This window comes from Paenibacillus sp. 01T431, from assembly GCF_056398625.1.
On sequence record NZ_JBFTPT010000024.1, the window covers coordinates 1 to 57,671 of the forward strand.

The following is a 57,671-nucleotide window of genomic DNA, read 5'->3' on the forward strand; positions in this document are numbered from 1 at the left end:
TTAGTTAGTCTAGACTTAGTCTAGACTTCATAATAACGCCTCCTAAGGTGAGTTCTGAGGGCTCCAACCCAGTACATACTCATCCTAGCGGGGCGTTCGTTTTACTGCAAATTGAATCTACTAACACCTACAGGAATGTTAACGGGCAGTTTAGCGCAACAAAATGCCTCCTTTTACGTTAATGTAACAAGGGGTGAAATAATGAGGAGTATTTCTCTTGTTTTTCTAATATTGATGATTTTAATAAGTGGATGCAGTGGTCACAATCCAAACAAAGAAAGAAGTATCCCAATGATGCGTTATGATTTCAATGAACCGTTTAGATTTCCATTTGAAGTTAATGAAGTTCGTACGGAGATATCAATTGATGATCCATATGAACTTCACCAATATGTTTTTCATTATAAAAACAAGCAGACCACGCAAGAAATAAGCTATATCTTGAGTAAGGTTATTGATGAACCAGAGAAAGTATCTGAGCAAGGCAAGCAACCCATTGAACTTGAAAATGGGAAACAAGCATATTACAAAGAGGACGAGACCAGCCAATCAATTTGGTGGAAAAGTGAAAATGGGTTTTTGGCTCGATTTATTTATTATATAAACGGATACCATATTCAGTTAGGTAATTATAAATTAGATGAGTCCGACCTAATAGACTTAGCTAATCAGGTTCAATAGTATCTTTGGATGCCTGTAAATATTCAGTTCATTATTAAGCAAACGGGCAGGATTGTAGAGCAAATTATAGAATATTTTTACTAGATTGATTGCCAAATAAGGTGTGATAAAAGGTGAAAATAAGTACCAAGCTTTTAACTGAAGTGATTAACAATTGGGATCCTATCGGTCTATTAGCTGGAGGTGCTCCACAGAACGAGTATGATATTGAGATCAATCAGATTGCACAAAAGTCTATAACATGTACAAATGAAATAGATTTAGCAAAACTTATATACAGAGTGTTCAATGATATGATGGGTGTGAAGCTAGACCATCTAAGTTGCTTAAATCAGGCATTTAAAATAACTGATCGTAATAACAATACTTTCTTCAACTAACGAGGAACGTTAGTTCAATGAAACAGCGATAGTCTAGGACTTTATTTTTTGTCCTTGGCTGTCGCTGTTTCAATTTCTGAGGTCAGTCTAAAACTTATTGTATGAAGTCTGACGATATTACAATTGAGAATCAGCGTGGAATAAAGACACCCAGTCTAATGCTTTATTTTCTACCGCCAGCTGAGTTTTGGGAACGAAATGTGTTGCTGGCAGTAAAGAGGGGCAAATTGCTTTTGACCATTAAGGTTAGCAGCCGTTCGAGAGAGGATAGAAATTAAATCAACCTCGGTGATTTTCTCTTGCCCTATCGTAAACTCAATAACGTAGAGCAGTTCTCTTTGCATAGCTGCAATGGCTCCAACTGATCCATTCACGCGAACTGACTGCGCAGCCCGCGCACTTCCCCTTTAAACGGTCGCTCAAGAAAGTGAACTTGGAGGGGATATTTTTATGGGCTTTTTATCTCCATTCCGTTTTCGATCACGATACTGCTTAGGTGTGAAATCGGCATGTTTTTTAAACGATTTAATAAAGTGAGTCTGGTCATAATAGTTCAAACGAGTAGCGATGGTTGAGACCGATTCACTTGTGAAATCGAGCAGCTTCTTAGCTTCTTCTATTTTCTCCTGATGGATGAAATGACTGATCGTGAGTCCTGTTTCTTTTTTGAAAAGGGTGGATAAATAGGTACCGTTAAGTCCAGTCAGCTCAGCCAGTTCAGAGATAGAAATCGCATCATATAAATGATTAAAAATGTATTCGCGGCATTTCGCGATTGGCTTAGAAACGGTGCCTTTCCGATTCTCGCTAACGCGATCCGTAATATCTAAGAAGGCGTCTATCATCGCGGTTTCAACCGAGCGAACATCCGTTAAATCCTCGATATGCTGAATGTAAGTATCGCTTAAGCGATATGCCAGCTCAGTATACAGTCCACCCTCCATACCCGCTCGAACGGCTACAGCAATTGCGCAGATGGCAATATTTTTGCGGCTTCTCAAATGACTTCGTTTGGATAGTGTGCCTGCCTCCCCAATTACACCCATTACGAATAGATTCTTAAGTGCAGCTTTATCGCCGTTCTTAATATGCCGTAATAATATCTGTTCGAATTCCTGGCTCGTGTGAAKATTAGAAAATTCCTTCATATTAGACATCGACAGCTCGATAGCTTCCTCTGACAAAAAACGTTGGTCCAACCGGAAATTATACTCAAGAACATCCGTTAATGCTAACTCCTCTTGATTGACAATCCAATGTGCCATGATGCCAATGTGAAATAATCTCTGCTTGGAAACAAGAGGGAGACTGCGCAAATATTCAACCCAAGCTGGATGGAGTTTTCTGGGAATATTATTATCATTCATGAGATTTCGAACAGTTTCCTCGGAAGGAACATAATCAATTGAGGGACCTATAATAATGGTTCCTACTCGCTTCAAATTCGAATAAACGGGCTGCACGATAAAAAATTCCTCAAACTCCGTTGTCTGTATAACGGGAAAAGTCTTATCCCAGGTTCGTTTTATTAATTGCCGGAAGTATTCTGGATTTTGTAAGGCGGAAAATGGGATAGGAGCGTTGGATTCGAAATATTCCTGCCCGCTTGGATCATCCGCACTCAACCAATAAACAGGCAGCTGCAAGCTCTCATGAAGTAATTTAGCTAAAAAGGAAGGATTAAATTCCATCTAATGCCTCCAAATAAATTTACTTTTATTCAAATAATCATACCATATTTCCGTTTTTTTGATCATCTATAATGAGTGAGTAGTAAAAAATGAAAACGCTTCACAGTTTGTGAGTTTATTTAAGGATGATTCAAAAAGAATTTTGACATAAAGAAAATGGTTTCACAAATGATATTGGAAGAAAAAGCAGATATGTACTCTGGCTTGGATGTTTGGCATTTAAAGGTGCTTTTTCAGATGAAATGGTCGAACAGCTTCTCCTCCAACTAAACGGACAAAAATAATTATACAATCGAGGTTGCTACTATGGAACAGACTAAACTTTCATTTTCGGAGAAGCTTGGGTATGGCGTTGGAGATATTTACGCTTACGTGACCTATCTCATTCTCAACATTATTTATTCAGGAGCGAACGTTCCTTATGGTGTGTTGAATTCATTGATTACATAAGATCCTTATGAGCGATCTTTGCTTAACATATTCCGTATGTTGATGGCTATCTTTGGCGCGGTGCTCGTCTCGACCATGACGGTTCCCATCGTAAATGCATTCGGTGGCGGCAAACAGGGATGGATGATGACGTTTACTATTTATGGTGCGATTGCAGCGGTGTTGTTCTTGATTACTTTCCGTACGACGAAAGAGAGAGTTAAGCCAGCAGTAGTCCAAAATCAGGTCCCTCTTAGCGGCTCTTTGAAAGCGCTTTTCTGCAATAAATATTGGGCGCTGCTCGTGGTCTTCATGATTCTAAGCTTTATTATGACGTCGGTTAATACAGCGGTTAACATTTATTACGCGCAGTATATTTTAGGAAATGCTGAATTGATGTTCATTCTTGGCGTTATTTCCTTTATCCCGTTGTTAATTGGCTTGCTGTTTGTTGCTCCGATTATTAAAAGGTTCGGTAAACGTAATTCCTCACTCCTAGGGTTAGCCATCACGATTTTGGGAGCAGCGATTACGGTTATTGATCCAACTAGCATTAAAATCGTAATCGTCGCGTCGGTGATCAAATCACTTGGCGGCGTTCCATTAGCTGCAACGATGTTCGCGATGCTTGCAGACACCGTAGATTATGGAGAATGGAAAACAGGCATGCGAACAGAAGGTTTAGTTTACAGCGCTGGAAGCTTCGGCTCAAAGGCAGGCAGCGGGCTTGGCGCCGCGATAGTCGGTTGGATGCTCGCATTTGGAGGTTATGTTGGTGGTCAGGAGCATATTAGCGAATCCGCTCGTTCCTCAATCCTGTTCATGTACATTTATTTGCCGATCATCATTAGTGCGCTCATGGCCGTTATTCTCTACTTCTATAAATTAGATAAGCAATTCCCGCAAATTGTAAAAGAGTTAGAAGCAGCTAAAAACATATAAATAGGCAGGGAGGGGACAAGGCCACAGCTAAAATATAATTCAAAAACGCAATGTACTGAAAGCTGGCTCCGGTATTTTTACGGCGTCAGCTTGTTTGGCTTTATTCGGAGGTTGACTCTTTAATCATGTGAAGCTAGGAATGCATTAGCATTATTGTGTTTATTTACATTTTCATTCCGTAGTATAATAGGAAGTATGCTGCTCCATAGGCTAGTAAATGAAAATTGAAATTGTATTTTTTTGCATAATTCTTTAGGATTAAGGAATGAAATGATAATTAAAAAGCTGAGTAGAGGTATTAAAGTGACCCCATAAAGTGTGACAGGTTATTTTATTAGGCGATTTTCTGGGAATGAGTCCGGTACAGTACCGGACTCATTCCTTTTAATTTTGTCTTAATACGCTTGTTATTGTAGTAATCGATATATTTTGATAGTTCATGATTAAAATGTTCAATACTTTCAAATTCATTTATATAAAGAAATTCAGGTTTCATTGTGCCGAAGATGCTCTGGATGACGGTGTTATCACAGCAGTTACCTTTGTCGGGTATCTGGTTGGTAAAGATCTGTTTGTTAATGAACTGGAAAGTATAGTACTGTATTGGTATATAAATAGCTTGAGTTACTGGTAAACTCCCATTGAAAATATTTCTGGCGAAATGTGGTGATGTACTTGTTAAAAATGCTTGTTGTTGATGATGACAAGTTCGAACGGGACGGCGTTAGGTTTCTCGTTGATAAATACGGACTGCATTTGGAGATCTTTGAAGCTGACAGTGGTGAAAGCGCTCTCTTGTATATCGAAAGTCATGATATTGACATCTTGCTCACCGATATCCGGATGAACGGGATGGACGGATTACAGCTTGCAGAGAAGGTTCGTGAGCTTGGTAAGCCTATCAAAACGATGTTTATGAGCGCCTATGGTGAGTTTGAGTATGCACAGAAGGCAATCGATCTGAAGGCGATCCATTATATATTAAAACCTGTGCAGGTTAGCGAATTTATTAAAAATATGACCGAGGTCATCGAACTGTGCGAGGAAGCGTTGAAATTGAAGGTTCAGCAGGAAAAACTAAAAGCTGCCTATTTGAAGGAAGTCAGATACGAAAAGCAGAAGCAGCTTACCGATATTATACTCAGCAAGTCAGAGGAGACGGATGACAAACGAGATCTGAAGGTGCCTACCGGCAGGTTCGATAAGTATCCTTACATGCGGATGTGTATGCTGGATTCTCGTAAACGTTTTTTCGATCGGCTTGATCTTGATATCGAAGAGCAGTTGGGCGAACTCATTCATCGCAACGTCGATTTTATTCACTTGAATGAGTTTCAAGCGTTGCTGTTCTTGGAAACAGCCCCCGACGAGTCGCTGGAAGCTATAACGGAGCTTGGCCAGCAATTGATCCGGATATTCCAGTATATGTACGATAATGATATTTGTGTTGTGATCAGCGGATTGATGGATGATGTAAAGCAGCTCCACAAACAATTTCACGAAATGGAAACGATGCTGGAAAACAAGTTCTTTTTCGATGAGGGTACGGTGATGCTGGCAAACCGCACATCATTTGCTCAGGGCGATATGACAGCAGTAGTAAATGATGTGTTAACGCAATTGACGCAAAATATTCAGCATAACCGGTATGATATCGCGCAACTGTATGTCGAGCAACTGTTTGATGCTCTGCAAAACAGTGAGCATTTAACGGTTATCTATGTAAAATATGTGTGCACCGAAATTGTCAAAGCTGCATTCAATGCCTCTATAAAAAAGAATAACGATAGATTCAAGCATAGTTTGGAGGACATCTATAAAACGGTAAAGTTGAGCGATTTGCGTAAAGTAGTACTGCGTATTCTAAAGGAAAACGAGTCTTTCTGCGAAACAAATTTGGAAGCGACCTCCAAAGCGATCGATGAAGTCGTCCGAATAATCGAGAACGAATATCAGGCTGACTTGTCATTGGAATTATTGTCGGAGCGGGTTTATTTATCTCCTAGTTATTTGAGCCATCTATTCAAGAAACAGAAAGGGATAAGCCTTAATAAGTTCATGACCGTGCACCGAATGGAAAAGGCAAAGGAACTGCTTATAACAACCAATCGTAAAATTATCGATATCGGCCAGGATGTTGGTTATAACAACTTCTCCTACTTCAGCTCGTTATTCAAAAATCATTTTGGTCGAACGCCTTCCAAATACAGAGAAGAGGCATAAACGATGAAACGGCTGATCTATGGTTTGTTCAATCGTTTACGGTTTAATCAAAAACTATTTCTTTCTTATTTAATCGTTATTATCATTCCTATTATGGTGCTTGGCATATACGCCTACAACCAATCAAAGGACATGCTCAAATTGCAGGCACTGCAAGGGATTGATAAGAATGTGAATACCGTTACTCAGAATATTGACAATTCGGTTGAACGTTACAATCATGCGATTCGATCGATTGTATTTACTAAGATGTTTCAGAAGATTGTAGCCAACGATTATATTGACTTAGTCAATCTTTCACGGGATTTGAAAGATTTCTTGGATCCGTATTTTATCATGATGATGAACCTTGACAAGGACATTGAGAAAATAACCTTTTACACGCAAAGCACTGTTCCAGAATTCGGCGATTCAGTAGTCTCATATAAACGGGTTAATGAGAAGCCATGGTACAACGAAGCTATGAAGGGGATAGAACCGCTATGGAAATATGAGGATAACGAACTGTTTGTCATTCATAAATTCCCAAAAACTCTCAAAGAGCCCAATACGAATATGGTCTATATGCGAATTAATGAGAACAGTTTCTTCAAAAACATTACCGATCTAGATCAGGAGTATGCTGTCATTATCTCTGATGGCAATAACCGAATCGTATATGCGAATCAAAGTGCAAAGTTGATTGCCTTTGACTTCAAAGAAATGATGAAAATGAATGAGGGGACGGTACGCACCGGTCAAACGGAAATGTTTCTTGTCAAGAAGAAGATCGTGCAGGCTAATTGGACGGTCTATTGTTTCGTACCCGCAGCGCTTGTGTCCCATAACGCAGGTTCAATCATTAATGCGACGCTAATCGTGATCCTTGCTTGTATTGTCAGCTTGCTGATCATTATTTCGATCTTTTCCAAAACATTTATCAAACGAATATTCTCACTTAATGCGATAATGAAGCGGGTCGAATGGGGAGAATTGGATTTGCAGGTTCAAAGTGAGGCCAGGGATGAAATCGGCGAACTGACTAATCGGTTCGGCAAGATGCTTAATCGGCTTAATGAACAGATCGATGAAACCTATCGAAGTAAAATCATTCAGAAAGAGGCAGAGCTGAAAGCGCTGCAATCGCAAATCAATCCTCACTTCCTATACAATACGCTCTCATTCATCAATTGGAAGGCGCTCAAAAACGATGCGCCGGAAATTAGTCATGTCGTTACATCGATGTCGAAATTTTATCGGACGGCTCTTAATCAAGGCAACAATATTATTACTGTGCGTAACGAATTGGAAAATATCAAATCCTATATTGAGATTATTCAGGTTATGGGTGATTATAGCTTCGATGTGGTTTATAAGATCGATGAGGAGGTTAACGATTATTCAACAATAAATTTAATTCTTCAACCGCTCGCAGAAAATGCAATCAAGCATGGTATCAAACAGAAAAATAATGGAAAGGGTCTACTGTATGTTAGTGCCTGGCTTGGTAAAGGGACGGTCAATTTCGCGATTGAAGACAACGGTCCAGGTATGGAGAAGGAGATGATCGATACGATACTTACGATGCAATCGACAGGATATGGCCTCAAAAATGTCAACGAGCGTCTGCAACTGCGGTTCGGCACTAAATACGGCATCTCCATCCAAAGTCGACTTGGCTATGGTACAGTTATGACCATCGTTATTCCACAAAGCTTGTATAGTTCCACAGTATAAACAACTTATTCTCCCAAATTCAACTTCGCCCGCCGGCTAGCCGGACGGGTTTTTTTAACTCCGTAATAAACTGCATCATTTCTAAAATATTTGATAATTATTAAATAACTTTCCTATGATATATTCTCTTTAGCACAATGGAACCGCTTACAAAAAGGAGGAGATAAGCAATGAGCGATACGATTAGGGCAATTAGCACGAAACAGGTGCTGAGGAGGGAGAAGATAAAAAAATATAAACAATACCGTGTGCTGCTGATTATGATGATTCCGGCAGTTGTCTATTACATTCTATTTCATTATCTCCCCATGTACGGCGTATTGTTGGCATTCAAAGATTTTAAAATTACACAGGGCATCATCGGAAGTCCATGGGCTGGACTTCATCATTTCGAAAAGATCATGAACGACACGTATTTCTACACTGTGTTGAAAAATACATTAATTATCAGTTTAAGCAAGCTGGTGTTTGGTTTCCCGGTACCCATCATTTTTGCATTGTTATTGAGTGAGATTTCTAATATGAAATTCAAGAGGTTAGCTCAGACTGTGTCCTATTTACCTCATTTTATATCATGGGTTGTCATGGCTGGGATATTCTTTACGTTGTTTTCCTTGGACGGTCCTATCAATGGCATTGTAAAACTATTAGGCGGCGATCCGATGTTATTCTTGGCGGATGATCGCTACTTCCGCACCATACTTGTGGCGACGAGTATTTTCCAAGGTTTCGGATGGGGTTCAATTATCTATTTCGCAGCCATTTCGAGTATCGATCCGCAGTTGTACGAAGCTGCTGTACTCGACGGAGCTGGCCGGTTTAAACGGATGGTTTATATATCTATACCAATGCTTGCGCCCGTTATAGCCATTATGCTTATTTTATCAATGTCCGGTATTTTGGATGCGGGTTTTGATCAAATATTCAATATGTATAATGTCAAAGTGTATAACGTTTCAGACATAATCGATACTTATGTGTATCGTAAAGGTTTAATTGAGATGAACTATAGCTACGCGACGGCCGTTGGATTGTTCAAATCCGTGGTTGCTTTGATCCTGATCGTTATCGTAAATAAGATAGTGAAATGGATCGGCGGCAAGGAGCATGCCATATGGTAATTTTCTTAATTAGACGAGGGAGCGAGAACGATGATTAACATAAAAAAATCAACGGCAGACAAAATAGTCGACGTCTTTTTGTATCTCATTCTGGCAGGTATTATCTTTATCACATTGTATCCCTTTTGGACGCAGGTCGTGATTTCTTTAGATGGCGCAGGAGCAGACAGTGCTGCCTATTCATCAGGCTTCATATGGTTGCCGACACAGCTCACGTTCGAGAGCTACAAGCTGGCCTTTAAGTTCGATGCGCTATGGACGGGATACTGGAATACGATTATTCGAACCGCGCTGGGTGTTATATTATCTATATTTTTCACGGCTATAACCGCCTATCCATTAGCAAAAAAAGACCTTCCCTTCAACCGATCGTTTACAAGCATGATTTTGTTCACGATGTTGTTTGCTGGGGGGACGATTCCTTCGTATCTGCTTATTAAGGAGCTGAATATGCTTGATACGATTTGGTCGCTTGTTATTCCAGGTATGATAGGTGCGTTTAACGTGTTGATTATGCGAAATTTTTTTCGTTCGATTCCGGAAGAACTGGAAGAATCGGCACGTGTGGATGGTGCAGGTTACTTGCGGATATTTACTCAGATCGTCATACCATTATCGAAGCCAGTTCTGGCTACGATTGCTTTATGGGTAGGTGTGGGTCACTGGAATGCATGGTTTGACAGCATGATCTACATTTCAGATCCTAATAAGCAAGTACTGCAGATTGTTTTACGCAAAATTATTATCCAGAACAACATGGCGGATATTAACAGCGTCATTCAAAATATCGGTAAAACAACAGAGTTTTCGGGAAGACAGCTGCAAGCCACGGTTGTCATGTTCTCGATCATTCCAATGCTGGTCGTTTATCCATTTATCCAAAAGTATTTTGTCAAAGGCGTTATGATTGGTGCTATTAAAGGGTAACCCCCCTAATAGATAATATTTCATAAACAGAGAGGGCTGGTTGAAATGATGAAAAAGCGTATATTGCTAGGAGGGCTATCCACAGTCATGCTGATGTCGATCATGGCGGGATGCGGCAAAAATGATTCCTCGGGTAATCAGACTGATAATGGTAATAAACAATCGGCAGTCAGTGGAGAAGCGACGAATAAAAAAATGAAATTGATGTTTTGGAATTTAGATGAGAATCAAACGACAGACTCTGTCGGATTAAATGCACTGAAAGAGAAGTACAACGTCGATTTGGAAAGTATTGCATCAACCAGGGAAGCGATGAAAGAAAAACTGAACCTTCTTATATCCTCTGGTGAAATTCCAGATTGGTGGAAAGAGCCATCGTTTACGGATTACGATAAATTTCTCCAACAGGATGTTGCCGCTGAAATTCCGCAACAATTAATTGAACAAAATATGCCGAAATATACGGAGTGGCTTAAACGTTACCTTGGGGAAGATCCATTTAAGTATATAAGAAGAGATGGAAAAATCTATGGATTACCGGTCATCTGGGATATTGGTATCGACGGTATACAGCTTGGTTTTCGTGAAGATTGGTTGAAAAAAGTAGGCATAACAAAAACACCGGAAACGCTTGATGAGATGGAAGCTGCATTGACGAAATTCCGGAACGAGGATCCTGACGGCAATGGCAAAAAAGATACGTATGGCATCACTGCAGCAGGTGAAAATATCGAATCTATTTTCAGCTCCGTGTTTGGCGCATATGATGCTTATCCTAATATATTCCGTGAGAAAGATGGAGTAATCGTCCGTGGAGAAATTGAACCAGGCGCGAAGCAAGCGCTTGAAGTTCTGAATCGTTGGTATAAAAATGAATTAATTGATCCCGAATTTGTCGTTAATAAAGGTAATAATGTTGAAGACAAAGTGCTTACGGACAAAATAGGAGCGATTGAATATTATTGGTGGGCGTTCTTGCCGGGCAACGCATTCCTTGGTGGAGAACAGTGGTATGACAAGCTGGCTAAGAAGTACCCGGGCTTTAATTTTGCAATTGAAGGCGGAATTAAGGGACCCGATGGGAAATACGGCATATCACAGTACAACCCAGCCTTTGCATCGGGTGTTATGTTCGGTAAGCATTTAGAAAAAGACCAGGAAAAACTGATTAAATACATGCAAATTTTCGAAGCTAGCCAATTTGATCCGGAAATTTATGAAAAAATGAACTTTGGAGAGAAAGGTGTCCATTGGAATAAGAGCGACAAAGGAACGGTTGAATTCATCGCTCCATATACAGACGAGAAAGAACGCAAAAAAATAGGGCTTGGCGGTTACTCGATGGCAGGCTCGTTCAATGACTACGATTTTCAAACGTCATATACATCTGAAGAAAGTCTGCGTCAGCTTGCGAAGGATACACGTGCCAAGGGAACGAGAAATATTGATATTCTAGCACCATTCAACAAGCCCATCTACAATGAAACGCAAGATAAGTTGAAACAGTATACACTGCAAAATTTTATAGATTTTATTACGGGTCGCAAACCGCTGAGCGAATTCGATAGTTTTGTAGCTGAATGGAAAAAGATGGGCGGCAATGATGTGTTAAACGAAGCGCAACAAGTATATGACGACAATTTAAAATGATAATCATTTTGAAAAGATAGTTATCGATCTAAGAATGCGCTTAAATGAAAAATTATGCAGCAGGGAGATAGGAGAACTATGTATACCATAAACGCTGGTGCCTTAAAATTGCAGTTGAACGAAAAAGGTCAAATCACAGCTATGAACGATAGCAGGGATCATGCGTATGCATCAACTTCGCAGACTACTGTGCTTATACGCATTGTGATCGATGGTCGAATGGAAGTGCCTTCGAAGGCATCTTTCAACGCGGTACTGGGGCTAATAACATTTGAATTTGCAGATAGCGGTGCTGTGGTCGATGTATTGATAGCAGAAGAATCGCAGTATGCGACATTTGAGATTCAGCGTATTGAAGGCGCCGATGTGGATGGGGTCATATGGGGGCCGTATATGACAACGGTTGCCGGTTCGATCGGTGAATCGGTAGGTGTCGTTCATAATGGACATTTCGCGATCGGCCTTCAGGCATTGAATATCAAGACTGTCGGAGGGTGGCCGATCGAGCTCGATCGATTGGAAAATGTGCAGCAAAGTTATTCGGACAACGGGAACGTAAAGCCGGATCCTGACAGTCCGCAAATATCCGATAGTAAATTCGAGTATGATGTTTGCGCAGCATGGCCGACAAGCGAAGGAAGCCTGCTGCAGGCATTTGCCAGAAATCGGTTGAAGAGCTTTCGTCGTCCGGCATGGAACTTACCGCTTGTTCAAGTAGCGCCCATAAGTGGGGACGACGCATCAATCGTTGGAACAAGTATTGCTTTGTTCGGTTGTGAGTTACAGCATGTGCTTGAGACGATTGAAGCGATTGAGATTGGAGAAGGACTGCCTCATCCTTTGATTGAAGGGGTCTGGGGTAAAATATCGCCTATGGCAAACCAATCCTACCTGATTACGGATTTTTCCGAATCTACAATGTCCGAAGCCGTACGTTTTACAAAGATGGCTGGTCTTAAATACGTGTATCATCCCGATCCATTCATCAATTGGGGACATTTCACTCTGAAGCCCAAAAGCTTCCCGAATGGGGATGAGGGTTTAAAGTCTTCTGTGGCAATGGCAGAAGGTGAGGGTGTTCATGTCGGCGTGCATACACTATCCAACTTTACGACATTAAATGATTCCTATGTAACGCCAGTGCCGGATGAAAGGCTGCAAATGGCAGGCATGTCGCGATTAGTTGCAACGGTTGACTTAGAAGCAGATTGTATCGAGGTTGATGATCCCGCGCCGTTTCAACTACATTTGTTCCGGCATACAGCACAAATCGGAAGTGAACAAATAGAATATGATGGAGTTACAGAAAGCGCGCCTTGGAAGCTGACAGGCGTTAAGCGTGGAGCAAATGGAACAACCATCGCGACGCATGAAAGTGGTACGATTATAGGTCGACTATGGGATCACCCTTACGATGTATTTTTCCCGAACATTGAGCTGCAGGACGAATATTGCGTCCGTATCAACGATCTATTTATGAAAACGGGCTTGAAGCAAATATCATTTGATGGTTTGGAAGGCTGCTATGCAACAGGTCATGACGGGTATGGAGTGAATCGTTTTGTGAAAATGTGTTATGACGGTTGGGGAGAAGAAGTTATTAACGATGCTAGCATTGTCGTTCCGAACTATTTGTGGCATGTATTCACAAGGTTCAACTGGGGCGAGCCTTGGGGTGCTGCAACACGTGAAGGGCAGCTTGAATGGCGGCTTACCAACCAGCGGTATTTTGCCCGTAACTTCATTCCGTCAATGCTTGGATGGTTTCTTGTTCGTTCTGCTTCCGATCAGTTCGAAGCGACGTCACCTGATGAAATAGAGTGGGTATTATCGAAAGCGGCAGGTTTCAACGCTGGTTTTGCTTTAGTTGCGGATATGCAGGTGCTTGGGCGAAACGGTAACATCGAGTCGGTATTCACATCCGTGCGCGAGTGGGAGACAGCAAGACAAGCCGGCGCCTTCACATCCGAACAACGGGAACGGTTGAAGGACCCGAAAAGCGACTGGCATTTGGAAGCTTCAGGTGAAGGGAAGTGGAATTTATACCCTGTCCATATCTCAAAACCGCTCGTTTGCAACCCGGCGGAGCTGCAGCCAGGTCAGCCAGGGGGAGCAGATTGGACGCATTTCAACCGATATGCGGATCAACCGCTTAAATTTACGCTGCGTGTCATTCCTTCATATGGTAACGATGATGCTTCGATTAAACGTCCAACTTTTTATACGAACGGTGTTTATATGACGTTTGATACAGAAATTTTCGTGAATCAATATCTCGTTTGTGAAGGTGACAGAATCGGTAAAGTTTACGATCAGAACTGGAATCTGCTAAGAACCATTCATGCTTCCGCCGATGCGCCAATCGTAAGAGCGGGTGGACAGCCGCTATCATTCAGTTGTAAATTCGAAGGCGATCCGAAGCCTCTAGTTAGCGTCAGAGTGACGACTTGGGGAGAACGGGAAGAAGTAGTAAATTAAGCGACGGCCGTTTTCCTATACATAATAGGGGAACGGTCTTCTTTGGAGGAAGCAAGTTTGCAGGAAACCTACTCCCCATTATGTAAGTTTTCCAGTTAAGCCCAATTCTGATTTCTGAGATGGTCCTCCCTTTTGTTACCTCGACTTTCCAGCCCTTTGTAATGATCATAAGTCCATTGCTACATACTTGTAGTAGCCAGCTTGTCACGCCGCTGATTTCGAGATGAGATATAATGGACAATCTGGTATGTCACTTCAGCGAAGAGAATTCCCCCAAATACATCAATGAGTGCATGCTGCTTAGTGAAGACAGTGGAAATGATAATAAGCCACAACAAAATGTACATAAAGACTCTAACAGACAGTTTGACAACTAATTCACGTTTCAAAGTTATGAATAGCAAATAACTCGTTAAGCAGTGGACACTTGGAAAACAGTTAAAGGGTGCGTCAGACTCGTAAATAAAATTAACAAGCCTGCTTGCCAAGTCAGCGCCATCAACATCGGGCCGAGGTACAAGGGTAGCAAAAAACCAGAAAACAACATTGCACGCCATGACGGAAATATTATAGATCAATAGAGTACGCCAATAAATACGGCGATGTTTAATAGCTAGATACAAAAAGCTTAGATATAAAACGGGCATCCAGCTTATATAAGGGAAGATAAACCATTTTACAAAAGGAATTAAAGTATCTATCCAAAAATAATCCAAAATAATGTCTGGTCCAATATTGCTGGCAATCCCCATATAAATAAACCCCTGAAGAGGAATGGAAAGAATGCCTAAAAGGTGTTTCCATTTTTCAATCCACATTTTCATTTTAGTCCTCACTCGCTTCTCTTGAAGTTTTATTCATTCTAAACTTCATCAGATGCCAGAACAATACACAAATGTAATACATTATTGAATTCGTTTTTGGAAAAACATATTTTAACATATGTTATTCTGTATTCTGTAATGGAGTAATGTTGCTCCTGAAGGTGCGGAGGGATCATATATGACAATTTCTCAAAGTAAAAAAGAGTATTTGCGTCGCATTCATAAAGTGCAGGATTATATAGAAGCAAATGTATGTGATTCTCTTTCACTAGATGAGCTTGCTTCCATTGCCGGGTTTTCAAAGTATCACTTTCATAAAATTTTTAAAGGGATCGTGAATGAATCATTGCTGCAATACGTAAACCGAGTGAAGCTGGAGAAAGCACTAAATTTTCTCATTCATCGGCCAGATATGACAGTTACGGCAATTGCTTATCAATTTGGTTTTACGGATACTGCGATTTTTTCACGGGCGTTTAAAAATTATTATGGTGTAAGCCCGAGCTATTATAGAAATCAATATCGCAAGAATTGCAAAGACTTGATAAAAATATCTCCTTATCATGAAAGTATGCTGAAAATGACAAAAAAGGATGATGAAAATAAGGTAAAAGGAAAGGTAACCATTGAGACGATTGGCGAGATGAATGTTGCCTATGTGAGACATCTTGGCAGCTATGAACAATTAAAGCTTGTTTTTGAATCACTCCTGCGACAGCTGTTCGCTTATTTAAGCAAATGGAACTTCATCGATTCGAGCAGCATAAAAGTGTTGACGATCTATCATGATCATCCGGAAATTACAGAGGATCATCATAGAAGAACCAGCCTTTGTGTGACAATCCCAAGCAGTGCTGCCAAGGTCATCGAAAAAGGGGATAGTGATGTCGGAATCATGATTATACCTTCCGGCAAATACGCTGTAGGTCATTTTGAAATATACCAAAATGAGTATAGTGAAGCTTGGGACTATTTATGCGGCGAATGGCTGCCCCAAAGCGGTTATCTTCCTCGTGACACCTCAAGTTTTGAAGTATATGTCAGCGAACCAGACCCAAACCCACAAATAAAACATGTCGTAGATATTTATTTGCCGATAGGACCTCTTGCATAGTCAAATCTAGAATAAGGGGCGATGAGATGGAGCAGAAAAACATAACGATAAAAGGGGCACGAGTGCATAACCTCAAGAACATAGACATTTCAATTCCAAAAAACAAGCTGGTGGCAGCAACTGGCGTCAGCGGATCAGGCAAATCCAGCCTTGTGTTCGATATTATTTTTGAGGAAGGACGCAAGCAATACTTGCAATCCTTAGGTATTGTTGCTGGGCTTGATAATGAAGACAAATTCGATAGTATACAAGGTTTAAGCCCAGCCATAGCAGTGCAGCAAAATACGATCCGTCAAAGCAACACGCGCTCAACCGTAGGCTCAAAGACCAATATTATGAATAGGCTGGCACTGCTCTATGCTGGAGAAGGGTTGATCCGTTGCTCCACCTGCGGAACAGCTGTGAATGACAACCTATTCTGCTTAGAATGCGGGAATAGGGAGGAGCGATTGTCGCCAAGTTATTTTTCCAACCTTTCTCCAAATGGAATGTGTATCAAGTGCTCTGGGCGAGGATCGTGTTTTGAAGTTGACATGGAAAAACTTGTTTCAGATAGCCGTATGACTTTGGAGCAGGTTCTTGATGGAGTCGGCTTAACTCCTGGTTATTTGCGATTATTTCAAAGGAAGTTCCATTCATATTTAGCTATTCCTTTCTTACAGCTGCCAGAAGAAGTAAGGGGAGAAATCATCTATGGGCATTATGCAAACGGCAATTCTGAAAAACGCAGCGCCTGTTTAACGAACATATTTCATACTCGCCTTCATAGAGGAGAACCGTTAAATGGTGTGTATGCTAATATTGTATGTTCCGAGTGCCATGGATTTAGAGTGGGTGAAGAGGCAAGGGCGGTGCTGTTAAATGGGAAGCACATTGGTCAACTTGGGCGGATGACAATCTCAGAAGTGAATGAATTACTTGAAGATTTGCGCCAGCAAAACACGTTCACGATGATGGGTAAAAACTTGCTGCAAGAAATATTGCTTAAAACGAATAACTTGATTAAAGCACGCCTCGGCCATCTGTCCCTTTACAGAGAAATGCCAACTTTGAGTGGTGGAGAAATACAGCGATTATTTCTGCATTCACATTTGGATGCAAAAATGGATTCAATGATCTATGTTCTCGACGAACCTACTGCAGGACTGCATGAGTTTGAAAAATTGGATGTTTTAAAATTTATACAAGAACTCAAAGGCCTGGGCAACACGGTGATTGTAGTAGAGCACCATAGTAATGCAATCAAAATAGCGGAGCACATTATTGACATAGGACCCATGGCGGGTATTGAAGGTGGAGAGGTTATTTATGAGGGTGATTTAGAAGGATTGCTCGAGTGCAAAGAGTCTATCACTGGCCAATATCTTTCAGGCAAAATGACCATGCCGTCCAGATCTAAACATCCGTGTATTGAAACAGTACCTTGTCTGACCATTCGACATGCCAAAACGAACAACCTCAAGGATGTGACAGCAGCTATTCCTTTAGGTGTAATGGTCGGGATTGCAGGTATGTCGGGAAGTGGCAAAAGCTCGCTGATTTCAAATACGCTGCTCCCTCTCCTGAAAAACCATTTTCGTAATAAGCAGGATAGCAACGAAGAAACCGAAATGGGCAATGAGGTAGAAGCAATGATGACTCAAATGGCTGCGGACAGGTTGGAGGGCTTGGAGCATATTTGTGGATACGCCGAAATATCACAGGCACCTATAGGCAGGAGCTCGAGCTCCAATCCTGCATCTTATATAGGCATTTGGGATAAAATTCGCAGCCTGTTTGCCAAACAGCCGGCAGCCGTTAAGCGGAAATTATTTTCAGGCCACTTCTCATTCAACTCGAAAGGGGCTTGTTCGGAATGCTGCGGCAGTGGACATACGGCAATCTGGCTGGGCGGCAATTTGAAAATAGAAAAACCATGCACAGCATGCTATGGGAAAAGGTTTAACCATGACACGTTATCGGTCGAATACAAAGGTAAAAATATTTTTGACATTCTTGAACTGAGCGTCTCGGAAGCGGTTGTTTTCTTTGAAGACAACAAGGTGATTGTGACAGCTTTGAAAGTAATGGATCGAATGGGGCTCGGATACTTAAAACTGGGTCAGCCCACTCCCACTTTAAGCGGCGGTGAAGCGCAAAGAATAAAACTCGCTAAAGAGATTGGCCGAAGGCGGAAAGGGAATACCCTGTATATACTGGATGAGCCTACCACTGGTCTTAGTCTGTATGATACGGCAAAGCTCATCGAATTGTTAGACGAGCTTATAGCAAATGGGAATTCTGTAATCGTCATTGAACATAACCCGGCTGTTCTAGCTTCCTGCGACTGGATGATAGAACTTGGACCTGGCGGCGGCCCAGAAGGAGGTTATATTATTGCAGAAGGTTCACCCGATGTGCTGAAAGGAAATCCAAAGTCCTTAACCGGGAGGTATCTATAATGCAAAGAGATTACTGGCCAACAACAGAGTGGCGGACGAGGGAGCCAGCAGCTCTTGGCATGGACACGGAGAAGTTTTCCGAACTTAACCATTTAATTAAAACCCAATATCGCAATCTAAATGGTATTGTTGTTGTGCATAAGGGGTATATCGCCTTTGAAAAGTATGAAAACAGCTTTATCGCTAGTGATACCCATCATGTAGCTTCGGTTACGAAAAGTGTGACATCTGCTCTCATCGGCATCGCTATAGACAAAGGATTTATCAAAAGTGTAGACGAAAAGGTACTGGATTTCTTTCCCGAATATGTTTCCGATGCCAGCGACATTCAGAAGCGGGCGGTAACGATCCGGCAGCTTCTCACGATGACGGCGCCATTTCCTTTTACATGGAAACCAGGAGGGGGAGTGAGGGAGCCGCTGGACAGACTGCGGAGGCAAAAGGATTGGACTGAATATACGCTTGACCTATTAGGACAAAAAGGGCGAATGGGCGAGTTTCAGTATTGTACTGCGGGTGCACATCTACTGTCGGTTATTTTGACACGCACGACAGGTAAAAGCGCTCGTGAGTTTGCAAATGAGCAGTTGTTTGGGCCAATTGGGATGAAAATCATTGCTGATCGCCAAATGAAATCGTTTGGTATCGAAGATCTATTTGGGAAAAACCTAAAAGGATGGATTCATGACCCTAACGGAAAATCGACAGGGGGTTGGGGGCTTTGTCTAACTCTTAGAGATATGGCGCGTTTTGGATTTCTATATTTAAATGACGGTATTTGGGAGGATAAACAGATCGTCTCCAAAACGTGGCATGATGAGTCGATCGCAATGAATCCGAATAAATACGGTTATTTGTGGTGGCTGCAGGAAGAGAATGGGAATTTTGCATATATGGCAATGGGTGATGGAGGCAATGCTATTGTTTGCATTCCAGCCAAAGATTTGATAGTTTCCATAGCTTCCGAAATCGTCAGCAAACCTCGTGATATATGGCCTCTGATTAAAAATTGCATCATTCCCTCTGTAATAATCCGTTGAATATCCTCTATTTGCTATCGTATAGTGTTTGCTAGTCTGATTGACACATGCCTATAATAATAGATGCAGCATTTGTGGCATTCCATAATCGTATTGAAGACGAGTTATCCTACGAGATAGCTAAATATAGCCTGCTTTAAGAGATGATAGTAGGATAGGAGACAGGTGAGACTATGACAACGAATAATGAGACAACTAACGAGGAAGTAAATAATAAGGAAGCTGCGATGTCCGAGGAGAAATGGGCTGAGCTTATAAAGGCTGTTCACCATAATGGCCTTGTAGCTTTAAAAATGCATTTTAACGAGGTTGAAGCACAGGTATCAAATTTCGTAGATTACGGCCCAGTTTTTGTATTTAACGTGAAGGATGAATCGGGCAGTGTTTATTCGTGTGGATTTTTTCTGCGTGAGTTAATTGCTAGATTCCAATCGGATAATGATCCAGCCGTATGGTTGGCTTCTTTTTTCGTCGATCTTATGGAGACAGAAGGTGGAAAGCCTCTTCCTAAACCGGCTACGAATGAAGATGAGGCTAAAGAGATCATAGACAAAGTACTCGTACCGCAATGTATAAAAGCTGTAACAGAAGAGTTTGCTCCGGAACAGGTACATGCGGGGCTGGCTTGGAAGGAAGACCACGGTCCGATTTTTGAAGTGGGTTTTCCAGCAATCATAGATGGAAATAACGTATGTGCTGTTTCTTTGCATCTATTGCTAACACATTTGCAGTTGAATCGGGATCCAGGGGAGCTGCTAATTCAAGGATTGTATGACATTCGGAATGAGCATGGCTTAGAATAAATAACGAAGATAGGATTTAACGCAGCCTGATTGGGCTGCGTTTTTTTTATATGATAACATCGATCTAAGATCATAAAAAGTGTACAATTTAAGAGAATAAGAATAATAAATGGATTGACTCTAATGATTCGATAAATCATAACAAATTGGAGAAGAAAACATGAATATAAATCTACATACTGAGGTTTGCCAACTGTTTAATATTCGTTATCCGCTTTTTTTAGCTGGAATGGCTGGCGGGCCATCGACTGCAAAATTGGTAGCTGCAGTATCGAATGCAGGTGGACTAGGAACGCTTGGCGCTGCATATATGGAGCCGGCTGCCATTCGAGAAACGATTAATGAAATCCGCAAGCTGACAGATAAGCCTTTTGCAGTTAATCTGTTTGCGACGCAAACTTCGGATGACAATACTCGAATTGGAGAAGTTCAGCGAGAGTTAAACCTTATGCGGAATGTGCTTGGAATTTCTCATGCGAGTGCGGAACATGTGACGACTCCCGATCGTTTTGACCAACAAATGGCTGTTTTGCTCGAAGAGAAGGTTCCTGTCATCAGCACAGCATTCGGTATTGTTCCGGAGCTTTTCTTGCGGCAAGCTAAAGAGGCTAATCTTCTTGTTGTTGCGATGGTAACTACGGTGAACGAAGCGCTTCTGGCGGAGCAAGCAGGCTGCGATGCGATAGTTGCCCAAGGCAGCGAAGCGGGCGGACATCGAGGAACATTTGATATAACCGAACATCAGCTAGGTGCAAATATTGGAACATTTGCTTTGATACCGCAAATTGTAGATCTTGTGAGCATTCCGGTCATTGCTGCGGGCGGCATTATGGATGGACGAGGATTAGTAGCGTCTCTTATTTTAGGAGCACAGGGTGTCCAAATGGGGACGCGATTTCTTACAGCGATAGAATCTGGTGCGCATGAGGTTTATAAGCAGGCTCTGCTGAAAAGTACAGAGGAGAGCACAGTTATTACGAAAGCTTTCTCGGGTCGACCAGCTAGAGGCATACGTAATTCATTTGTTAAGCAATGGGAAGAGAACGGGATCGAGCCCCTTCCGTTTCCTACTCAAAACACCGTGACTCGTGATATAAGAAACGCTGCAAGCAGCCAAAACAATTCAGAATATATGTCCCTATGGGCTGGTCAAGGAACGAGGATGCTTACTTCTGACCAATCTGCGGAGGATATTGTTGCGGAGACGATTCGGCAAGCACTTTCCATTTGTGAGACGGGCACGTCCCAATAACATAAATTTCCGAAAAAGGAGGGAAAACAAAATGTTAACGGAAAAACAAGAAGAATCTCTAAGTAAGTTCATGAGTAAAATTTTGAGACATTCACCTGATGCTTTTGGCATCACATTAGACCAAGAGGGATTTTGTAAATTGGATGATTTCGTTTCCTCCATTCGGAATGAAGCAAGATGKAGCAGCATTCAAAATAGTGATATTGAGCAAGTCGTCCGCCATTGTAAGAAGCAGCGATATGAAATTGTCGGTGCCTTTATTCGTGCAAACTATGGGCACAGCGTTGAAAGAATAACTTATAAAGAGGCAAAGCCCCCTGCCCTATTGTTTCATGGTACGAACACTAAGGTTTCGAATATTATTTTAGCCGAAGGTTTAAAGCCAATGGGAAGACAATATGTTCATCTTTCGGAATCGCTTGATTTTGCAACACTTGCAGGAAAAAGGCGAGGAGAACTAGTCATCCTGCATGTTAACACCGAGCTTGCATTAACTCTTGGCGTCAGCTTTTATTTAGCTAATAATGGCGTTTGGCTTTCTGATTTTATACCGCCTTCCTGTATCTTTATGAAGTAAGTGCTTTCATTTTTTTGTCCTTTTGTATCGTTTATGGTTAATTCTGTGAAAATGTTAATGCTTAAGTCCCAATAAACTGTGATATAATTTTGCCCAGAAGATGAACGTTGGATTTTACACCAACTTAATTAACTGGGAGGTACGCATGATCAGAGATGCCAAGCGGATTAGAGGTCTTATAATCACCATGATATTGGGTTTGTTTCTGCTTTGTATCGGACCTATGACGAGTGTCCATGCAGGGAATGCAGCTGCTGCGGAAGATTGGACGATTAAATTTAATGGGAAAATAGTGAAGATAACAGATCCGCTTTATGTGTCAGAAGGAAGATTGTTTGTTCCGGTAGCCCGCATAGCTGATATGTTCGGTGCGAAGTCGAGCTGGGATAATGTAAACGAAGAAGTAACAATACATACAGAATTAAAAGATAAAGTCGTGCTGGGAAATGGAGTACCAGTCGTATATTTCAACGAAGCCCGTTATAAATTGGACGCGGTGCCATTTTTAAAGGACAATAGGCTGTATGCTCCTCTGCGCCAATTGTCAGAAATGCTGCATGCTAATGTGGTATTGAATGCAGAATCAAACGTTATTGAACTTATAAAAGTACAGCCTGCTGTAATTACAGAAGAGTACGGCTTGGATGAGATCAGCAAGGAGTTTGGCAGCACCAAATCAGAACTGCTCAAATGGAATGGACTCGATAGCAAGGCGAAGATCAAGCCGGGAACAAAGCTCAAGGTCATCATTCCTTCAAATGTTGATCAAATAGCAAAACCATTCACTGATGCGGATTATATGCTGCTTGCTAAGATTACGATGGTTGAAGCAGGCAATGAATCCTATGAAGGACAGCTTGGATTAGCGAATGTCATATTAAACAGAGTGAAGGATGAGCGGTTTCCGGATACGATACGCGACGTCATTTATTCAGGCAAGCAGTTTCCTCCAGCACATAATGGACTCTTAGATAAAAGTAAGCCAAATGCAAGCTCACTTCGTGCAGCGAAAGATGCGCTCAACGGTAAAAATAACGTGGAGAATGCTGTTTATTTCTTCAATCCCGATATTTCCAAAGGATCGTTTTGGTCCAGCTTAGATGTTATTGTGACAATCGACAATCATAGCTTTGCAAAATAGTTATAAGATAGCCGCTGAACCATTGCAAGGTGCAGAAAACAAGGGGAACAAGTCCAAAGGATTTGTTCCCCTTGTTGTTAAGAGGACGAAGACAGAGCTGCCGTATCGTTGTTGGATGACTGAAACCATTTGTGGTAATCTATAATAGATTTGCAGTAGAGTTGCCGTATGATATGATCGCAATGAAGCCTACTTTACAGGATGATAGTATGATAGGAGACAGGTGGAACTATGAACGTAAACAATGAGACAACTGACTTGGAAGTAAATAACGAGGAAACAGAGATGTCCAAGGAGGAATGGGCGGAGCTTATAAAAGCTGTTTACGATAATGGCCTTGCAGCTTTAAGAATACAGTATAACGATGTTGAGGCACAGGTTTCGAATTTCCATGATTATGGCCCAGTTTTTATATTTCATGTGAAGGATGAATCGGGTAGTAGATATTCCTGCGGTTTTTTTCTGCATGAGTTGCTTAACAGGTTCCAATCGGACAATGACCCTGCAGTATGGATGTCTTCCTTTTTCGTTGAACTTATGGAGACGAAGGGTGGCAAGCCCCTCCCAAAACCAGCAACGACCGAAACTGAGGCTAAAGAGATAATTGACAATATACTCGTTCCGGAATGTATAAAAGCAGTAACGGAAGAGTTTGCTGCGGAGCAGGTGCATGCAGGTCTTGCTTGGAAGGAAGACCACGGTCCAGTCTTTGAAGCTGGATTTCCGGCACTCACAGGCGGAAATAACGTATGTGCGATTTCTTTGCATTTCTTGTTGATTCATTTGCAGTTGAACCGGGATCCAGGAGATCTGTTGATTCAAGAAATGTACAACATTCGAAAAGAGCATGGCATAGGCTAACATTTACAAATCAAAATGTATTTAGCGCAACCCGATATGGGTTGCGTTTTTTTATTCGTACACAGCGAGCAACTTCAAATTTTAATAGTCGATATTTGCTTTTTTGCGCATGCTAAGTATATCCAACTGTTATGCATCCGACTTGTTTCAATACTGTAAACTTTTGTGGGCTTAGTTGTTTGTGAAAACGAGGCTGTGATACGATCAAGGGTGAATGGAGATGAACGAATGGAGCTTACCAAAATATTGATCATAGAAGATGAAGAAGCGATAGCTGATTTGCTTGCATATGGCTTGCAGAAAGAGGGATTTCAAACCAAGCTTGCCCATAACGGCAAGGATGGCTTAAGAGAAATCGAAGCGTTCAAGCCTGATCTGCTGCTGCTTGATTGGATGCTTCCCGATCAAAGCGGACTTGATATTTGCAAGCAAATTATGGGGAAATACATGCTTCCGATCATCATGATTACGGCTAGGTCTGATATTTCCGACAAAGTTATCGGAATGGAGCTTGGCGCCGACGACTATATTACGAAACCATTTGATATGCGTGAAGTAATCGTCCGCATTCGTACATTACTGCGCAGAATCAATCCTATAACGGCTGTGAACGAAGAAGCAGCACCAGCAATCATCAAGTTCAAAACGATAGAAATTAATGTGCCCGAAAGAATGGTCAAAAAAGACAATGAGCTCATTGAGCTGACACCAAAAGAATTTGACCTATTGATGACTTTGACGAGCTCTAGAGGACGCGTATTTACTCGATCAAATTTGCTTGATTTAGTATGGGGCTATAATTATTTTGGTGATACTCGAACCGTGGATATTCATATTCAGCGTTTGCGCAAAAAGCTTGATGCCAATGACATCATTACTACGGTATTTCGTGTCGGGTACAAATTCGAGAAGAATGTGGAATGAATATGGTACAGTCTATCAAGGTTAAGTTTTTAATCGGATTGTTAGTTATTTTTGTCACCTCGCTATTGCTGCTGCATCATTTTGTCATGCAAATTATTGAATCCAGCAACGAAACCATCATTACGCAGGATTTGAATACGATGAAGAAAAACAGCAATGTTTATGTAAAACAGACGTTTATGATCAATCATTATAGTCATGATGAAATTTATTTCGAGCAGATGTCTAAAGAGTTGGTTGTTGATTTGAAAAATATTACGTCTAGCCAAGTGGCTGTTTATTCATTAAAGGGCAAGCAGCTTGCTGCATCGGACAGTGCTCCCTTCATGAGTCCACTTGGAGACGATTTCAAGCATGCTCTCAAGGGAGAAACCGCTTATACCATCTCCCATCAAGAAAAAATATCTACGATCTATTTTTCATATCCGGTTGTCATTGACGGTGAAAAAATAGGTATTTTACGATTTTCCAAAGATGTATCGATGCTTTATGAGAACAGCAGGCAAATATTAGATGTCATTTTGTATGTAACGATCGCTATCTTTGCAATGGGCTTGCTGCTTTGTTATGCATTGTTCTGGAACATTACACTGCCCATCGTCAAGATGACCAAAGTTTCAACGGAAGTGATAAACGGCAATCTTAATGTCCATATCTCTTTAAACCGAAAGGACGAGCTGGGCAAGCTTGCTCATAACTTCAATCAAATGATTGAGAAAATTAGACTTCAAATTGGCAAAATAGAAAAGGACCGTGACCGCCTTAAAGAGTTAAACCAGCATCGCAAGCAATTTTACGACAATGTTACCCATGAGCTGAAAACACCTCTAACTTCTATCATGGGCTACGCGCAGATGATCAAAGACAATGGGCAAAATGATGAGGTTTTTTTCGAGAAAGGTATTGCGCATATAGCGGATGAAAGTGCTCGTCTTCACGAAATGGTTTTGCAGCTATTGGAGTTGTCTAAGGAAACAGATTCTAAAGCATCCTATGAAATGGTTGATGCAGGGTTTATTTTGCTAAGCGTTTGTGAAGGTATGGCGTTCAAAGCCCAAAAGTATAACAAAAATATTGTTTGCGAATTAGAAGATCATCTCATCATTGAGGGCAGTCCAACTAAATTAAGACAGCTGTTTATCAACTTGATTGATAATGCGATTAAATACAGCGATGCTTCCTCTGAAATTATAGTGAAGGCAGGTCTGATCTCCGAGGTCATACAATTCACTTTTATAAATCAGGGAGATGTCATTGCACCAAAACATTTAGCCCGTATTTATGAACCCTTTTATAGAGAAAATGGTCGTCTTGTGAAAGAAGTCGGGAGCCGCGGATTGGGGCTTAGCATTTGCAAAGCCATTGTTGAAGAACATCAAGGAACCATTCAAATCCAAAGCGAGGATAGAGAAACAAGCGTAATTGTTCACATCCCGCAATTTGATAACAAGCAGGTGACCTCGTGATTAGAAAATCAGTATTTGCTCTGCTTATCCTCGTTATTTTGTCGGGCTGCGCATCTACGAAATTTAATTCAAGAACCGTCGTTATACCAGATACAGAAGCGGCACCAGAATTGGCCCATTCGAACGGTGATTTTGAAGTAAGCAAAATCTATCGCATGTTTGAGGAAGAGGAGAGTGAAATCCAAATTCTCGGATGGTCAGACAATGAGCAGATTCTAGGCATGCTCAAAAATATAGATTTTACTCAAACCTTGCAGCGCTTTGATTATAAGAATCAGACGATGAAAGAGGTTATGAATTTCAATCAATATTCAGAAGCAAGCATGGTGTCCCCAGATGGGCTTAAAATCGCAGTTTACGGTTGGGATAATAACAAAAACAGAACCCTGAAGATCTACAGCCAGATTGATGGCAAGGCGATTACTGTCGAGGATATGCAGGACTCTTTGTCGGCTACGATGATCTGGTCTAACAACAGCCGGTATCTCTCTTTTTTCATATGGGATGATCAGAAAGTAGAAAAGCTTGCCGTTTACGACGTTACGACTAAAAAGATGAAGAAATATGATGTTCCGTATGAAAGTGAGAAAAGCTGGTCGAGATATGCGAAAATTTCTGATAATGGAGAAACGGTATTGATCATCAGACAAATGTATGATGGACAATCGATCTTGTTCGGTAAAATAGACGGCACTGGAATTTCCAGTTTGTATAATCATCTGTTGAATCGTGATGGGACGGTAGACTTTCTCAATAATGATCAAATTTTGTTTGTCAGCGAGAACAATTTGCTGTTTGCATATGATCGCCGCAATAAAGCTACCACGATTTTAGGTGAGCAAGTGGGTAATTTCCGTTTAACAAGGGATCGCAAATATATTGCATACTCGAAAGATTCGCTGAATATCTATATTGCCAAATTGCAAGGAAACAATCTTTTGAATGAACAGGAGGTGTTCAAAGGAATAAATCCGGGTCAAATGGAGTGGAGTCCATCGGGCAACAAGCTCTATTTGAGCGGCTGGAAGTCATTTGACGCTCAAGTAAAAAGCCAATTGTCCGTACAGTTATCGATGAATTACATCATTGAGTTTAAATAAAACATGTTTCCAAACAGCTATCACTGCTTCCATCGGTGATGGCTGTTTTTTTGTGTTTCATAAGCCGACGCATTTCAACATTTTTAGATACAACTTGTTTACAAATTGGAGAAGTGCTCGAAATGAGGATTATGTATAAATAAAGAAGCTGCTAAACATCTATTACTTAGGAGGACAACATGTACTCGTATACGAAAAAACGAAAATCGCGAATAGTCAGGCTAATTGTGCTTTTATTCACTCTAGTTTTAATTAGTGTAACTTTAATAGGCTTTGCCGCAAACAAAGAAGAAAAGTCGCAAGCTCTGTCAGCCAATCCGCCAATTGTTCCAACGAAGCAGCAATCCTTGGATGGAAAACCAGATAGGATATACAAAGTTGTCATTGATGCAGGGCATGGCGGCAAAGATCCTGGGGCGGAAGGAGCTAGCGGAAAAAGGGAAAAACATTTTACACTATCGTTATCTCAGAAAGTGTACGAGCTGTTAAAGCAAGAGAACATGTTTGAGCCGCATCTAACCCGGAATGATGATACGTTTATTGATCTGGACGTACGTCCTGATATAGCAAATCAAATGGAAGCAGATGTTCTTCTATCCATTCATGCGAACACCTATAAGGACGAGAATGTTGGTGGAATTGAAACGTTTTATCGTTTTGATGAAAATATTGAATTAGCTCAGACTATGCATAATCAAGTTGTAAAGGCAATGGGCTTTCGGGATCGCGGAATACGGAATGAAGAGTTAAAGGTTCTTTCACTAAGCAAGGTGCCGGCGATTTTGCTCGAAGTAGGTTATTTGACAAACCCCGTTGAAGAAGCCGTTTTACTTGGAGAAGATGGACAAGATCGTGCTGCGAAAGCTATTGTTGAAGGTTTGAAGCAATATTTTAAAAACAATTCAGAAGATGCAATCATACAATCCTAATTCGAATGTAATCCGTTTAAAGGAAATGAAACAATAAGCCACGTCCTCTGGACGTGGCTTATTGTTTTTCTGTCATTTGTTTTCGGTATGCGCCAGGTGAGATGCCGTAATACCGCTGGAACACGCGATGGAAGTAAGTATAGCTGCCGAATCCGGTTTCTTCGGCAATACGTTCGAGCGTAAGCGGACTTTTGCCCATTAGTTCCAGCGCCATCGCCAGACGCACCTTCTGGGCATATTGCATAATGGACATGCCGAATTCAGCTTTGAACAGCTGAACCGAGCGGGATACGCTAAGTCCCGTATGTTTCGCAGCATCGGATAAAGTGAACGGAATCGCTGCATGCTCCTCGATATAAAGCTTTATTTTATAAGCGAGCAGCTTGGGACCGGAGTTGTATGAGGTTGCTTCATCTATGGCTCTATCGAGCAAATAGCAAAGTGATTGCATCAGCGTACACAATAGTTCAGGATTACCGCCGTCATGCCGTCTGCTTTCTAGTATTAATTGCTGCCATAAAGCTGCTATTCTCCCGTTCTCACCTATTTTTGTTTTTTGGGGTCTTCGCTGAAGCTTCCACCATGCATCAAGCCAAGAACCGCTGCAGATCACATAATAGTCTCCGCTTGGCCCAAGCTCGCCAATTCTCAGATCATAAACTTCACCGGGGGCAAACAGAAGAAGGTCGCCAGGCTCGATGATATCGACCTGCCCTGCAATCAATGCTTGGCATAAGCCTTCAGTCTGCAATCGAATGATATAGGTTTCGAGGCCGGATTTAAAGGTATGTCTAAAAGGCGTATTATGGTACATAAAGGCACAATAATCGAGCTTTATTCCAGTTTCCTTCATTACTGTTTCTCCTCTTCCATAAGCAGATCGTTGATGTTTATCATTAGTTTGTTTCTACACATGCCTGTCTATTTCCTTCATAATGGACAGTATATACATGAAGGAGTTGTTATCGATGGCAGGAAACAAGAAGTTGTTCTCGTCGGAAATAAAGGAGAAAGTATTGTCCTTGATTTCCCAAATGACATTAGAAGAAAAAATTGGCCAAATGTCGCAATTTGACTGGGGCTTTCATGCGATAAATCCGGATGCCGGCGGTGAGATCAATCTAATCATGAAGGATCTCATCGATAAAGGAATGTTAGGCTCGTTGTTTAATTTATCAGGCGTTGAACAAGCGAATACACTGCAAAAACAAACCATTGAAAAGTCACGCCTTGGCATACCGATGATCGTTGGGAGAGACGTTATTCACGGCTACCGTTCAGTATTCCCTATTCCACTCGCTCAATCGGCAAGCTGGAACCCAGATCTGATTAGAAGAACAGCAGCAGCAGCGTCTAAGGAAGCAGCTTCCGACGGTATTTCGTGGGTGTTTGCGCCGATGATCGATATTACGAGAGATCCTAGATGGGGAAGAATTGCCGAAACGATGGGAGAAGACCCTTATGTAGGCGAGATTATGGCAAAAGCGTGGGTTGAGGGCGCCGAGCTCGATGATGCTTCAAGCGAAAGCCTCTCTGTAGCGAGCTGTCCTAAACATTTTGCCGGATATGGATTTGCGGAAGCGGGCAGGGATTATAATACGGTAGACGTATCGGATCGCGTGCTGCGTGAAGTTATTTTGCCGCCGTTTCGTAAAGCGGTTGAAGCTGGAGCGCTTAGCATTATGGCATCCTTTAATGAATTGAATGGCATTCCTGCATGTGCCAACCGTTATTTGCTTACGACAATTTTGCGTGAGGAATGGGGCTTTGAAGGCGTCATCGTTAGTGATTACAATGCTCTAGGCGAATTAATCACTCATGGTGTTGCCCGAGATGCGGAGGAAGCGTGTGAAATTGCGATTAAAGCAGGTACGGATATGGATATGCATTCAGGCATATTCTACAAATACTTGCCGAAGCTCGTTCAAGAGGGACGGGTTGCCGAGAGTCTGATCGACGCCGCTCTAGGCAGAATTTTAGCTGTAAAGATGAAACTAGGATTGTTCGAGAATGCATACGTAAATCCAGAACGAAGCCAAAGTGTTATTTTGTCAGAGGAGCATGTGTCATTGGCGCGCGAGGCAGCAAGAGAGTCTATCGTTCTGCTTAAAAATAATAATCGTATTCTGCCTCTTTCTAAGCAGCTGAAAACACTGGCTGTTATTGGACCGATGGCAGCGAACACGAAAGATCCGCTTGGCTGCTGGGCGGCCGACGGCAATGCGGATGATGTCGTTTCACTGCTTGATGGCATTAAAGCGAAAATATCGGCAGACACACAGCTGCTATATGCGGAAGGCTGCGGCATTGAAAGTGAAGACGAGAGCAGCTTTGAACAGGCGCTGGCAGCAGTTGCTGGGGCGGATGCTGCTATTATTGCAGTAGGCGAAAGTCTGACGATGAGCGGTGAAGGAAACTCCAGATCAGAACTGGACTTGCCCGGTAAGCAGCGTGAGCTCGTTGAAGCAGCAATACAGCTGGGCAAGCCGGTTATCGTTGTATTGTTCAATGGCCGTCCGCTGACAACCGTTTGGCTGGATGACACGGCAACAGCAATTGTAGAAGCATGGCACTTAGGTATTCAAAGCGGCAATGCAATAGCTGATGTCTTGTTTGGTGACTACAACCCAAGCGGTAAGCTCACAGCAACATTCCCGCGGAGTGTAGGTCAAATCCCGCTTTATTATTACCGGAAGAACACAGGACGTCCTCCAGGAGGCGTGTATTCTTCAAGATATATCGATGCTCCAGTGCAAGCATTATATCCGTTCGGGTACGGTCTGAGCTATACCGACTTTGAATATGACAATCTTGTCGTGAGCTCAGCTCGCATAAGCAGCTCGGATTCCGTATCTGTTTCTGTAAATGTTACGAATACAGGCAGCGTTATAGGTGAAGAAGTAGTGCAGCTGTACATTCGTGATGCAGCGGCAAGCGTAACACAGCCTCTCAAAAAACTAAAAGGTTTTGCCAAGGTGAGCTTAAGTGCCGGTGAGATGAAGACGGTGACATTCTCGGTAACCCCTTCGGAGCTTGCCATCATAGGAGCAGACGACCGTTTGTCGGTTGAGCCTGGCATTTTCCAGCTGATGGTTGGTCCTCATTCCGAGAAGGGCTTGATCGGTGAAATCACAGTAGAATAAATGTGAACAGGGGAAGCTGTTCCAGCAGTAGTAGCGAATTCGCCAAAGTGAGCGCTCGCTTTGAGCAGAGATATTATAGAACATGAAAAAATAGCGGTGAAGGGCTGTCCCTTTACCGTTATTTTTTTATTTGGTGAATGATTGTTTGCTTAAACCGATTATGGGCAAGCGAGAGCAAGCTAAGCACTAGTTTTACCTTTGGCAAGCTGCGATGCAAAAATCGATTTGCTCTAGTCAGCCCCAAGTCGACTCTCTAAGGAACTGTATCATGCTTATTATGCAGAAAACGATTGTTCTCAGATTTTAACGAACCTTATTGGCGCTATTACAAGTTTTACAGGGTCTTATGAGCTGTTTTTCTCGAAATAACGTTTCTGGAGTTCGTTACAATTTTATTCCACTACGAATGCTTTAAATAAGCACTTCTGGGTTCGTTAGTTATAGGTTTTATAACGTTTTGCTTTCAACTATAATGCGATCTTGTGTTATAGGGTTGTACATTTCAGTAGTAACTGAAACAACCGTTGTCAACGTTTTTCAAAGCAGTTGGAGGTTTATAGATTTGATTGAAGTCATGCTTCACCAGCTGTCATTTATGGAGGTTTTGTATAGTCATCACGCGATAATACCACCAGCAATTCTAGTAAAATAAGCACACTCCAAGTCAACAAATGGCTAGGAGTTTTGTTTTTTGAGCAGATTTAAAAGCGTGGATAACTATAATAAATAATGGTTTTCCAATATTGTTCTCCTAAAAATGGTCGTGCTACACTAGGCAAGAAATGTGAATGAAGGGGGATTTATTCGGAACATATGGGAAGCATTAACTCATATCATCCGAAATGAATAAGCAAAGGAAGGTAACGATGAAGAAGCGATCAGTTATGTTATTTACATTTGTAATGGTTATCGCCATAGCTCTAATATTCGTAATAGACTTCCAAAAAAAGAGTAATGAACCCGAAACGGTTCAAACACCATCACCTTCGGAATCTACAGACAAAGAGATATCCAATGCGAGCAAAGCTAAACAGCTTGTAAGTCAAATGACGGACAAGGAAAAGATAGGCCAGCTTGTAATGTATACACCTACGGGTCAAGCAGATTCGTTCTCAAATAAAATGATCAAGGAATACGGTGTAGGCAGTGCCCTCTTGAATCGACGAATGAATTCTGCTGCCGATACTGCCCGGTTTACTAATGCGCTCCAGCAACTGGCATCTGAATCCAGATTAGGTATCCCTCTATTTATTTCTGGCGATTTGGAATATGGCGCAGCTCAAAGAGTACCTGATGAGGCAACGGTATTGCCAAGACAGATGGCAATTGGAGCTACACAAAATGTGGATTATGCGGAACAAGCTGCGCGCTTGACGGCTGTTGAATCCAAAGCAATGGGTTTTCACTGGAGTTTCTCGCCGGTCGTTGATGTCAATTCGAACCTGATGAACCCAGTGATTGGTGTTCGGTCTTTTGGAGAAGACACGAAGCTTGTAAGCGATATGGCTGTTGCAGAGGTGAGGGGTTATCAAAGCGAAGGAATGATATCCAGCGCCAAGCATTTTCCAGGGCATGGGGATACAGGTTTTGATACTCATATGTCGTTATCCAAAGTGTCTTACAGCGAAGAAGTGCTGCGAACCGTGCATCTCCCTCCATTTCAAGCAGTAATCGACCAAGGAATCGAGTCTATTATGACTTCACATATTATTATTGAAGCGATTGATGCTGAACTTCCTGCAACACTCTCAAAGAAAGTTCTTACAGGATTGTTGAGAAAGGAAATGGGTTTTAAAGGGATCATTGTCACAGATGCTATGGTGATGCAAGCGATATCCGACAATTGGGGAGCGGGTGAAGCGGCGGTTATGGCCATCAATGCGGGAGCAGATATCGTCATGGCAAATGGCTCTGAAGCTGATCAATTCGATACGTTGGAGTCCCTTTATGAAGCATTGCAGGACGGCAAGCTCGAGAGAAGCCGAGTGGATGAATCGGTGGAACGGATACTAACCTATAAATTCAAGTTAGAGATGTTTGAGCATCGTTTGGTAGACATTAATCATGTGAGCCAGGTAGTAGGGAAAAAAGAACACCGTGAGTTATCTGAGCGAATGGCACTGGATTCCATAACGCTCATCAAAAATGACAATGTCCTTCCATTTGATGCGGAAGCAAATCAGACAACGCTTGTCGTAAGTATGGCTTATGCGGATCAGATTGCAGAAGCAGTTAGGCAAATAAGCAAAGGCAAAGTCATTTCTTATCAGGCAGCAGAAGCTGCGGGAGAAGTGTTAGATGCTACAAGGTCAGCGGTTAAGAAAGCGGTCGAGAAGGCTGAAAATGCAGATCGAATTATTGTTTTTACGAAGTCGGATCAGCAAATACCGCAAGGGCAAGTGGATCTGGTGAACGGATTACTTGCAACTGGAAAGCCGGTAGCAGCTGTCTCCCTGGGAAACCCAAGCGATATTTTGGAATATCCGAACGTGAAGGCATATATTTCAACCTATGCGCTTGATAATTGGTACTGGATAACACCGATTCCGATATCGTGGGAAGCTGCTGTGAAGGTCATATTTGGTTCCAAGCCACAGGGGAAGCTGCCTGTGACCTTAAATAATGAATACTCAAGAAACTTTGGATTGAGCTATCGATAGCCTGACATAAGAAATGACCTTCTTAATTTCCGAAAGGTCATTTCTCCGTATAGCAATTCCATTCTAGCTTTTAAGCTTGTTTACTCGGAGGGAATAGGCCACGAACATCATAATTGACGGGACTAGTAAAATAGAGAAAAATACCAAACCTACTGCAGCGGCATTTTGAATAATGACATTCTGCCATACTTCAGCAGATAAATAAAGCAGTCCGATAATGCCAATCGTTAAAACCAACAAGATAAATGAAGCCATTTTGTACAAACTAAGTGTTCTTGAATATTTCTCAAACGTCGATGTTCGATCTGTGTATATGGGTTCTGTTCCTGGTTCCGCCGAAAAAACATGAAGATCGCCTGATGAGCATACATGGTTCCAACCGCCAGCTTCGAATATTTCTCTATAATTGTTTAGTTCGTTCTCTTGTAATTGACGTATATCGAGGCAATAAATAAGTTTATGGCTGGGTCCATTGCGCAGTGTATAACCTAAAAAGGAGAATTTTTCTAAAAACCATCCTTGCTCGGATAGTTTGCTTAGCTTGTTCATCTCTTTGTGTTCTGCAAAAGCAAGCCCTGCTGATGCCATATAACGAGTCTTTTTATCCATTTCCATCATTAAATTCCTCCTTCGCAGATTGCAGTGCAACATTACCGTGCTGCGCCATTCTTAGTCTTCTCTCGATTTCACTAGCGATAATAGATCTTCCTTTTTCGGTGACGTGGTAGGTTTTCCGGCGCTCGTCTTCGTCTTCATTAAGCACAATAAAGTCGGTTTCTTGCAATTTCTTGATCAAGGTATAGAGAGTAGCTGGCCCAATCTTAATCTCACCGCTCGTCAGTTCTTCGATATACTTCATGATTGCGTACCCATGTTTTGGCGATAGTAGAGCAAGCAAAATGTAGTAGGCAGAATCAGTTAACTGATCCATTTGCAGCGAGTTATTTCTAGACAATAGATCACCCCCACTTCAAAGATGTATCTTTAATGGATATATCCATTGTTGATATATCTGTTATGGTTATAATAAGTGCTTGATGATTAATTGTCAAATTTTATATTATTGGGTTAAGTCACTTAAACATGCAAAGTAAATCATATTCTATTTACATACATACAGTATGTATGTTAAAATCCAACTATATTCAATCCTATGAATACTAAAGGAGAGCTTCCATTTGAAAATGAACAGTTTTTATCCTGTTGTTATGTCACAGGATGTAGCGGAAAGTGCTAATTTTTATCAACGTTACTTTGGTTTTGAAGTTGTGTACGAGTCTGACTGGTATGTGAGCTTGCGGAAGACGGGTGAAGGGCAATGCTTTTATGAATTAGCGCTGCTATCAGCAAGTCATTCCACGGTTCCCGCGAGCTATCGTAAGAGAGCTGAAGGATTGATTCTTAACATGGAAGTTGATAATGTAGATAGTGAGTACAAGCGCTTGGTCCTTGACGCGAAGCTGTCTTTGGAGCAGGATATTCGCGATGAGGATTTTGGGCAACGACATTTTATTCTCTCTGATCCCGGCGGCGTATTAATAGATGTCATTGCAATTATTCCGCCCTCGGAGCAAGAAAGCATGAACTATGTGCAATCAGTGTGGCAGCAAGAGGGAGCAGCAGCTGATAATTAAATGAGCTTGCTTGAAGCTCCTTCTGAGCTTTTAAGAAAATAGGAGCAGCAGGATGAGGAAAACGAAAAAAGATACGGAAGAGACGATTCATAAGCTAGAGGAAGTGGCGAGGCATCATTTTACCACTTTCGGGTTTGCGGACAGTTCACTAGAGGAAATAGCCAAAGATGCTGAAGTCACTCGGGGGGCTGTTTATCACCATTTTGGCAGTAAAAAAGGTTTATTCCGAGCGGTGCTTTCACTTGTTCAATCTGAAGTAGCGCAGCGGCTGGAGGAAGAGGCATCCCTTAGCGACGATTTGTGGGAGCAATTATGTCTGGGATGCCGTGCATTTGTGACTGTCGCAATCGAGCCGCAAAACAGGCGGATCATGCTAATCGATGGTCCTGCCGTGCTTGGTTGGGAGGAGTGGCGGCTTCTGGATGAGAAGCAGTCGATGAAATTGCTGCTTGAACAGCTGGAAATGATGCAGCAGCAGGGCTACCTTAAGGGTGTTCGTCTGGATGCTGCCACTCATTTGTTGTCGGGAGCTATGAATGAAGCGGCGCTTTGGCTCGCACAAATATCGGATACTGCTGAGGCTGCTGAAGCGATGGAGGATTGTTTGCAGACGCTGCGTAAGCTTCTAGACGGCCTTCGTTAAATGAGAGGCAAACAAAACAAAGCCTGACCGACAGTTATCGGTCAGGCTTTGTGTGTGCTTAACTATTAAGAGCCGTATACCTCGAAATCAAAAAGTGAGTATCCGTAAGCTGTGCCTCGCGCCGTGCAAAGCACTCTTACATATCTTCCGCTTTTGGATGCAAACGTAATATCATCGATGGCTCCATTGCCTGTTGTCGTTGTAAAAGCGTCTGTCCAAGTTGTACTATTTGTGGAAACTTGGATTTTATAGCCTTTACCGTAAGCGGCTTCCCAGTTTAATTTCACACGGTTGACGTTTTGAATGGAACCAAGGTCTACGTAAATCCACTCGTTGTTGCTTCCTTCAACACTCGCCCATCTTGTCGTCGAATTGCCATCCGTCGCTTTGGAAGCTTCAAATCCTGTTCCCTCAATTGAGCTTGCTACAGCGGTCTTGCCTAAAGCAAGGTTCGTTGTTGTTGAATTCGGACTCGTTGTTGCGCTGGCTGTATTGCTGCTCGCAGAAAGATTGCCCGCAGCATCAATGGCCTTCACTGTATAACTATATGACGTGGAAGCGTTTAGGCCAGTGTCAGTATAGGTCGTGCCAGAAGGAGAGCCTACTAATGTGCCGCCGCGAAATACTTGATAACCTGATACGCCAACATTGTCGGTAGAAGCTGACCAGTTCAAATTAATTTGGCTGCTTGATGCAGCGGATGCAGTCAAATTCGCTGGTGCAGTAGGTGCTTGGGTGTCCGTAGTTCCACCAGCAGTTGGTATCCACCAGTTTCCTGAAATGAATAACATATTAAGCAAATTGAAGGAATCGCTGAAATAGGATTCTTTTTTGTTTTTCATCCAATCCCATCCTGCATTTACCCATGCTTGGTGCGTGCTGCTCGTGGTTGCTGCTGAAATAAACGGCGATACAAAAACAGCAGTTGCGTAGGAACCGCTAACTCCGCCATTTAGTTTATATCCATCTTTAATGTTATTCGGATTGCCGCTTGTGGCGCCTTTGATCCATACGGCCATTTTGTTAGCAATATCCCGGCCTCTCGTGTCGCCGTAGAAAGCATAGTCCATTACGATTCTTAATGGAACCCGGCTTGCATTGTAATTGTATTCGTTAGTTTCTGGGAATTCATCTAAGTAGTTTTGTGGAGCTGGCTTTGGAGGATTGTCGACAACAAAATCTGAAATCAGCCCTGTGCTAGCTGAATAGGCGCTTGAGAACTGACTATAAACCGTGTACAAGTTGTTAATGACATTCAACCAGGTTTGATCTCCTGTCACCTCATAAAAAGCTCTTAAATGCGAGAGCATCCAGTCGGAGGGACGGGTATTTAATGCACTCTTAGCATCCCAATCGCCAAGGTTCAGGCGGTTATTCGTCGTGACATTGCTCGCCTTGATACCGTTCGTAATCATTTTTTTGGCTTCTGCCAAATAATTAATCGTGCCAGCTGATCCCCATTGCCGGTCAGCAAGTATTAAGGAATAAGCGATGTCCAAATCACCGTCGGTAGCGGAGCCAAAATGTCCTTGTGCTCCAGCAGCGTCTGCAACAACCCAGCCCATAAGATTTGAGTTGCCCGAACTTTTAAAAGCTCTAGCGGTTTTGAATAGGCCGTCATAAATGGTTTTGGCATTTGAATCAAAACCTGCCATCAAAGCGGTGATGACCATGCCATAGCCTTGCCCCTCTGAAGTACCAAGCGGGTCGTAACCTTCAGCGCTTCCTGTAATATCCCCTTTGACATAATAGCCGCCTGGCAATGAGGAGAGGTTATTTTTTAAATAGGTTGATTTCCAGTAAGTATAATAACTCGAAACTGCTGTATTCATAGCTGCCTGAGTGACATGGTTAGGTTTTATAATGCCAGGATAGCTCAGCTGCTGCGGAAATGGTCTAAGCTCTCCTGCAGCATGCACCTTCGTTTGAAGTGGAGCGGGTGCACCCAATAAAGTTAGAAGCATCGCTGAGCAGAGAAAGACATGGCCCATCCATTTCATCATACTTTTGTTTGCTTTTAAAGTGCGCAATTAAAACTCCTCCTAAAATTATAGTTGTATAACCGTCGACAGATTCGCAGCCTCCTTTGCATGTAATCCAGCTTAAACAAAATTAAAGCGCTTTAATTTAAATGCAAAAAAATAAAAAATTTAAGCGCTTTAACTTTAGGCCTATAAAAAAAGTAATTCAGATGAGACTAAAGGTGCAGGACACACTATAGAATCAACCAAGTTACTTCTAGCCATCCATTCTTGATGGTTGTTTTTCGTTCATGCCTCTATGTTAATCAATGTAACACACAAAATTTGTATATGTCTACAGCCAATTTCAATTTTTATATTATGCCTAAAACGGAACAGAATAGGGCGAGGCAGCATGCTCAAAGCACAGAAAAACGGCACGTTACTACGCACCGTCATCTTTTTATTCACCTATGATTCTGAAGTCAATATTGGTTGGCGGCGGAAATTTATTTTTCGCCTCTTCAAGATGTATTTCGGAATAGGATTCATTCCTTGATTGTGCAAGCTTCTTGGCATTGTATTTATACCATAGCTCTATGATTAATATTTCACCTTCACGTATGACCGCAAATTCCTTAAGGAACAATTGCTTAACGAATGCATCCTGTTCAAGCTCAAGTGCGGCAACGCCTACTATAATTTGAATGCGGTCACTGCTCGAATAGGCTTCAGGCAATTCTTTGTACATTTGCCACGCCTCTTCGTACTGTTTGTCAGCAATAAGCAAATTTAAGTATTCCTCAGCCAAAGCACGATCAGGGAACGAGTTGGAAACGAGATAGGCTTTCTTCCAGTAGGCAAGCGCCAGATCGATTCGTCCTACATATTTCATCGCTTCAGCTAGATTTCGATATACCCATACGGAGGGTTGAATGTCTATCGATTTCTCCCATGCATCGATAGCTTCCTGCTCCATTCCTCGCTCATAAAGCATGATGCCCAAATGCATATAAGCGTTCCATGATTGGTTCTCTTGGTGCTCAAGGCTCTCTTCAAGCAGGGCAAGCCACTCATCCTGAACCATCCATGCTTTTGGCACTTCTTGCACGCCGTGGTCTGGAAGCGTTCCTGTTTCAAGAAGGGCGAGCCAATCACTATGCTCGGCTTCGGGCGCTGTGCTTAGCTTCGTAAAATAAAAGCCTTCAGGAATCGTTCGATTTTCCTTCAGTTCTCGGCGCAGCTGCTCTAGCGCACCCCATGGAGAACCCGTATAAAGGACTTGCTCAGGCGCTTGTTGTGCGAGAATTCGCATGGACTCATGCAGCTTCTCCATTTCTTCGGCATCGATATGATGATCGACACAATCTCGAATGTATTGATTCGCCTGATTCCAATCCTGTTGGTGGGCTTTGTCGATTTTAATATCGGTCATGCCGATTGCTTGCGTGAAATCCCACTCCGATTGAGCAGGCATATCAAGTCCATGCAGCTGCGTTGGCGCTAAGCCGCTTTGAATTTCAATGTAATTTCCTTCACCGGGGTTAGCAAGATAATCGCACCATCGTCTTCCTCCGGCATGGTTTCCCCAGCAAAACATTTTGCGATAACGGAGAAGAGAGGTGGAGCGTTCATAAAACAATCGTCCATCCTCATAAGCGACAGCTTCCCAAGGAGCATTACAGCTTGCCTTCGTTTGAAAGAAATATTCATTCGAGAAAGGAAAGCTCAGCGGATAGGTGATGTCTTTGCCCGGTACAGTCGGCAGATACGGCAGCTTGCCAAGGCCAAATCCTTTCACTTTATGGTCAATATAAATGACTTCATCTGTTGACGAAAAAAGACGGGCTTGCGGTGTTTCCTCTACAGCGATGTTCGTCCACCAGTACATCGGAACCGACTTGTCATTGTCATTAATGATCCGCACATAAAGAATGAGCTTGTTTGAACCAGTGGGCAGATGAAAGTCAATTTGCCAAAATACGTTTTTACAGCGCTCGTAATCATACAGCCTTAGAAAATCGTTTCCTTTCTCATCTTGCAGAATGGCTGCATGAACGGGGGAGCATGTGGTAAACGTATGTCCGAGCTGACCGATATTCCACTCGATTCCTCCAGAGAACCAAGCGTTCAATATGGCTAGGTTGGCAGGCTGCAGCACCGGATTCGTATAGAGAAGGCTGCGATTCGTTTTTTTCTCCGTAAGAGAATACAATCTTCCACCATAAGCAGGTAAAAAAACAGCCTGCAAATGTTCATTTTCCAGCACGATAGTTTCTAGCAATAGATTTTTCCGATCTCTAGTATAACGATCCTGCATTCGGTAGGGTAAATAACGTTCCCCTGCTTCATATCCTAGCTTTGATCGCAGCTCGCTTGGAAGAGTGCCGTTATCGCTGACTTCTCTATGTTTTTGACGATTTCGGAACATCGGCAGTGGATTTTGACCGCCAATGCTTGAGCCTTCGATCCGTAAGGTAGACTGATATACACGCATGGTGAATGAACTCCTTTCTATCCTTTTACTGATCCAACCGTAATGCCTGCAACAATGCGCTTGGAAATAAACAAATACAAAATGAATGTAGGCAAAAATACGATAATGGATGCTGCAAAAATACCGGAATAGTTTCCTGTGTTGGTAAAGCCGAGTACGATGGATTGCAATGCAAGCGCGAGCGTATGATATTTCGGATCACCAGCAAATATAAGCGCATACAAATACTCATTCCATATCGACATAAAGTTGAAAATAGAAACTGTGATCAGGCCAGGCTGGGCAACCGGCAATACAATTTTGATAAACGTTTGAATAGGGCCGCAGCCGTCAACAGCTGCTGATTCCTCCAATTCCTTAGGAATGGAAGCGAAAAATCCGGTGAGAAGGAATACGCTAAACGGAATATTAGTGAAAATATAGATTAATACGAGCGTAATAATGGAACCCGTAAGCTTCAACTCAACGAACAATGAAAAAAGCGGGATGGATATGAGCAGGCCAGGGATGGAAATTGCGGATAAAAACATTAGATTGACTATTTTTTTGCCGCGGAATTTTACTCTGCCCAAAACATAAGCGGCAGGAGCAGCGAATACGAGAACACCGACGCAAGCTGAAACGGTATAAATGACACTGTTCAGAAAGTACCGTCCCATCTTCTGGGTTTTGAATAAATCAATATAATTGGAGAAATGAATGCCGCTCTCAAATAATGAATTTGTAAAAATGCCTCTTGTTGTGCTCAGTGAAGCTAGAATGGCGAAACCAAACAATACAATCGTGAACAGCAGCCACAAATAGAGCGGGACGTACCGAATTTTATTAACCATGCTAACACCTCATCTTTAATATTCAAGACGTTCTTTACGGAAGAACTGATTGATGATGGCGGATAGGATTAGAATTGATATCGTAATACTAACGCCTACTGCCGCGCCTGCTCCTACATTAAAGGCATCCTGCGTATAAACTGAAGTGCCGTCGCCAAACACTTTGAGATACATAAAGTAGCCCGGCGTCATCGTAGCGACGCTTTCACTCGCACCGCCAAAGGTAGCGGACCAGACAAAGAAATTCACGGCTGTTACCGTCCATAAAACGAGCGTCATACGGAATATGTCCTGAAGCAGCGGCAGCGTGATTCGGAAAAACTTGTGCAATGGATTAGCCCCTTCGAGCAGGGCAGCTTCGTAATAATCGCGTGGAATGCGGTCCATCCCGGCATTAAGGATAAGCATAAAGTAGCCGATGGAACCAAAGCAGTACGCCAGCAGCATGGAGAGGAACAAATAACTGTCGCTCGTCCACTGAATATCGGCAAGCATATCGAGTCCAAGGAAACGGAACAGCTTCGTTAAGAAGCCATAGCTTGAATTGAATATATAATGAATCCAAATAACGGATAACACGACTGCAGATACGGTATTCGGCAAATAAACGAGCGAGCGCCAGAACGTTTTGCCGCGGACGCCGGATGATAAAATAGCAGCAAATAGGAAGGCGGAGCAAATCGTGATGATGCCGCCAAACAGCCATATTTTCAATACATTCCATGCAGATTCCATAAAATAGCTGTTGCGGAACAGGTCTGTGTAATTTTCGAATCCGATAAATGACCACTCTGACATTTTGCTTGAGATGGACGGCAAGGAATAGAAGCTCATCAGCAAAGCTCTAAGCGTTGGATATAGAAAGACTGCAAGATAGATGAGTACCGCCGGCAAAAGGAAAAGGGCAATCATCGGTTTTTTAATTTGCATGTAAATTTCCCTCCCGGATATGATTCATAATCCGTTATAACGTCATTGTGCAGCAATCCGAAGGATCGCTGCACAATGATCGAAGTATTTAATTAACGTTATTTTGTGCCATAAAACTTTTTGGCTTCTGCACTCATTTTGTTGACGTAAGCGTCTGCCGTTAATTTACCAGCGGCAAGCTCCATAAATACGGGTACGATTACACCTTTGGAGAAGTCAGCGGAGTTGTTGATTCCGTAGCCCCAAGGCGCATTGACCTTAGCGTTGTTAATTGCTGTTTCTGCTTCAGCGAGTGCTGCAGGCCATTCTGTATCGATAGAAACGGGAATAGCTTGAGCTTGCTTCACCATTTCAGCTTGTGTTTTTTGGCTTACCAGATATTTAACCAATTCGATAGCAGCTTCTTTATTGCTGCTGTTTTTGTTGAGCATAAGAGCTTGTGCGCCAAATGTCAGCTCATTCTGGCCTTTTCCGTTGCCGTTAGGCACAGTTGGGAATTGGAAGGAGCCCCATTTGAAATCAGGACCTGCTGTGGCAGAAACTTCATTCGGAAGCCAAGTGCCGTTCAGATAAGCAGCGGATTGACCGAATACGAGATCCTGCTGTGCAGCTGGGTATTTACTGCCTGCAAGCTTAGAAGAGAAGTAACCTTTCTCTTTCATCATGACCATATCTTTGGCGAATTGAAGGATGATCGGATCTTTCCACATCTCGCCTGTTTTGTCATTGACGAGTGCGTCGACCCATTCATTGCCCATTGCGCTGCTGAGGTATCCGCCGATGAACAAATCACGGTATGCATCATCGAATGTGATCGGAGCAACGCCAGATTTCTTAATCAGCTCACAATATTCCATAAACTGCTCCCATGAGCTAGGCGGAGTCGTAATTCCTGCTTTCTCAAACACTTCTTTGTTGTAGAAAAATAGTACAGCGAACGGCTGCTGCGGAATCGCATAGTGGCCTTCTTCAAGTCCTGCTGTTACTGACAATGATTTTGTCCAATCCATTAAGCTTGGCATAAGTGAATCTTGCAATGATTTTCCTTCCATACCTACAGATGGTGTAGCCAAATATTCATCCAGCTTCAGCAAATGGTCCTTAACGATCGCCATCGTAACGGAAGGATCATCCTCGAATATATCGATTTGTTCACCGCCGTCCAGTGCTGGTTTAATCAGCTTTCTAATATCCCGTCCTGTAAACTTCAGATCGACAGTAACTTTTGGGTTAGCAGCTTTAAATTCATCGACTGCCACTTTAATCACTTTCGCTTGCGGTTCGGTGTCGCTCCACATGGACCAGAAGACAACTTTGCCTTCAAGGCCGGCAGCATCGGGACTTGGCTCGGCAGCAGAAGTGGGCTCGTTTGTTGCAGCAGGAGCGGGAGACTCAGTAACCTCCGGGTTGTTGCTCTTCGAGTTTGAGCACCCGACGGCTAAAAAGATCATCATTACTGTTAATAAAATCGAAAATATTTTGTTTCTTTGCATTGTTGACTCCTCCTTTTTTTGGTAAGTATACCGCTGGGAATGCAACCGGGTACATGACCATTTTTGAACTGAATCCGTCATATTTTGTACTCAATTTATATTTGGTTATTGCTGATAAGGAAGCGGTTGCAGCTAACAGTGAGCGGGTGCATTACTTTATTAATAGAAAGAAAACTGGTTTTGCCAAAATGAATATTGACAGCGATGAGCTTGAGGTGGTTATATACGAGGAGTAAGCCTAACATCTAATCAAGGAGCCAATATGCAAAAAAACTTGCGCATGTCTACCATACTAAAACTATTTTTTATTTCGGTTGTTATCGTACCTGTCTTTTTAATATGCTCCGTCATATTGAACATTTACGAACGGGATATTCTCGAACAAAACACAGGGCGCTCGCTGCAAATATCGAAAGCGCTTTCATATTCGGTAAGTCAGGAAATCAACCGCATGTCTGGTCTGTTTGCTTCGATTGGCGTAGATCAGGATGTCATTTTCACCATATTTGATATTAATCGTTTGAGCGGCATCGAGAAGCAGAAGGCTGCCAATAAGCTGAAAATAATGATCGAGAAGTACACCGCATCGGTCTCTGGCCGCGTGCTCTCTGTTAACTTTTTTTTTGATAATGGAAAATCATATTCTTATTTGAAAAACATGATGATGGATGACTCTGCTGTACGCGAGCAAGATTGGTACCGAGACACGATTAGCAAGCCTGACGTCATCCGGTTTCAAGGCATGCTTCCGAACGCTCTTTATGGGAATTACAATCCGTACATGATGGCCGCTGCGCTCTCTCCAAGCACGACGAATCGGATGTCCAAAATGGAATTAATCCTATTTACATTTGAAAGCGGAACTTTCGATCATATTTTGCAGTCACGCGATAATTCGGAATCAGTTCTGCATATTGTAAGCGGCAAAGGTCAAATCATCGCTTCGAATACAGTTATCGATAGGGGAAGCCAGGTTGTAAACAATTGGTCAAAAGAGATAAGCCGCGGGGTAGAAGGGTCCTTCGTAGATGACTCAGAGGACAATAAGAAATTAATAACGTATGCAAAAGTAGACAATACGGATTGGTACATTGTTCAAATTATTCCATTCGCGGATTTGCTAGCCAATTACCGTAATGTAAATTCATTTGTGTGGTTTCTCGCTATCTTGATAATTTTAGCGTTTGTGCTCGTTTCCTTCTATTTTGTTTCCAATGTGACCAAGCCGATCCGTGTGCTGCTCCACCAAATGGTTCGTGTAACGGGTGGAGATTTGAACGCGAAATTTACAGGCTCAGGCAGCTTGGAGATGGTGAGGCTGGGCCATTCCTTTAATCTAATGACCGAACAGGTTCGCCAGTTAATAAGTCAGCGCGAGAAGCAGGAGGTCGAAAAGCGTAAAGCAGAATTTGCCGCGCTGCAGTCGCAAATTAATCCGCATTTTCTAATCAACACGTTAAACGCAATTAAGTTTATGGCCTTAATAAGCAAAGCGGACAATATCCGCAACATGACTCACTCGTTGACACAGCTATTAGCTTCCTCTTTTAACCGCGGCGGGCTTCTAACTACGATAGCGGATGAAGTCGACCATTTGAAGCATTATTTGTACATTATGGAGATTCGTTTCGGCAGACCGATCCAAATGGAATGGAACATCGATTCTGAGGTTTCAGGACATTATTTGTTAAAGCTATTGCTGCAGCCTATATTGGAAAATAGCATCATTCATGGTCTGAAGGATATTGATTACCCTGGAATCATCACAATCACAATCGCAAAGGAGGATAAAAATTTACTCATTACGATCGCAGACAATGGGATGGGAATGACGTCAGACGTAATTGACCAGCTTGAAGACAGAACAGCCTCCTATACGTTTAGCGGAATGGGAAATCGAAATGTACATCGACGGATACAACTGCACTACGGCTTGCAGTATGGATTGCAATACGAATCTAATTTGCCGCAAGGAACAAAGGTGAGCATTCGATTGCCTTTGATTAATGAACCGGATGAGGAAATGGCTGATTTTTCAGCATAAATGATCATGTTTGAACTAAAAATGTCAACTTTTCTAACCATAAACGCTGTATAATAAATGCCATATACTTGAAAGCGCAATCATTCGTTTGCGGCTTCAAGTTTTGCTGGGAGAAGTGGAAATGAAATTTAACAAAAATATTGTCTCTGTCTTAGTCGTTACTTTGATATCGGTAGGCTTGCTTGCAGGATGGATCGGTATGTTTAAGGCTGATACCAATGATACGATTTATTCTTTAGTTGTTAATACACCACAGAAACAAACCTCCAATCAAAATCAGCCGGTAAAAATGAAATTTGGAATATGGGAATCGAAGACGGATATCGAATTTTGGACGGAGAAGGTGAAGGAATATTCGGCTCTCAAACCAAATGTAACCGTGGAAGTAGAGACGATTCCAGATAATAGCGGCCAATATTTAAAGGTGCGTCTGACGGCAAATGATTTGCCTGACCTATTTTATTTGAAACCGGGTCACTTGCCCATTTATAAAAATTCATTGCTGTCTCTTAATCAATTGCAAGCAACGAGCAGAAATAAGTATCCAGCTGAAATAGAGGGGGAAACACTTGGCTTGCCGCTCATATCCTTCTCTGAGTATGTGTATTATCGACCAAGTATTTTTGAAGAGGTAGGCGTTAGCGTTCCGCAAACTTTAGGACAATTTATGGATGTGCTGAATCAAATTAAATTGCACGGCAAATATATTCCGATTGCTATCGGGGGCAAAGATGATTGGACCTTCTATCCATTTATTGAATTTGGACCGCCAATCTTTGCGAAGGAAGAGAACTATTTGGCCAATATATCAAACGAATTGAAGCCATTCGGAGAAGGCTCAGCCTTTGGCAAAGCAGCCGCTATGCTCAAGACGATCGCGGAAAATAAATTAGCTGGCCCAAACGCGCTTGAAATTGGCTTTGATCAGGCGAAACAATTGTTTCAGTCCAGAGAAGCGGCAATGATCGCACTCGGTCAATGGTATTACTCGGATCATGTGGCAATAGTGAGCAATGATGAGGATATAGGTGCATTTGCGCTGCCGTGGAGGGAAACGACCAAAGAACCGCTGCTTTCTGTAACGATGCCGGACCAGTATATGGCGATTAACAAAAACTCCAAAAACAAAGAAGAAGCGATACAATTTCTTGAATGGGTATTCAGCCCCGAGGTTTATCAGGCTTTTATAAATAACTCACAAAGCTCATCGACGTTAACGGATGTTCAGTCCATACTTCCCTTTTTTAATGAGGAAAATAAAGAGCATCCATTTGTGCCTTTTATGTATTCCGCGTTAGATGAGAAATTTGTACGAGTGAAAAACGCAGCGCAGTATGACGAGAAAAAGCTGGCGCAAGAAATTTTTGCAGGCGAGTCAGTGGCAGGCATTCAGAATAAGATGAATGAAAACTGGAGCAAAGCGGTGCAATATGTTCAGCATAATTAAAGCCTATCGATGTATGAGGGGGAGTAAGATGCCGAAATACCAAGCCTTTATCGTGGATGACGAGCCTTTAGCCAGATTAGCGCTTCGGGAATATATCGCTTTAACTTCAACAGATATTGAAATTGCAGGAGAGGCGGGCGACGGAGAAGAAGCATTGCATCTTCTAAAGGATCGTCAGGATATCGACATCATCTTCGCAGATATAAAGATGCCGCGCATGAATGGTGTGGAGCTTCTTGCAGCACTTAGGGATGTGTCGTTCGAGAGCCCGCCGCTTATTATTATGCTTAGTGCATACGGCGACTATGGCTATGTAAGAGACTCATTTGTGCTTGGGGCGTTTGATTATATGCTAAAGGCGAAATTGGATGAACAATATATTGCTCCAGTGCTGAATAAGACAGTGGAGGAATTGAATAGGCGACAGAGGAGCAAGGCTGCGGAACCTGAATTGTCTGCCTTAGATGAAGACGAAATGGTTTGTTCCATGCTCCACCAGCTGTCGGTGTCAGATGGATTGAGCTCATCTGATTGTGAACTCGATGAACAGTTGAAATTAGGATTGAATATCGTTCGGAAACAGTTGGGCGAGAAAAATCAGAAGGTAGCCTTTATTAGACTATCTCAAGTGGTTCACTTCGAACATACGAAGCAAATTATTATGCAAACCATTAGAACCGTAACGAACACGGATAGGAATGAAGGAATATGCCGCGTTTGTCGTCATGATGAACGGAACTATATCCTATATTTCACCTTCCCTGAGCAATGCAGTGCGATGGCAATTCGAAGTTTGACCCAAGCTGTCTTGACGGATGTGAAAATAAGGCTGCGGCAGTTTTTGAATCTTCATTTATCTATCGGTATCAGTGACTCTGCCAATGGAGTGATGCAGTGGAATCGTTTGTTCCGTCAAGCTGAACGGCTTTCCCTTCTTAGTTACTATCAAGGATATGATCACTTGATCTATCCAGAAGCCGAACGATCAATGGGTGCAGAGAAGGACAATTGGAAAGAAGCATGGGCGCCATTTAAGCTCGAGCTGCTGCAAGCGCTAAAAGATGCCGACCCTATGCGATGGAAACAGTCCATTCAGCACGGATTCAAGCTTCTGCTTGAATACTTTCCATCCTCGCCTGAGCCTATCAAAAAAGCACTCAGCGATTTGATCTGGGAAACGGGCACGCTGATGCATGAGCGAGGAATGTCGTGGGATAAGCTGCATGAAAGATTTCCTCAACCGGTTGAGCATGTCCGGAGTATAGAGACATGGGATGAGACCATGGAATGGCTGCAATTATTTCTTGATGCATTGCATGATAAGCTGCATCCTAAGCTCGACAAAGCTGCTGCTTGGCTGAGTCCTGTTGTAGCGAAAGCTAAAGCGATATTAGATAATCATTTTAATGAAGATTTGCATTTGTCTACGATTTGCGCCATGGTCGGTGTGAGCGACAGTTATCTTAGCAAACAGTTTGCGAAAGAAATCGGTATTAATTTTATCAACTATTTGACCAATTTAAGAATTGAAAAAGCGAAAGAAGGACTAGAGAACGGGTTGAAAATTTACGATGTAGCAGAAAGTGTAGGGTATGTTAATCCTGAGCACTTCAGCCGAATTTTCAAGAAGGTGACTGGACTTAGTCCAGTAACCTATCGCAAGAAATGTGAGAAACGTCCCATGACGGCTTCCTATTATTTAAAGCATTCATAAATGCTAAGGGGCTGCTTCTCAAGTAGGTTAATCTACTTGAGGAGCAACCCCTTATTTTGTGAAAAGGTAAGAAGGCAGCGAAGACTAAGTTTCTGTCATGATTCCGCCATTGACATGCAATACCTGGCCTGTAACGAATGATGAATCGTCTGAAGCTAAATAAATGTAGGTTGGAGCAAGCTCGAATGGCTGTCCTGCGCGTTTCATCGGCGTATTGGCGCCAAATGTTTGCACATATTCAGCTGGATAGCTGGAGACGGTCAGAGGTGTCCATATCGGACCCGGTGCAACAGCATTAACGCGTATCCCGCAATTAACGAGCTGCAGCGATAACGAACGGGTAAAAGATACGACAGCCCCTTTTGTTGAAGAATAATCGACCAGAAGCGGGGCACCTGCATAAGCCGTTACGGATGCTGTGCTGATGATGGTGCTGCCTGGATGAAGATATGGAAGCGCGGCTTTCGTCAAATAGAAATGAGGAAAAATATTGGTCCGATAAGTATCTTCCAGCTGCTCATTCGAGATGTCCAAAATACTCGTCTGAGGCAACTGGACTCCTTGGTTAAGCACCAAGCAATTGATTTTTCCATAATGCTCGAGTGTTATTCTGATGATTTCTGTGGAGAGCTCTGGCCTGCGAAGATCACCTTCAATTAGCAGGCAGCGACCACCGTATTGCGCTACCATTTGCTGAGTTGCAAGCGCGTCTTGACGTTCGTACAAATAAACGATAACGACATCAGCACCCTCTTTGGCAAAGCCAATGGCAACAGCTCGGCCAATTCCGCTGTCTCCTCCAGTAATGATCGCTACTTTGCCGGCCAGCTTTCCACTGCCTTTATACGCGGGGTTGTCGGAAATCGGTAATGGGTTCATTTTGTACTCAAGGCCTGGCTGCCTGTCTTGATGCTGGGGCGGAAAGGTTAGGGGCTCCTGTTTGCACTTTGTTTCGTAGCCATAATAGGGATAAAACGGAATCATCATGGTATCCTCCATTTGAGTTCATTGCAATAGGGTATTCACCCAGCAACTAAAACGCAACTCTTAGTTAGTTTGCATATTGGAGGGAGTTTATAAAGATGGCTGTTTAGAAGAAAAGGACTTATGATACTGCACGAAGCAAAGCGATCATTCTTGATGCAGCCGAGCAATTATTTGCCGAGCAAGGTTATTCCGCAGAAATCCGCTAGCAGGCATTAGGCATTGATATGCGGTGTTTTATTGATCGTATGTTTGTGAACGGTTTTAATTGAAAGCCTATAAACAAGTAGGATATAAACAATGTCCAGTACAAGGATCAAAACATACATGATAAACAATAGTAGAGATTGCGGAAAGAGCGAGAAGCAGAGGATGGAGGCGAATAAAGTGCCTATCATTTTGAAATAAGCGATAGACAGGGATTGTCCCTTCAAGTCTTTGATCATCAGCATTCGGATGAAGAGAATCGACATGAGCAGATTGATGCCAAAGGCCGAATAAATGCCCATCTTATCATGGAATTCAACCGCCATACCATAATGCAGCAGAAATGCGATTACAAGCAGCGCGAAAACAGAAGCGTGAATAACGCGTTTAGGATAGGTGCCTTTGGAATAGTAGAGGAATTGAAGCAGAATAATGCAGTCAAGCAAGAACCACACTAAGGTCCCGATTTGCTGAAGCGGGTGAAACGGCATAATAAAGGTAAATAGAAATTCCCAAGTAATATTTGCACATATGCAGGCGAGCGGCATTCCACAGGCTTGATCCTTAAACCCTTTGTAAATAACGAGAATATAGACGATCGTCCAAAATAGTGCTACCCCAAACATGAGAAGAAACTCTACTTTTAAAGGCAACAGATGCTCCATATAACGACAATCGCATCCTTTCTAATATGATTCGCCCAACTAGTACAGGCATCTAGCTTGTCTATCTATATGAAATTAGTATGTCCTGTAGACCCTTGAACGAAAAAAGAGAAGAATTGTTATGCCCACAAAGGGAAGCCAGGCTATTGTTAGTTGGAAAATGAAAAAGGAGATCGACAAGGATCTCCTTTCTCAAAACTTAGCGTTTTTAACAAATTAATAGCGTGGTGAAGAGAGGATGAATTCACGTATTCTTTTGGTCGACAACTTGTTTACGAAGCTCCATTTCCTTTGCAAGGGTTTCGGGATTGTTCATTAAGTCTTCTGCCTCGAATACTTGTCGGAGCTCAATTACGCCTTGGCCAAATCCATGGGGATCCGGAAAACGAAGGGCCCATTCAACGGCTTCTTCTCTGGATTTGACTTCAATCAACGTGTAACCGGCAATTAATTCTTTGGCTTCCGTAAACGGCCCGTCTATCACCTTCGGCTTGCCACCTGGTTCCGGATAAGAAATCCGAATGCCGCTGGAGCTTGGCAGCAGTCCATCAGCAGCAAGCAAGACACCGGCTTTTACCAACTCCTCGTTATACTTCTGCATAGCATTAATGAGCTCCAAGCTTGGCATAACTCCAGCCTCTGAATCTGTTGTAGCCTTTACAATCATCATAAATCTCATAGGTGTATTCCTCCTATTTTTTAGTAAAGCTTATACCGATTGAAGTAAGTCCGATAATTCAGCTTCTACTTATTCGACGAATTAATCATCGATAGATCGACATCTCATCTACATCTATTCGTTATTATTTTTATTTAGTGATTGTTCTTAAAAAAAGCGATAAGCTCCACAGAGATTCGTTTGGCGTCGAGCTTCTTGGTATGTCCAAGCCCTTTTTTACTAACGAGCTGGGCATGTGGGAGCACCTTAGCAATGGCCTGGGCACCCCGCCGCAGTGAAGCTGGACTTTCGGTTCCTTCAATCACCAGCGTTGGCATTGTAACCGTACTCCAAAGCTTGGCAGGAAGTGGTTTTCCATCCATAAAGCCATCCAATAATGCTGCATCGTAGGGGAGTGTATGAGCGACAGCCATAAGGTTAGACCAAACGCTTGGCATCATGCGCATCATGGCAACTATAAAGGAGGGGGCTCCCATGCCTTTAGTCATAAAATATTTGATGGCATCTGCACGGCGATTTTGTGCAATCAGCTTCATGACCTGTTCTGCAAAGTCTTTCGGCGCTTTGCGATCTGCTGCATCGACAACAAATGGCGGCTCATGTAAAACCAGTTTTGTGATATTAGCTCCATTCGAAGCGGCCTGTAGGGCGAGAACTGCTCCAGATGACAGTCCCCAAACATATGCTGAGCCGCCAGCCTCTTCAATCATCGCCTTAAGGTCATCGATTTCATGGGTTGTGTCATATGGCTGTGTATCGCCGCTATCGCCGCGGCCGCGGCGGTCGTAGTTGTAAACCGTAAAGTGCTCGCTCAATAATTGTGCTAGCTGTACTTGTGCGGGGAATTTTCGGTAACTGAAAGCACCCGCTACTAATAGGAGTGCTTGCCCTTTACCCATTTTGTCATATGCGATTTTGGTTCCGTCTTTAGAAGTTGCGGTATACATTTGATTGCCTCCTTAGAATAAATAGCCTTATGTCTTTATTAAGACGACGAACCGCTGATGGGAATATCGACACCATTTCATAAACAATTTAAAAATATTTTGCTTGCTGTTTAAAAGCAAAAACGAGGGTTATGTAAACTTGTATAAAATGAAGGATTGAAAGGGATTTGCTATCTAAAGCGCAGGATTATTTGTTTATATCTATTTTATCCCTAGTATCTCTGATTTGCAGTAACTATGCTTAAATAGTTGTAGATCGTCAAAGGCGCAACCGAATAGCAGTTTGAGAGGAATGTAAGCAAATGAGAATAGAGTGCGGGCATTATAAAGAAGATGATTTTATCAGGGTTAGAGATTTTCTGATAAATATATTTGGAAAATGGTCTGTTGGTCATGTATTTATGCCAGCCCGGTGGGAATATATCGTTTTTCATCCCAATATCGTACCACTGAAACAAGCTGGAGTGTTCGAACAAATCGGACTGTGGGAAGAAGATGGAGAAATAGTAGCAGTTGCTCATTTCGAGAGCGAACTAGGCGAGGTATATTTGGATGTAGACCCGAATTATACATTCCTGTATTCGGAAATGATTGAATACGCGGAAGCGAATTTATATGAAATAAAAGAAGATGGCCGGAAAAGTATAGAGTTTCATGTGGATGAGAGCAATGAAGCATTGAAAGCTTTATTAGAAGAAAGAGGATATATACGGGATGCTGCTCTCTATGAGGTTTACTCCGGCAGGTCAATCGTAGATGAGCTCCCTGATCTGAAGCTGCCTGAAGGACTTCAAGTAAGAAATATTCGGAAAAAAGAAGATGATGGACGCAGGCTGCGCGTTTTATGGCGGGGCTTTGATCATGCTGGCGAACCGGACCCCAAAGATTTATGGAATTCAGGCTATATGCAGAGTGCACCTGGATATGATCCTTCTATAAATATCGTAATTGAAAATGAAGAAGGGAATTTTGTTGCGTATGCAGGGTTCTGGTATGATCATCTTAGTCGAGCAGCCTATATTGAACCTGTTTGTGTAGATCCGGATTACCGGCGTATGGGACTAGCAAGCATTGCACTTACGGAAGGAATGCGGAGATGCAGGCTTTTAGGTGCTGAAAATGTATATGTCGCATCGGATGCAGGTTTATATAAATCACTTGGATTCTCGCAGGTTAGTATTAGTTATTCCTGGTTAAAACAACTCTCTGACAAATGAGTGAATGAATACGGAGGATGAGTTATGATAAACAAAATTGTTCCCTATCAAGAAAACGATCACGATAAATTAGTGGATATTTGGTATCAGGCTGTGCGACATACGCACACATTTTTGACAGATAAGGATATTGCATTCTATCATCAGATGCTTCAAAATGGTGCGTTAAAGGAAGTTGAGATTTGGGTAGAGGTAAATGAAAACAAAGTACCGACAGGGTTCATTGGGCTTGATGGAACAAAGATCGAGATGCTTTTCGTACACCCCGATAACCACGGAAGGGGTATAGGCAGTCGATTAATAAAACATGCCGAAGCATTAAAAGGCAGCAGTCTCCAAGTCGATGTCAATGAGCAAAACGAAGGAGCATTCACCTTCTACAAACGATATGGTTTTGTACAGCAAGGACGCTCTGAACTAGACAGTTCAGGACGACCATTTCCGATACTTCACTTAGTATTAAAGCGTTGAAATAAATATACAAAAGAACAACCCACTCCACGTAGGTTGTTCTTGTATAAATTATCGTTCCGCTATTTCTGTGCACCAGCTTGCTGCAAGGCTTCAATCATTTCTTTAAAACCCCGGTTCTGGGCATGCTTCAGCGGGGTTACGCCTTCTGAATCCGCAAGATTTACATTAGCGCCGTGATCGATTAATAATCGCACGATCGCCTGATGATCTGCTCCGCCATCCCCGAGAATAATAGCCTCAAGAAGTGCGGTCCATCCAAGCTGATTCACATGATCGATATTGACGTCGGATGTGGTTAGCAGCTCCCTTACAATCTCAACATGTCCACGATCTGCAGCTGGAATGAGTGCGGTACCGCCAAAGCGATTGGTGATGGTTGTATCTGCGCCGGCAGCTATCGATGCTTGAACGAAGTCCATCAGCCCCTCTGCGCCTGAATAAAGGAGCGGGTTGTCATAGCGATTGTCTTGAATATTGATATTTGCTCCTTTTTCTATAAAGAGGTTAAACACATCGAGCTGGTTCGTATGCACTGCAATCATTGCAGAGGTTCTGCCTTGATCGTCGGTCGCATTGATGTCGGCACCTTCGGCTAGTAGCTTAGTTATTGACGCTCGATCTCCTTGTTTTGCTGCTGCTAACAAAGCTTTATTCAACTTGTCCATTTCGTTGTTCACCGATTGGGCTGCATGCTGCTCATCATTTGTTAATTCCTGATCATTATTTTCCTGACAGCCCGAAATGATAAGAGCTAGCATGATTATAATTAACCGCAACATCACACACCCATCCTTTCTCAGAAATTAATTTATTTTAAGGACATTGTAACATCTTGGGCGGTTGCCCACGAGCCTATCGGTTTTACTGTGTACGTTGTATCTGGCGTTAATTTCGTGTCTTTCGCCAAATCAAATACGCCAACTGCGCCTTTACGGCTGGAATATTTATAGGAAGCAACGATCTTCTCGCCAGTTGGCGCCGTTAACTCAACACTGCGGCCAGAGAATAGTTCATCTCCAGGGTCTTGTGCTAGAGTCAAGAGAATCGAAGTTTCACTAGCAGCTTCAGCACCAGTTAACTGCAAGGTTGGTATTTCTTTTGCTACAAAGGAAGCGTTCGCGATAGCAGCCCAATCTGACGTTACCATATAAGTCACGCCCGGCTTCAATGTTTGCCCTTCGGGAAGGCGGAATTTAGGCTCCTGCTTGCCATCTGTTGATTGTGTGAAAGGTACATATTTCGCAATGATCGGTTGACCGCCTTCAGGTGTAATCGTCACTTGGCGAGCTTGCATTGAAGAAATGATTTGGAATGTCTTGCCGCCTGCTTGGTTGTTCTCATCGAGGATGAATGCATTCGCACCTCGACCGCCGCTATAGGCTGAGATGATATAGCCATAGTCAGTTACTCCGTTTGCTTGCAGCGCTTCTACCTCAAACGTATCATTTGTTACTTGGCTTGCTGTTGTCATATTTACTTTCGTTGCATTTCCAGTAAAAGAAGCGGCATTTTGACCTTTATAAGTGAGATTATAGGTTGTGCCTGCTTGCTGAACGGAAGTAGGAACGATATAGGTTGCGATGGAACCGGTTTTTAGACGCGGCATATTGGTTAAAGTAAGACCATCGTTAAATGCAAAATCTGTTTTTGCCTTCGTGAATTCTTCATCCGTTGTCGTAAGCGGTTTATCGAAAGTCACGATGAGGGTAATGGCATTTAGCGTTTGGACGTTTGTGATTTTAGCTTGGTCCGATGGAATAGCCTTGTGAGCGGTTTGCAACAAATAAGCAGCTTCGCCGCGGGTTAAGTTATTATTCGTAGAGCTGAACGGACTGGCCCATGCATTCACGGACTTGAGATCACGCTTTAATGCTTTGGATACGGCTTGAATCAGCTCTTCATCTGAGACCACAGCTCGAGGCCCAAATTGACCGTTCTCAGCTTGCATGATGCCAAGCGCTACAACCGTTGCAGCATAATCTTCATACCAAGCATTCGGACTCACATCCGTTAAGGTTACTGTATTTGGAGCAGTGTCTTCGAGAAGGAAAGTTTTTACGATCATTTTGGCAAGTTCGGCACGATTAATGGGGTTTAGGCTGCCCATGGATTGGTCGGGATAACCTTGCATAACACCAAGCTTTACGAGCTCATTAACAGCTGCTTCTATATCTTTATTGGATAATGGTGAGGATGCAGAAACTTTTGTAATGACTGCTGGTGCTGCGGATACGTTCATAACAGCATACGGAATGGTCGATGCTCCTAGTGCTGCTGCAACCAAAAGGGCTGCTGCTTTTTTCTTATAGTTTCTCATTTGTAAATCCTCCTCAGATCGTTTCGGTTGTTATTGCCTGTTTCTATAATAGAGGATAGAGTTAAACGCCCAAGAAACCAGTTATTAATAAAATATAAAATCCACATTAACATTCTCGAAATTATGTTCGCGCAATGAGATAAGCCTCAATGAAAACAAATTCAGCAGCATAAATGGAAACCAAAAACGGCAGAGATGCCGTTTTTTGATTTTGATCCACATATAAAAGTTCATTTCATGGTAGAATAAAAGATTGAGATAGCTATATTTAAGAAACAAGTGGAGGAACTAAACTTTTATGAAGGCATCAAACTTATTACGAGGCTTTAATTTTTTGTATTTTGCACTACTGGCTATGTTTATTTCATTCCTTCCGGTTTATTTAGATGTACAAGGACTAAGTCCATCGCAAATTGGCTTCATTATAGGAACAGGCGGATTTGTTACGCTCATCGCTCAACCTTTATGGGGG

Annotated in this window: 49 protein-coding genes and 3 pseudogenes (1 of these 52 running past the window's edge); 33 read left to right on the forward strand and 19 right to left on the reverse strand. The window is 42.5% G+C overall.

Annotated elements, in window-relative coordinates; genetic code table 11:
• The first annotated feature begins 111 nt into the window (after positions 1-111).
• Both AC1DM9_RS30130 and AC1DM9_RS30135 read left to right on the forward strand, forming a co-directional pair.
• Complete coding sequence (locus AC1DM9_RS30130; protein WP_477583759.1) at positions 112-681, forward strand: hypothetical protein; 570 nt, start codon at positions 112-114, stop codon at positions 679-681.
• Positions 682-794: 113 nt separating this feature from the next.
• The gene (locus tag AC1DM9_RS30135) at positions 795-1,061 is read left to right on the forward strand and encodes a hypothetical protein (RefSeq protein WP_477549849.1); all 267 of its coding nucleotides are present in this window, start codon (positions 795-797) and stop codon (positions 1,059-1,061) included.
• 170 nt (positions 1,062-1,231) lie between these two features.
• Here the strand turns inward: AC1DM9_RS30135 and AC1DM9_RS30140 are convergent, their stop codons facing one another.
• Together AC1DM9_RS30140 and AC1DM9_RS30145 are read right to left on the reverse strand one after the other, a co-directional pair.
• The gene (locus AC1DM9_RS30140) at positions 1,232-1,405 is read right to left on the reverse strand and encodes a hypothetical protein (RefSeq protein WP_441880898.1); all 174 of its coding nucleotides are present in this window, start codon (positions 1,403-1,405) and stop codon (positions 1,232-1,234) included.
• Positions 1,406-1,480: 75 nt separating this feature from the next.
• Complete coding sequence (locus tag AC1DM9_RS30145; RefSeq protein ID WP_477583761.1) at positions 1,481-2,752, reverse strand: helix-turn-helix domain-containing protein; 1,272 nt, start codon at positions 2,750-2,752, stop codon at positions 1,481-1,483.
• A 306-nt stretch (positions 2,753-3,058) separates the two neighbouring features.
• Here AC1DM9_RS30145 and AC1DM9_RS30150 point away from each other — a divergent pair, with 306 nt between their 5' ends.
• Entirely contained in the window at positions 3,059-3,202 is a 144-nt protein-coding gene (locus tag AC1DM9_RS30150; RefSeq protein ID WP_441880900.1) for a hypothetical protein, read from the forward strand.
• Positions 3,203-3,214: 12 nt separating this feature from the next.
• Positions 3,215-4,123 (forward strand): annotated as a pseudogene (locus AC1DM9_RS30155) (MFS transporter); the annotation flags it as partial.
• A gap of 334 nt (positions 4,124-4,457) precedes the next feature.
• Here AC1DM9_RS30155 and AC1DM9_RS30160 read toward each other — a convergent pair.
• Positions 4,458-4,670: pseudogene (locus AC1DM9_RS30160) on the reverse strand (IS3 family transposase); the annotation flags it as partial.
• Between the two features lie 122 nt (positions 4,671-4,792).
• Here AC1DM9_RS30160 and AC1DM9_RS30165 point away from each other — a divergent pair.
• From AC1DM9_RS30165 to AC1DM9_RS30190, 6 genes are all read left to right on the forward strand, one after another.
• Positions 4,793-6,346, forward strand: a complete 1,554-nt coding sequence (locus AC1DM9_RS30165) for a response regulator transcription factor (RefSeq protein WP_477583764.1) — start codon at positions 4,793-4,795, stop codon at positions 6,344-6,346.
• Between the two features lie 3 nt (positions 6,347-6,349).
• A complete protein-coding gene (locus AC1DM9_RS30170) occupies positions 6,350-8,062 on the forward strand; it encodes a sensor histidine kinase (protein ID WP_441880902.1) in 1,713 nt (570 codons plus the stop codon).
• Between the two features lie 170 nt (positions 8,063-8,232).
• Positions 8,233-9,183 (forward strand): ABC transporter permease, encoded by a 951-nt coding sequence (locus AC1DM9_RS30175; protein WP_339203897.1) that lies wholly within the window; start codon positions 8,233-8,235, stop codon positions 9,181-9,183.
• Between the two features lie 30 nt (positions 9,184-9,213).
• Complete coding sequence (locus tag AC1DM9_RS30180; RefSeq protein ID WP_076271526.1) at positions 9,214-10,110, forward strand: carbohydrate ABC transporter permease; 897 nt, start codon at positions 9,214-9,216, stop codon at positions 10,108-10,110.
• 45 nt (positions 10,111-10,155) lie between these two features.
• Positions 10,156-11,760 carry an extracellular solute-binding protein gene (locus AC1DM9_RS30185; protein WP_477583767.1) on the forward strand — a complete coding sequence of 535 codons (1,605 nt, stop codon included), beginning with the start codon at positions 10,156-10,158 and terminating at the stop codon, positions 11,758-11,760.
• Positions 11,761-11,838: 78 nt separating this feature from the next.
• Positions 11,839-14,238 carry a hypothetical protein gene (locus tag AC1DM9_RS30190; RefSeq protein WP_477583769.1) on the forward strand — a complete coding sequence of 800 codons (2,400 nt, stop codon included), beginning with the start codon at positions 11,839-11,841 and terminating at the stop codon, positions 14,236-14,238.
• Between the two features lie 179 nt (positions 14,239-14,417).
• Here the strand turns inward: AC1DM9_RS30190 and AC1DM9_RS30195 are convergent, their stop codons facing one another.
• Positions 14,418-15,062, reverse strand: a complete 645-nt coding sequence (locus AC1DM9_RS30195) for a phosphatase PAP2 family protein (protein WP_441880905.1) — start codon at positions 15,060-15,062, stop codon at positions 14,418-14,420.
• A 178-nt stretch (positions 15,063-15,240) separates the two neighbouring features.
• On the opposite strand from AC1DM9_RS30195, the gene AC1DM9_RS30200 reads away from it, so the two are divergent.
• The 12 genes from AC1DM9_RS30200 to AC1DM9_RS30255 all read left to right on the forward strand — a co-directional run bounded on the left by AC1DM9_RS30200 (position 15,241) and on the right by AC1DM9_RS30255 (position 28,710).
• On the forward strand, positions 15,241-16,176 hold the full coding sequence (locus AC1DM9_RS30200) for an AraC family transcriptional regulator (RefSeq protein WP_477549856.1): 936 nt from the start codon (positions 15,241-15,243) through the stop codon (positions 16,174-16,176).
• A 26-nt stretch (positions 16,177-16,202) separates the two neighbouring features.
• On the forward strand, positions 16,203-18,617 hold the full coding sequence (locus tag AC1DM9_RS30205; protein WP_477583771.1) for an excinuclease ABC subunit UvrA: 2,415 nt from the start codon (positions 16,203-16,205) through the stop codon (positions 18,615-18,617).
• Complete coding sequence (locus AC1DM9_RS30210) at positions 18,617-19,657, forward strand: serine hydrolase domain-containing protein (RefSeq protein WP_477583773.1); 1,041 nt, start codon at positions 18,617-18,619, stop codon at positions 19,655-19,657. The genes AC1DM9_RS30205 and AC1DM9_RS30210 overlap by 1 nt, the downstream gene beginning before the upstream one ends.
• 173 nt (positions 19,658-19,830) lie before the next feature.
• A complete protein-coding gene (locus AC1DM9_RS30215; RefSeq protein WP_441880909.1) occupies positions 19,831-20,460 on the forward strand; it encodes a hypothetical protein in 630 nt (209 codons plus the stop codon).
• 160 nt (positions 20,461-20,620) lie between these two features.
• On the forward strand, positions 20,621-21,712 hold the full coding sequence (locus tag AC1DM9_RS30220; protein WP_477583775.1) for an NAD(P)H-dependent flavin oxidoreductase: 1,092 nt from the start codon (positions 20,621-20,623) through the stop codon (positions 21,710-21,712).
• A gap of 31 nt (positions 21,713-21,743) precedes the next feature.
• A complete protein-coding gene (locus AC1DM9_RS30225) occupies positions 21,744-22,289 on the forward strand; it encodes an RNA 2'-phosphotransferase (protein WP_477583777.1) in 546 nt (181 codons plus the stop codon).
• Between the two features lie 145 nt (positions 22,290-22,434).
• A complete protein-coding gene (locus AC1DM9_RS30230) occupies positions 22,435-23,430 on the forward strand; it encodes a cell wall hydrolase (protein ID WP_477583779.1) in 996 nt (331 codons plus the stop codon).
• Positions 23,431-23,661: 231 nt separating this feature from the next.
• A complete protein-coding gene (locus AC1DM9_RS30235; RefSeq protein WP_477583781.1) occupies positions 23,662-24,291 on the forward strand; it encodes a hypothetical protein in 630 nt (209 codons plus the stop codon).
• Positions 24,292-24,519: 228 nt separating this feature from the next.
• On the forward strand, positions 24,520-25,215 hold the full coding sequence (locus tag AC1DM9_RS30240) for a response regulator (protein ID WP_441880913.1): 696 nt from the start codon (positions 24,520-24,522) through the stop codon (positions 25,213-25,215).
• The gene (locus tag AC1DM9_RS30245) at positions 25,212-26,681 is read left to right on the forward strand and encodes a HAMP domain-containing sensor histidine kinase (protein ID WP_477549863.1); all 1,470 of its coding nucleotides are present in this window, start codon (positions 25,212-25,214) and stop codon (positions 26,679-26,681) included. Before AC1DM9_RS30240 ends, AC1DM9_RS30245 begins: the two co-directional genes overlap by 4 nt.
• On the forward strand, positions 26,678-27,781 hold the full coding sequence (locus AC1DM9_RS30250; RefSeq protein WP_441880915.1) for a hypothetical protein: 1,104 nt from the start codon (positions 26,678-26,680) through the stop codon (positions 27,779-27,781). Before AC1DM9_RS30245 ends, AC1DM9_RS30250 begins: the two co-directional genes overlap by 4 nt.
• A 179-nt stretch (positions 27,782-27,960) precedes the next feature.
• Complete coding sequence (locus tag AC1DM9_RS30255) at positions 27,961-28,710, forward strand: N-acetylmuramoyl-L-alanine amidase family protein (RefSeq protein ID WP_441880916.1); 750 nt, start codon at positions 27,961-27,963, stop codon at positions 28,708-28,710.
• Positions 28,711-28,768: 58 nt separating this feature from the next.
• Here AC1DM9_RS30255 and AC1DM9_RS30260 read toward each other — a convergent pair whose 3' ends face one another.
• A complete protein-coding gene (locus tag AC1DM9_RS30260) occupies positions 28,769-29,563 on the reverse strand; it encodes a helix-turn-helix domain-containing protein (protein WP_477583783.1) in 795 nt (264 codons plus the stop codon).
• Between the two features lie 115 nt (positions 29,564-29,678).
• Here AC1DM9_RS30260 and bglX point away from each other — a divergent pair, with 115 nt between their 5' ends.
• Together bglX and AC1DM9_RS30270 are read left to right on the forward strand one after the other, a co-directional pair.
• Positions 29,679-31,853 (forward strand): beta-glucosidase BglX, encoded by a 2,175-nt coding sequence (gene bglX / locus AC1DM9_RS30265; protein WP_477583786.1) that lies wholly within the window; start codon positions 29,679-29,681, stop codon positions 31,851-31,853.
• 842 nt (positions 31,854-32,695) lie between these two features.
• Complete coding sequence (locus AC1DM9_RS30270; protein WP_477583788.1) at positions 32,696-34,513, forward strand: glycoside hydrolase family 3 protein; 1,818 nt, start codon at positions 32,696-32,698, stop codon at positions 34,511-34,513.
• Between the two features lie 63 nt (positions 34,514-34,576).
• Here AC1DM9_RS30270 and AC1DM9_RS30275 read toward each other — a convergent pair whose 3' ends face one another.
• Both AC1DM9_RS30275 and AC1DM9_RS30280 read right to left on the reverse strand, forming a co-directional pair.
• Positions 34,577-35,131, reverse strand: a complete 555-nt coding sequence (locus tag AC1DM9_RS30275) for a DUF2812 domain-containing protein (protein ID WP_477583790.1) — start codon at positions 35,129-35,131, stop codon at positions 34,577-34,579.
• Entirely contained in the window at positions 35,115-35,468 is a 354-nt protein-coding gene (locus tag AC1DM9_RS30280) for a PadR family transcriptional regulator (RefSeq protein ID WP_477511950.1), read from the reverse strand. The genes AC1DM9_RS30275 and AC1DM9_RS30280 overlap by 17 nt, the downstream gene beginning before the upstream one ends.
• 223 nt (positions 35,469-35,691) lie before the next feature.
• Here AC1DM9_RS30280 and AC1DM9_RS30285 point away from each other — a divergent pair, with 223 nt between their 5' ends.
• The gene (locus tag AC1DM9_RS30285; RefSeq protein ID WP_477583792.1) at positions 35,692-36,147 is read left to right on the forward strand and encodes a VOC family protein; all 456 of its coding nucleotides are present in this window, start codon (positions 35,692-35,694) and stop codon (positions 36,145-36,147) included.
• A gap of 52 nt (positions 36,148-36,199) precedes the next feature.
• Entirely contained in the window at positions 36,200-36,790 is a 591-nt protein-coding gene (locus AC1DM9_RS30290; RefSeq protein WP_477583794.1) for a TetR/AcrR family transcriptional regulator, read from the forward strand.
• A 65-nt stretch (positions 36,791-36,855) separates the two neighbouring features.
• On the opposite strand, the gene AC1DM9_RS30295 is transcribed toward AC1DM9_RS30290, so the two are convergent.
• The 6 genes and pseudogenes from AC1DM9_RS30295 to AC1DM9_RS30320 form a co-directional block, all read right to left on the reverse strand.
• A complete protein-coding gene (locus AC1DM9_RS30295) occupies positions 36,856-37,500 on the reverse strand; it encodes a discoidin domain-containing protein (RefSeq protein ID WP_477583839.1) in 645 nt (214 codons plus the stop codon).
• Positions 37,501-37,548: 48 nt separating this feature from the next.
• Positions 37,549-38,712 (reverse strand): annotated as a pseudogene (locus AC1DM9_RS30300) (family 8 glycosyl hydrolase); the annotation flags it as partial.
• A 502-nt stretch (positions 38,713-39,214) separates the two neighbouring features.
• Positions 39,215-41,248 carry a DUF5107 domain-containing protein gene (locus AC1DM9_RS30305; protein ID WP_477583796.1) on the reverse strand — a complete coding sequence of 678 codons (2,034 nt, stop codon included), beginning with the start codon at positions 41,246-41,248 and terminating at the stop codon, positions 39,215-39,217.
• A 17-nt stretch (positions 41,249-41,265) separates the two neighbouring features.
• Positions 41,266-42,081: a carbohydrate ABC transporter permease gene (locus tag AC1DM9_RS30310; RefSeq protein ID WP_477583798.1), complete on the reverse strand. Its 816-nt coding sequence runs from the start codon at positions 42,079-42,081 to the stop codon at positions 41,266-41,268.
• 15 nt (positions 42,082-42,096) lie between these two features.
• Entirely contained in the window at positions 42,097-43,011 is a 915-nt protein-coding gene (locus AC1DM9_RS30315) for a carbohydrate ABC transporter permease (protein WP_475443041.1), read from the reverse strand.
• Positions 43,012-43,109: 98 nt separating this feature from the next.
• On the reverse strand, positions 43,110-44,504 hold the full coding sequence (locus tag AC1DM9_RS30320) for an ABC transporter substrate-binding protein (protein ID WP_477583801.1): 1,395 nt from the start codon (positions 44,502-44,504) through the stop codon (positions 43,110-43,112).
• 53 nt (positions 44,505-44,557) lie between these two features.
• On the opposite strand from AC1DM9_RS30320, the gene AC1DM9_RS30325 reads away from it, so the two are divergent.
• The 4 genes from AC1DM9_RS30325 to AC1DM9_RS30340 all read left to right on the forward strand — a co-directional run bounded on the left by AC1DM9_RS30325 (position 44,558) and on the right by AC1DM9_RS30340 (position 49,709).
• Entirely contained in the window at positions 44,558-44,740 is a 183-nt protein-coding gene (locus tag AC1DM9_RS30325; protein WP_441963394.1) for a hypothetical protein, read from the forward strand.
• 26 nt (positions 44,741-44,766) lie between these two features.
• Positions 44,767-46,548 carry a sensor histidine kinase gene (locus tag AC1DM9_RS30330; protein ID WP_477583803.1) on the forward strand — a complete coding sequence of 594 codons (1,782 nt, stop codon included), beginning with the start codon at positions 44,767-44,769 and terminating at the stop codon, positions 46,546-46,548.
• A gap of 121 nt (positions 46,549-46,669) precedes the next feature.
• Positions 46,670-47,995 carry an ABC transporter substrate-binding protein gene (locus AC1DM9_RS30335; protein ID WP_477583805.1) on the forward strand — a complete coding sequence of 442 codons (1,326 nt, stop codon included), beginning with the start codon at positions 46,670-46,672 and terminating at the stop codon, positions 47,993-47,995.
• Between the two features lie 28 nt (positions 47,996-48,023).
• Positions 48,024-49,709, forward strand: coding sequence for a response regulator transcription factor (locus AC1DM9_RS30340; protein WP_477583807.1), 1,686 nt, complete (start codon positions 48,024-48,026; stop codon positions 49,707-49,709).
• 84 nt (positions 49,710-49,793) lie between these two features.
• Here AC1DM9_RS30340 and AC1DM9_RS30345 read toward each other — a convergent pair whose 3' ends face one another.
• From AC1DM9_RS30345 to AC1DM9_RS30360, 4 genes are all read right to left on the reverse strand, one after another.
• Entirely contained in the window at positions 49,794-50,693 is a 900-nt protein-coding gene (locus tag AC1DM9_RS30345) for an SDR family oxidoreductase (RefSeq protein ID WP_477583841.1), read from the reverse strand.
• A gap of 215 nt (positions 50,694-50,908) precedes the next feature.
• Entirely contained in the window at positions 50,909-51,565 is a 657-nt protein-coding gene (locus tag AC1DM9_RS30350; protein ID WP_441880929.1) for a transmembrane-type terpene cyclase, read from the reverse strand.
• 244 nt (positions 51,566-51,809) lie between these two features.
• Positions 51,810-52,244 carry a YciI family protein gene (locus AC1DM9_RS30355; protein WP_441880930.1) on the reverse strand — a complete coding sequence of 145 codons (435 nt, stop codon included), beginning with the start codon at positions 52,242-52,244 and terminating at the stop codon, positions 51,810-51,812.
• A gap of 134 nt (positions 52,245-52,378) precedes the next feature.
• Entirely contained in the window at positions 52,379-53,191 is an 813-nt protein-coding gene (locus tag AC1DM9_RS30360) for an alpha/beta fold hydrolase (protein WP_477511943.1), read from the reverse strand.
• A gap of 302 nt (positions 53,192-53,493) precedes the next feature.
• On the opposite strand from AC1DM9_RS30360, the gene AC1DM9_RS30365 reads away from it, so the two are divergent.
• A complete protein-coding gene (locus AC1DM9_RS30365; RefSeq protein WP_441880932.1) occupies positions 53,494-54,408 on the forward strand; it encodes a GNAT family N-acetyltransferase in 915 nt (304 codons plus the stop codon).
• A 24-nt stretch (positions 54,409-54,432) separates the two neighbouring features.
• Positions 54,433-54,879: an acetyltransferase gene (locus tag AC1DM9_RS30370; RefSeq protein WP_441880933.1), complete on the forward strand. Its 447-nt coding sequence runs from the start codon at positions 54,433-54,435 to the stop codon at positions 54,877-54,879.
• Between the two features lie 62 nt (positions 54,880-54,941).
• On the opposite strand, the gene AC1DM9_RS30375 is transcribed toward AC1DM9_RS30370, so the two are convergent.
• Positions 54,942-55,640, reverse strand: coding sequence for an ankyrin repeat domain-containing protein (locus AC1DM9_RS30375; protein WP_477583811.1), 699 nt, complete (start codon positions 55,638-55,640; stop codon positions 54,942-54,944).
• A 50-nt stretch (positions 55,641-55,690) separates the two neighbouring features.
• Positions 55,691-57,199, reverse strand: coding sequence for an S-layer homology domain-containing protein (locus AC1DM9_RS30380; RefSeq protein ID WP_477583813.1), 1,509 nt, complete (start codon positions 57,197-57,199; stop codon positions 55,691-55,693).
• A 298-nt stretch (positions 57,200-57,497) separates the two neighbouring features.
• On the opposite strand from AC1DM9_RS30380, the gene AC1DM9_RS30385 reads away from it, so the two are divergent.
• On the forward strand, positions 57,498-57,671 hold the start of the coding sequence (locus tag AC1DM9_RS30385; protein ID WP_339203852.1) for an MFS transporter. It continues 993 nt past the right edge of the window; 174 of the gene's 1,167 nt are visible here — the first part of the coding sequence; it begins with the start codon at positions 57,498-57,500; its stop codon lies off the right edge, out of view.

Bases quoted from the DNA above. Each gene is read 5' to 3' on its own strand.
- AC1DM9_RS30140 (WP_441880898.1), bottom strand. From the start codon at position 1,405: ATGCAAAGAGAACTGCTCTACGTTATTGAGTTTACGATAGGGCAAGAG.
- AC1DM9_RS30150 (WP_441880900.1), top strand. From the start codon at position 3,059: ATGGAACAGACTAAACTTTCATTTTCGGAGAAGCTTGGGTATGGCGTT.
- AC1DM9_RS30165 (WP_477583764.1), top strand. From the start codon at position 4,793: ATGTACTTGTTAAAAATGCTTGTTGTTGATGATGACAAGTTCGAACGG.
- AC1DM9_RS30170 (WP_441880902.1), top strand. From the start codon at position 6,350: ATGAAACGGCTGATCTATGGTTTGTTCAATCGTTTACGGTTTAATCAA.
- AC1DM9_RS30175 (WP_339203897.1), top strand. From the start codon at position 8,233: ATGAGCGATACGATTAGGGCAATTAGCACGAAACAGGTGCTGAGGAGG.
- AC1DM9_RS30180 (WP_076271526.1), top strand. From the start codon at position 9,214: ATGATTAACATAAAAAAATCAACGGCAGACAAAATAGTCGACGTCTTT.
- AC1DM9_RS30185 (WP_477583767.1), top strand. From the start codon at position 10,156: ATGATGAAAAAGCGTATATTGCTAGGAGGGCTATCCACAGTCATGCTG.
- AC1DM9_RS30190 (WP_477583769.1), top strand. From the start codon at position 11,839: ATGTATACCATAAACGCTGGTGCCTTAAAATTGCAGTTGAACGAAAAA.
- AC1DM9_RS30195 (WP_441880905.1), bottom strand. From the start codon at position 15,062: ATGAAAATGTGGATTGAAAAATGGAAACACCTTTTAGGCATTCTTTCC.
- AC1DM9_RS30200 (WP_477549856.1), top strand. From the start codon at position 15,241: ATGACAATTTCTCAAAGTAAAAAAGAGTATTTGCGTCGCATTCATAAA.
- AC1DM9_RS30205 (WP_477583771.1), top strand. From the start codon at position 16,203: ATGGAGCAGAAAAACATAACGATAAAAGGGGCACGAGTGCATAACCTC.
- AC1DM9_RS30210 (WP_477583773.1), top strand. From the start codon at position 18,617: ATGCAAAGAGATTACTGGCCAACAACAGAGTGGCGGACGAGGGAGCCA.
- AC1DM9_RS30215 (WP_441880909.1), top strand. From the start codon at position 19,831: ATGACAACGAATAATGAGACAACTAACGAGGAAGTAAATAATAAGGAA.
- AC1DM9_RS30220 (WP_477583775.1), top strand. From the start codon at position 20,621: ATGAATATAAATCTACATACTGAGGTTTGCCAACTGTTTAATATTCGT.
- AC1DM9_RS30230 (WP_477583779.1), top strand. From the start codon at position 22,435: ATGATCAGAGATGCCAAGCGGATTAGAGGTCTTATAATCACCATGATA.
- AC1DM9_RS30235 (WP_477583781.1), top strand. From the start codon at position 23,662: ATGAACGTAAACAATGAGACAACTGACTTGGAAGTAAATAACGAGGAA.
- AC1DM9_RS30240 (WP_441880913.1), top strand. From the start codon at position 24,520: ATGGAGCTTACCAAAATATTGATCATAGAAGATGAAGAAGCGATAGCT.
- AC1DM9_RS30245 (WP_477549863.1), top strand. From the start codon at position 25,212: ATGAATATGGTACAGTCTATCAAGGTTAAGTTTTTAATCGGATTGTTA.
- AC1DM9_RS30255 (WP_441880916.1), top strand. From the start codon at position 27,961: ATGTACTCGTATACGAAAAAACGAAAATCGCGAATAGTCAGGCTAATT.
- AC1DM9_RS30260 (WP_477583783.1), bottom strand. From the start codon at position 29,563: ATGAAGGAAACTGGAATAAAGCTCGATTATTGTGCCTTTATGTACCAT.
- bglX (WP_477583786.1), top strand. From the start codon at position 29,679: ATGGCAGGAAACAAGAAGTTGTTCTCGTCGGAAATAAAGGAGAAAGTA.
- AC1DM9_RS30270 (WP_477583788.1), top strand. From the start codon at position 32,696: ATGAATAAGCAAAGGAAGGTAACGATGAAGAAGCGATCAGTTATGTTA.
- AC1DM9_RS30275 (WP_477583790.1), bottom strand. From the start codon at position 35,131: ATGATGGAAATGGATAAAAAGACTCGTTATATGGCATCAGCAGGGCTT.
- AC1DM9_RS30290 (WP_477583794.1), top strand. From the start codon at position 36,200: ATGAGGAAAACGAAAAAAGATACGGAAGAGACGATTCATAAGCTAGAG.
- AC1DM9_RS30305 (WP_477583796.1), bottom strand. From the start codon at position 41,248: ATGCGTGTATATCAGTCTACCTTACGGATCGAAGGCTCAAGCATTGGC.
- AC1DM9_RS30310 (WP_477583798.1), bottom strand. From the start codon at position 42,081: ATGGTTAATAAAATTCGGTACGTCCCGCTCTATTTGTGGCTGCTGTTC.
- AC1DM9_RS30315 (WP_475443041.1), bottom strand. From the start codon at position 43,011: ATGCAAATTAAAAAACCGATGATTGCCCTTTTCCTTTTGCCGGCGGTA.
- AC1DM9_RS30320 (WP_477583801.1), bottom strand. From the start codon at position 44,504: ATGCAAAGAAACAAAATATTTTCGATTTTATTAACAGTAATGATGATC.
- AC1DM9_RS30325 (WP_441963394.1), top strand. From the start codon at position 44,558: ATGACCATTTTTGAACTGAATCCGTCATATTTTGTACTCAATTTATAT.
- AC1DM9_RS30330 (WP_477583803.1), top strand. From the start codon at position 44,767: ATGCAAAAAAACTTGCGCATGTCTACCATACTAAAACTATTTTTTATT.
- AC1DM9_RS30335 (WP_477583805.1), top strand. From the start codon at position 46,670: ATGAAATTTAACAAAAATATTGTCTCTGTCTTAGTCGTTACTTTGATA.
- AC1DM9_RS30340 (WP_477583807.1), top strand. From the start codon at position 48,024: ATGCCGAAATACCAAGCCTTTATCGTGGATGACGAGCCTTTAGCCAGA.
- AC1DM9_RS30345 (WP_477583841.1), bottom strand. From the start codon at position 50,693: ATGATTCCGTTTTATCCCTATTATGGCTACGAAACAAAGTGCAAACAG.
- AC1DM9_RS30350 (WP_441880929.1), bottom strand. From the start codon at position 51,565: ATGGAGCATCTGTTGCCTTTAAAAGTAGAGTTTCTTCTCATGTTTGGG.
- AC1DM9_RS30355 (WP_441880930.1), bottom strand. From the start codon at position 52,244: ATGAGATTTATGATGATTGTAAAGGCTACAACAGATTCAGAGGCTGGA.
- AC1DM9_RS30360 (WP_477511943.1), bottom strand. From the start codon at position 53,191: ATGTATACCGCAACTTCTAAAGACGGAACCAAAATCGCATATGACAAA.
- AC1DM9_RS30365 (WP_441880932.1), top strand. From the start codon at position 53,494: ATGAGAATAGAGTGCGGGCATTATAAAGAAGATGATTTTATCAGGGTT.
- AC1DM9_RS30370 (WP_441880933.1), top strand. From the start codon at position 54,433: ATGATAAACAAAATTGTTCCCTATCAAGAAAACGATCACGATAAATTA.
- AC1DM9_RS30375 (WP_477583811.1), bottom strand. From the start codon at position 55,640: ATGCTAGCTCTTATCATTTCGGGCTGTCAGGAAAATAATGATCAGGAA.
- AC1DM9_RS30380 (WP_477583813.1), bottom strand. From the start codon at position 57,199: ATGAGAAACTATAAGAAAAAAGCAGCAGCCCTTTTGGTTGCAGCAGCA.